The following is a 56,624-nucleotide window of genomic DNA, read 5'->3' on the forward strand; positions in this document are numbered from 1 at the left end:
GGCGAAAGCCCTGGCCTGCGCCTCCAGCAGCCGGCTCGATCTGGCCAGGGGACGCCCTGCGGCATAGCACCGGACGCCGCCTTCCCCGACCCACACGACCGTTGCCGCACATGCACCCACAAGAGTCATCGCCGCGTGGGTGATTCGCGTACCGGGCCCCAGCAGGAGGGCACCGATCATGGCCGCGGGGATGTGGAGGGTCCCACTGTCGTCAGTGGCGGTGATGGCATTGCTGTCCCGGTGGACCACACACCGCTCCAGATAGACGAAGGACAAACGGTCCTCGGCGCGCACGAGTTCGGCGGACTCCGGGGGAGCTGAACCCACCATGGGTCACCTGCCCCTCGCGAGCGTCATCAGACCACACCCGTAGGCCTTTCCCCGTCCCATGCCCGCCGTCAGCGAGGCCCGCAGTAGTGCCGTATCGGTCACCTCCAGCCGCCCCACGACGGTCACTTGACGCTGTGTCACGGTGTGATACTGCGAGTCGCCGTGTTTGCCGAACTGCCGGTCTCCTCGACCGATCACCCGCAGTGCCGGGAGCGATTTCTCGGTATTCCCGTCCGGGGAGGCAACAGCGTGATCACGGGGCTTGAAGCCCCACTGCTCCGACCGCTGGGTGAACCACGCCAGCTGCTGTTCTTCGGTCACGTGAGGCAGGATCCTTCCCCTACCGCCGTGGACGAACTGCCTCTTGACGGGGTTAACCGTGACGCGGAAGTCGAATTGCTGGCCCTTGGTGATGGCCGTCAGGAACCTGTCGTACTCCGCGGTCTCAGCGGGAGCCGACCGCCACCCCGCGTTCTCCGTCAGATGTTCCGTTTCCGGAACGGACGGTGAGACGATGTACAGCCTGACCTCGTGCCGGTCTGCATCCACCCGCCACAGATTCCTGCCGGTCGTCTGCGAACGCGCACTCGGGGGAAAGCACGCTTCGACGGCTCCATGCATGGCCCGCGGGTTGGCGAGGAGCTTCTTGGTTTCACGCCGCTGCGGATTGAGCTCGATCCTGGTGAAGAACATCAGCCCTCCTTGACCGTGTGAAAGAAGAGGTCTTCCGCCTCCGACCCGAGCGGGTTCTCGACGACGACGGGTTCCGGACGAACGACCGACCGGGCGTCGTAGAGACGATGTCGGGGGTCGAAACTCAACGGAACGTCCTGGGTCGTCTCTCCCACCTCCCCCGGCCTCGCGTCCCGAGCGAGGGGTAGGTGCACCGTCTTCGTGGCCTTCTCGCGGTACCAGTCCGACGCCAGCCACGGGGCGACGACGACGTCGCGCAGGAGGGCCTCGACGTCGTCGCCCGCTTCGACGCCTCCCAGAAGGTCCACCGGGGCGGGGCAGGCGCGGCGACCGAGGTAGAGCGGAAATCGCGGTGAGTCGATGGCCTCGGCCAGTCCCTCGATAAGTGCATCGGGTCCGGAGATCGCCGCGGTGTAGGCCGCGTCCACCAGGTAATGACGGGAGGACAATGCCGAGTTCTTGGAACCGGGGCGCCGGGCTGTGTGATAGTCCACGAGCAACCTGCCCGGCTGGTCCGTGCGGACTCCGAACTCGAGATCCACAAGATCCGTCAGTTCGGCGTCTCGCCCGCGTCCCTGCGCCGCGGCCAGGAGACCGAGGACACCGGACTTGCTGGGTTCGGTGCCCGCCTCGCGGGTCCTGTACCGCGATGAGGTCCCCCAGGACTGCTGTGCCCCCTTCAACCGCAGGATCAGCACGCTCATCGACAGTCCTCCGGGGTACCCGCCGCGGATGCCGTCACCACGTCACGGACGGCCGCCAGGAGTTCGGGCTGGCTCCTGACCTCACCCAGTCCCTCGACCTGTGCCCTGAGCGCGGGAACGGCCATGACCCATTCCTCCCGAGGGACCATTCCGTAGGTCTCCTGGACTCCACTGGCCTCCCGGGCGAGGGCGGCAGCCGCTTCCGCCCTCCGGTCGTGGCCCTCATCCACCTCCACGGGCTTCTCGAAGGCGGTCACGTAACTCACGGGGCGCCGATCACGGACGGCCACCGCCACGAGCTCGGGCAGGGAGTGCGCGGCGAACGTGTTCTGTTTTCCGGAGGGCAGGGACTCGATGAACGTGGCGGCGAACGCCTCGGCCGCCTGGGCCGCGGCCTCCACGCTCCCCAGATTCATCACAAGTTGGTCCACGTTCAACGTGGCGTACCTGTACACGGTGGAGGACATCATCTCCACCGTCCCGATCATGCCGGCCCCGGTCTGCTCGTCCTGACGGTTGAGGTCGTCGATCGCGGTGTAGTAATCGAAATCCGGGACGGCGGCGTGCACACCCAGTGCGTGGGCAACCTGCACGGCCGCGTCCACGTTCAACGCGGCGTCGTCAGCCACCATGCGTCCGAACAGCGCGACGTCCACGGCGTGCTCAGTGTCGAGCAGCTCTTGGGCCTCTTTCTTGGTGCCGAGCCCCGCCTCGCCCTTCTCCACGAGCACCTCGGCCAGGCGATCGACCTGGTGGTGTCCCAGGAAGATCAGGTACCCCGCCATGGGGGCCTTGGGGTCTTCGTCCTTCTTGACCTTCGGTGTCGAGATCTTGAGCCCGGCCTTCGTGAACGCTTTCTCCGCGCGGTTCAGGGCAGTGGCCTCGTCCAGGGACTCGTCCAGCTCGCACATGCGCCGGGCGACCAGTTCGACGACGCGCTTGGTGCGCACGCCCAGCCGGGACCGGTCCAAGTAGTTCACGAATCCTTTGCGCTGCGCGGCCTTCAACGCCTGGGACGAGATCCGCTGACGCTGGACCCCGCCGAAGAAGGCCGTCTTGGGGGCCCCGTCCTCGCCACGGTTGATGTTGTTGGGCGCCAGGGTGTGAAGGGCGTGGAAGTCGATGAAGGTGGTCATGGGTTTTCCTTTCCTGAAGATCACGCTGAGGTGTGGTCGGCGGTGCGGGTGGTGAAGGCGCGGTAGAAGTCCCTGCCCCAGACACGTATCACCCTGTCCTTGTGAGCAGCACTCTGGAGCCGGAAGAGATCGAGGGCGAGCCGCCCGTGGTCCGTGGGGATGCCGTCCGTGGACAGCAGGCCGACCAGTGTGCGGAGGTAGTTCCTGCGCCCGGTGAAATGACTCGCCGTCAAGAGGGCGTCATAGCGTGACTTCGCGGACGGGCGCTCCCTCATCAGCCGGCCCATCGACGTCCCGAAACTCGTCCCGGGGGCGTGCATGGGCGACTGGTTCCCCTGTTGGTGGACCCCGTAAAGGGTGAGCGCCACGTGTGCGGCCCATTCACCCCGGGTGGGTTGGTCCCGGGTCCCGAGGAACTGCTCGGGCAGGACGTCCAGGACGATCTGCCACACCTCGGGGGTGTCCCCGGGCTGTTCGTCGACGGCCTGGCGGAGCCTGGCGAGCGTGCCTCGCGCCGCGGGGTCGCTGCCCGAGAGGAAACGACGTTGCAACTGGGAGACGTAGGCCCCGACCGATGAGTCCAGGCCGATGGTCTCGGGGGGTGATGTGGGCATGTTCTCTCCTGTGCTGGGTGAGGGGCCGGTGATCGTCATGGGGTCAGTGCCGTGTCTGCCACGGTCTCCGCGAGCTTCTTGGTAATCCACAGCTCGTACCGGGCCGACGAATGGATGATGAGTTTCCCCGCCTCCGATTCCTCGGTGCGTCCGATCGCGGCGCGGGGGCCCGCGGCTGCAACGGCCTCCGCGATGAAGTACAGGGTGGTGGTGCGCATCCGCCGACCCCACTCCCGTTCGGCGTCCTCCGGAACGGGAATCCCGCCCAGGTAGTCCAACCACGCCACGAACTGCGCCTCCAGCGCCGCGAGCCACGCCTGCACCGGTGCCTGCGGCGCCTCTTCGGGGGATGCCCCGGCGCACACCAGGAGCTGTTTGTGGAACCACGCCATGCTGCCCCGGAAGGACATCACCCGTCCCACGACGCCCGCGACCACTGGCCACAGCTGTTGTGCGCGGTCCGTCAGCAACTGGACCCTGACGGGATACGTCTCGGACACCTCACCGTCGACGACGGCGTCCTGGGTCCCGTAGCTCATCCCCGTCAGACGCAGCGTGGTGCCGCTCTGTTCATAGGCGGCGTTCACCACGTCCGCGAGGTCGCCGTGGAGCTGGGAGACGATGGCGGGCTTGCGGTCCTTGGGCTCGTCGGGGCGGCTCTGCTCGAAGAGACTCTGCATACCCCGCCACACCGTGAGCGCGGGATCGTGCGTCTTGGGGAAGAAGACGTCGACGCCGTTCTTGGACTGCGCCCTGGAATAGCGGTACCCCGTGGTCGGATCCGTGAAGTTGTTGGCGCGCCGGATCTTGTCCCCGTTGCAGATCAGGGCCCCGACCACGGTGTTCCCCTCCTGATTCGGGAACAGCCGGACGCGTCGCTGCTGCCAGGTCAGGACGTCGACCACACCCGTGGGCGTAACCTCGTCGACCGAACGCGGCGAGGCATCGGCCGACGCGCGCTCCCAGGGCGGCAGATCGGCGTCGACCTCTTCCCGCGGAGCCAGCAGCGCGCGCACCGGAAGATTGAGCACGAGGGTGTCCCGCAGCGTGGGACCCATGACCTGCACCGCCCCGATGGCCCCGGCCCAGCCCGTACCGATGGGGTAGCCCTTGCCCCCCTTGACGCGGGGGTCCCCCACCGCTCCGGATTTGATCCCGGACACGTCATACGCCTGGGTGTACACCAACCATCGCGCGGCCGCTGCTGCGGGGAGTGTCTTGGTGGCCGCAGACGTGGACGTGGAGAACAGTCCTGGCCCTGTGTCTGGGACCAGCACGGACGCGTCGGAATACTCCTCTTTCTTGGTGTGCAGTCCCGCCGCTTGGAAGAACGGGGCTGTTGCGTCGAAGAGGTTGAAGCGGCCCTCCCAGGCTTCCAGGTATTCCCCCACGAGCGCGCCCAGATCATCCGCCGCCTGGACCTTCTGCCAGGTCTCGGCCAGGCGATCCTCCGGGCCGAACAGTTCATGGTGACGCAGCGCGCGGATGAAAACGCCCAGCAGGAGCCGGAACACCGCCTGGTTCTGGGTGTCGGATTCCCCGGCGAGATCCGTGAACTGCTCGGCCCTGTCGTAGAACTCGAGCAACCCCACCTCCTCGACGTGCCCCTCGGCATGGCGCATGCGCAACCATGGTTCTCGTAGAAGATCGAAGTTGTGACTGCTCACTGCAGGTCCTTCCCGTAGTCCAGCTGGTCATCCATGACGTCGTATTCCTCCGTGTCGTCGCACCACGGGTCCGAGGCGTCGGGGGCGGCGAGCTCCACGGGGTGGATCCCGAGCCGGGGGTCGTACAGGAAGGATTTCCCCAGTAGCTCCCCGCGCAGTTCCCCATCCAGGCGCAGAACCAGTTGGCCCCGCAGCCGGAAGTCCGCTTGCCAGGCACGCATGCCCTGGTCCTCGAGTTCGGCGATGGCCGCGTCCAGCTCCCAAGGGGCGACGAGCCACCGCGGCAAACGCACCGAACTCATGGCCACGGCCCGCGCGAATCGTGGTGGCGGGACGGCAGTCTCCGTCACGGACCATTCCGTGCGGTCGCCGCGCTGTGGGAGGGCCCCCGGCAGGGGCGAGAGGAGCCCACCCTTCTCCTGCACCAGCAGCACCTCCACGCTGGGTTCGATGTCCCTCACGTGAGCCAGGGCCACGGATTCCGAGCGTTCGGCGTCCTGCGCGATCATGGGTTTGAAGACTTCCGTCAGGTATCCCTGACTCTGCGCCAGGGCGGTGAGCTGGAACGTCGCGGAACGTTGTCGGGATTCAGCTGCGCAGGTTTGTTCCTTGCGCGCGGTGCGGTCGTAAACTTCCCGCCACGTGTTGGGGACGTCCTGAGTCGGGCCGTAGATGTTTTCGACGACGCTCTCCAGCTCATGCGTCAGGCACCAGGGCCCACCGTCGAGGAACGGCCGCAGGGCCGCCAGAGTGGCCAGAAGGACACGATCCCCGTACACGGCCGTGGCCCCGGCATCGGGAACCGGCACCGGGCCGGCCATGTCCACCCCACGAATGTGAAGCACCGGGGAGCTCAACCCCGCCGGGCGGTCATCCGTGGGCCGTGCGTGACGATGCAAGCGTCCCGCGCGTTGCGCCAGGCTGTCGCCGGGAGCGAGATCCGTGATCAACAGGTCGAAGTCGATGTCCAGGGACTGCTCCAGGACTTGGGTTCCCACCACGATGAAGCGCTCCGGGCGCCCTGTTCCCCGATGCGCGCTCGGTCCCAGAGCGGACACGAGTCGTTTCTCCCTGTCGGACCTGTCCCACGCCGTGAACTGCGAGTGGTGCAGTTCGACGGTCCCCTCGCCAAAATCATCCTGGAGCTGTTCGTACACCTCCTGCGCGCGGCGCACCGTGTTGCAGACCACGCCCGCCACACCGCCGTCCTGCAGGTCCGACAGGAGAAGGTCACCGAGTGACTCGAGATCGTCATCCAGCAGATGCACGTCGACCAGCCGATGCGTGGCGCGCTGTTCGATGGGCGTGAATCGCACCCCGTGCTGCCCTGTGAGCGAGATGCGCGGGTACTGCGGAACCTCGTCCGGCCGCCGTACCTGCGTCTGACGACGTCGCCCCCGGCCTTTCAGCGCGGCCAAACTCGTATTGGCTGACGGAGCGGGAGTAGCGCTCTCCGGAACCGGATTCACGCCGAGACCCTCCGCGTAGGCATCTTCCAGCTGTTGTCGCAGACCCGAGGCCAGGGTGGCGGACAGCAGGATCACGCTCACACCGTGAGCGGCCAGCCAGGTCAGTGTCCGCACCAGGTAGCCCGAGGTGAACACGTCGTAGGAGTGCACCTCATCCAGGATCACCACTTTGCCCGCCACACCCAGGTGCCGCATGGTGACGTAGCGGGTGGCCAGCGCGGTCATCAGCACCTGATCGATCGTGCTCACCGTGAACTCAGCGAGCATGCCTCGCTTGCCCGTGAACCACTCGTGAGCCACGACCGCTTGGGTGCCGCGGCCGTTCACCGAACGGGTCTGTCGGATCAGCCGTTCGTTCTCGGGTTCCAGCCAGGCCCGCGAATGGCCCAGGAAGAGCGAGTGTGACACCGACCCGTCGTCCTCGAGCGTCTCGACCCATGATCTGACACGGGAGAACATGGAATCGGCCGTGGCCATGGTTGGGAGGGCGAAGGCCACACCCCCGCTGCCCAGGTTCCCCGCTAGGATCTCCGCCGCCAGGAGCGCTGCCTCGGTCTTCCCCTGGCCCATCTCCTCCTCGATGATGAGCAGGCACGGGCCGTCAGTCGACGCGGCCGCTTTCACGGCGGCGCATTGGCAGGGCCGAAGCTCAGCGGATCCGGGCCAGGAGAAACGTCTACGGAACGGCGGGCACGTCGTCGGCTCGGGCTGCCAGGCGCGGGTCAACCGAAGTCGTTGCAGCGCGTCGTCCGCGCGGCTGTCGTCACTCGGATGGCGCCCGCTCTCCGTCAGCGGGAACAGCTCTTGGTTCGAGGCGATCCAGTCCGCCGCGGTGATCAGCCCGCATAGCAATAGCTGGTCTGCGATCCCGAGCCCGCCCGCGGCCAGGACCTGCTCCAACACGGGGGTGGCACCCGTCCGTTCGAGGATGTCGTCCAGCATGCTCGTCCACAGGCACGCCCACTGCGACCCGTGGCGATCCAGCCACGCGGACAACTCGCGGGCCCTCCCCGCTCGCGGATTGTCGGTCCGACCCAGATCGCTCAGCCGCCCGTGGTGGCAACCCGCCGTGGAACTGCAGGAAATGATGCCCGCGAGATCCACTTCGGGGAAACGGCGGTGAAGTTCACGCCGCAGGATCAGATCGGAAACCTCGGCGTGCCGGGGGCGTGGCTCTGGGACCCACCCCATGTTCGGGGGACAGCTGGGTAGAGCTCGGACCTGCTCCCAGAGCCAGCCGTGTTCAGGGGACCCCTCGATCTGCGATGCGAAGGCGACGTCTGCTTTGCCCAGGTCATGCACACCGGCGAGGAACCCGACCAAGCGGGCGGCGTCGTCGACTGATCCATGACATGCCGCGGCGAGGCGCTGCTGGACAGCCCGCGGCACCCACTCGAGCACGAGGCGCTCGCCCACGTCCGCCGCGTCCCTCAGATGCTGCGGCAACGCCAGCCATAGGCGTGCGCCCTGGTTCTCCCCACCGGCTCCGCGGCCGAAATCGGAGTACGTCTTGGCCCACAACCGCCATGCCTCGCTGGTGAGCACCATGGCGCCTCCCTACTTTTGAATGTGACCCGCCTCATACGCATTGGATGCAAACACATATTTGCACATGTAATGGTCTGACCTCGTATTGACCCGATGCGATTCTTGCGAGTCGACGATCGTCAGACGGTAGGGCTCCCTCCCCTACCCTGGCCCCATGACCTCCTCCATCCGTCACCGCTTCACCGGCCACATCGCCGGGGTCGGCACGTCCTCCGGCACGCGGCTGGTGCTGGGGTGCTGGTCCCACACGCCGCAGGGCCCGTTCGCGGACGTCATGGTCGCCCACCCGGACGGACGCCGCGAACTGCTGGCACCCAACGACTGGGTCGCGCATTTCGTGTCCGACACCTACACCTTCGACACCGTCACCCGCGTCCCCGTGAACGTGCAGCGCACGGGCTTCTCCCGCGCCTCCCGGTGGACGGTCACCGCGGGGTCGCTTACGTGGCACTTCAGCGTGGGGCCGCGAGCGCCCCTGGGGTACCTGCTGCAGACGGTCCCCCGACCGATCAGCACCTCGCTGACCTTCGCCCGGCTCACCGATCAGGTGGCCCACCGCGTGATGCCCGGCGTGCGCACCCTGGGTACGGCCGGCAACGACCGCACCGAGTGGTACGCCGCCTACGACCTCCACACCATCACCCACTCCCGCGTCACCTGGGACGACCAGGACCTGGGCCGCCTCACGGACATGACCCCGGCCCCGGACTTCGGTTTCAGCTCCACCCCGCGCCGGCCCAGCCTCACCGCCCTGACCAGCACCGTCCGGGTTCCCGACGCCGCTGCGGTCACTTCCCCTGCGCGGACCCCGGAACTCGGGTGAGCGCCGTCGATGAACCGGCAGAACTGCGTCGACTGAGACCGGAGGACGCGCCGGCGCTACAAGCGCTGCTCGAGGCGACCCCCGATTACACCCGCCGGATCAGTGGACACGCGCCCCTCCCCGGCGACGCCGCCGAGATCCTTTCCGCGCTCCCGCTCGGCCTCGCACGCGAACAGAAGTACGACATCGGGCTGTTCCGCGGGCCTGCTCTGGTAGCCATGGCCGACGTCATCCGCAATTTCCCCGAGGAGCATCACGCTCACATGGGTCTGCTTCTCGTGCGGCAGGACCACCAGGGAGAGGGCTTGGGGCGGGCGATGCATGATGCCGTCACGAACCTCGTGAGCGGCTGGCCCGAGGTGACCACCCTGCGCCTGGGGATCGTGGAGACCAACGCGGCGAGCGCCGTCGGCTTCTGAAAGGCTCGGGGATACGAGCCCACGGGCGAGACCGCGCCGTACGAGAACGACGAGGTGCGTAGCCGTGTGACTTTATGGGAACGACCGGTACACCCGACCCCGCCATCCCATGAGAGGACCGCCACATGACCCGGAACTGGTTCGAGCAGGGCGGAGGGAACTACGCCGCGCACCGCCCGGATTACCCCGCGGAGCTGGGCGCGGAACTGGCACGGATCGCCCCGCGGCGGGGCACCGCGGTGGACGTGGGCTGTGGGACAGGCCAGCTCACGGGCTTGCTGGCCGAACACTTCACGCACGTGATCGGCGTGGACCCCGGTGAGGATCAACTCGCTCATGCCGCCCCCGCACGCGGCGTCGACTACGCGCACGGGACGGCGGAGGACCTGCCCGTGGCCGACGGCCGCGCCGATCTCGTGACCGCGGCCCAGGCCGCACACTGGTTCGACCTGCCGGCCTTCTACACGCAGGCACGCCGCATCGCGGCCCCCGGCGCCGTCCTCGCACTCATCAGCTACGGCGTGGTGGAGGTGGAGCCGGGCCTGCGGGAACGTTTCGAGCGGTTCTACTGGCGCGAGATCGGTCCGTTCTGGCCGCCCGAGCGCCGCCTCGTGGAGACCGGGTACCGGGACATCGACTTCCCCTTCCCGCAGGTCCCGGTGGCCGCGCTGTCCATCCGGCGATCCTGGCCGCTCGATGCCTTCCTGGGCTACCTGGGCACGTGGTCCGCGGTGCGCAACGCCGCGGAGTCCGGGCACGACGACGTTCTGCGCCATTACGCCGCCGACCTCACCGAGGCGTGGGGCGAACCGTCCCGGCCGCGCGACGTCGTCTGGCCCATCACCGTGCGGGCGGGCAGGCTGGACGGGGAGTCCCGATAGGTGCCGCCCGTGCGCTTGGACCGGGTCTCCCGCAGCACCACGTTGTGCCGGCGCACCTGCTCCTCACCCGTCGCGCGACCCGCGCCTCGAGTCCCGCCTTCACCGAGGGCCACTCGTGCTCGAGCACCGAGTACACCACGGTGTCCCGCAGCGCGCCGTTGCGCTCCAACCGGTCCGCGCGCAGCACACCGTCCAGCCGAGCACCGAGGCGCTCGATCGCTGCCCGGGACTGCTGATTGGCCCAGCTCGTCTCATAACGCACGCACCGGCACCCGAGCTCCTCGAACGCGTGGGTCATGAGCAGCAGCTTGGACTCCGCATTCGTCCCCGTCCGGTGGGTGGACGCCCGGTTCCACGTGTGGCCCACGCTCACGCGCGGCACACCCCACTGCGGGTCGTAGAACGTGGTCATCCCGAGCACGACGTCGTCGGCCTGCCGCACGGTCACGAAGGGCAGCATGAATCCCTCGTCCTGCCACGTGAGCCACTTTTCCACGGCCGCGGCCATGCCGTCCGGGTCCGCCACGCTCGTGTACCAGCGCTCCCACATGCGCCCGTCCTCGGTGGCCTCGATCAGCCCGTCCAGGTGCTCGCGGCTGAGGGGTTCCAGGCGGACCAGCTGCCCGCGCAATGTCACCGGTGTCCACGTCATGGGATCACTGTCTCACGACGACGCCGCGCGGCCCGCGCGCGCAGCCCCTGACGGGTTCACAAACCCGCAGGACGGCGACTGCCTCCCTACAGGTGTATGCCCACCCCCAAGGGTGCTGACAGTATGGGAGAACCACGTCGCACTCCATGACCGCGGCGTGCGTCAGCTTCGTAGGAGGATCGTCATGTCCGCACGCGATAACAACGCCCCCCAGGTCCCGGGAGTTCCCGGGACCGGTGAGCCGACCATCGAGGAGCCCACCGCTCCCCGTCAGCCGCTTCCGCCCAAGCCCGATCAGGGTGCCCCCGAGCGGGTCACGCCCACGGGTGCGCCCACCGATGCCCCGATGTCCGCGATGGCCCAGCAGGGTGAGTACCTCACCACCGCGCACGGCGTGCGCCTAACGAACTCCGACCAGTCCCTCAAGGCCGGGGCCCGCGGTCCCGTGCTGCTGCAGGACCACCACTTCCGGGAGAAGATCTCCCACTTCGACCACGAGCGCATCCCGGAGCGCGTGGTGCACGCCCGCGGCGCGGGTGCCCACGGCACGTTCCGCGGCTACGGCTCGGCCACCAAGCTCAGCCGCGCGGGCCTGTTTGCCAAGGACAAGGAAACCTCGGTGTTCGTGCGGTTCTCCACCGTGCTGGGCTCCCGCGGTTCGGGTGATCTGGCCCGTGACACCCGCGGTTTCGCCGTTAAGTTCTACACGGACGAGGGCACCTGGGACCTCGTGGGCAACAACATGCCGGTGTTCTTCATCCAGGACGCCATCAAGTTCCCGGACGTCATCCACGCCGGTAAGCCCCACCCGGATCGCGAGATCCCCCAGGCCCAGTCCGCCCACGACACGTTCTGGGACTTCGTGTCCCTGCACACCGAGGCCCAGCACCACACCATCTGGAACATGTCCGACCGCGGCATCCCGCGCTCGTTCCGCATGATGGAGGGCTTCGGCGTCCACACGTTCCGTCTGGTGGCCGAGGACGGCTCCACCGTGCTGGTCAAGTTCCACTGGAAGCCGCGCCTGGGCGTGCACTCCGTGGCGTGGGAAGAGGCCCAGCTGATCAACGGTGCGGACCCGGACTTCCACCGCCGGGACCTCGCGGACGCCATCGAGGCCGGCGCGTACCCGCAATGGGAACTGGGCGTCCAGGTGTTCGAGGACACCGAGGACCAAATGTTCCAGGGCATCGACTTGCTGGACCCCACCAAGATCGTCCCGGAGGAACTCGTCCCCGTGGAGCCCGTGGGTCTGATGACCCTGGACCGCAACCCCTCCAACTACTTCGCGGAGACGGAGCAGGTGGCGTTCAACCCCAACAACCTGGTCCCGGGCATCGACGTGACCAACGACCCCTTGCTGCAGGGGCGTCTGTTCTCCTACCTGGACACCCAGATCACCCGCCTGGGCGGGCCCAACTGGAACCAGCTGCCCATCAACCGCCCGCACGCGGCGGTCAACGACATGCTGCGTGACGGTTTCCACCAGAGTGCGGTGCACTCGGGTGTGGCCCCCTACCGGCCCAACTCGCTGGACGGCGGCAACCCGGCGGAGACTCCCGAGGACGAGCACGCGTTCATCGACTACCCGGCCCCGGTCCCCGCGTCCGTCAAGGAGCGCGTGCGGCCCCAGTCCTTTGAGGACCACTTCAGCCAGCCACGCCTGTTCTGGCTCTCGCTGAGCGAGGTGGAGCGCGAGCACACCGCCCAGGCCTACGCGTTCGAGCTCGGCAAGTGCTGGGACGAGAACATCCGCACCCGTCAGCTGCGCCACCTGTTCGCGATCGACCCCGCGCTGGGCAAGACCGTGGCCCAGGCGCTGGGGCTGCCCGAGCAGGAGCCCACCGAGGCTCCCGCCCAGGACGTCCAGGCCTCCCCGGCCCTCACCCAGGTGGGCGAGACGTGGCCCGTCGAAGGCCGCCAGGTGGGCATTCTCGTGGGTCCGGACACGGACGCCGACCAGCTCGCCACGCTCGTCTCCGAGATCGACGGCGCGGACATGGTCCCGCTCGTCATCGCACCCCAGGGCGGTGAGGTGGCCCCGGGCATCGTGGCGCACCGCACCCTGCTCACGGCACGGTCCATCGAGTTCGACGCCGTGGTGGTCGCCACCGCCGGCGCTCCTGTGAACCCCGTGGCCGGCGGCCTGGACGCGAAGGCCGGTGCACCCAGCCCGGGTGACATCGACCCCCGCGTGAGCCTGCTGCTCAACGAGATGTGGCGCCACGCCAAGGCGATCGCCGCGTTCGGCCCCGGCACGGACGTGCTGGACGCCCTGCAGATCGCCCAGACGCCCGGCGTCGTGAGCGCGGACTCCGCCAAGGACGTGCTGAGCACCGTGGTGGAACTGCTCGGCAGCCACCGGGTCTGGGAACGTTTCCCGACCACGGGTATGTTGGCCTAATGAATAGGAAGTAGTCGTACTATTTCCGCCGATTGCCCGCGGACCGCTTCACCGCGGTCCGCGGGCAATCCCCGTCTTCAGAGACACCCCACCCGCGCCGAGCACCCACCTTTCCGAGCGGAGAACACCATCATGACGACCGTCCCTACCCGAACCGTGGCCCCGACCGCTCGCGGACCCGTGAGCACGGCCCTCCTGGAGATCCTGACCGGCCCGAAGGAGACCCCGGCGAGCGGGTACGCGGCGCTGTCCGAAGCGACGGCCACCGCGGTTAACGCGTCGCAGGACGTCCTCGCGGACGAGGACCTGCAGCTGTCCCTGTTCCTGCTCTACCTGTTGCACTACGGGCCCGCGGAATTCGTGACCGCGGACCGCGAGTGGGATCCCGAGCTGCTGCGCGTGCGCACAGTGCTCGAGGCCGGTTTCGAGGCCGAGCTGCGCCGTCGCGTGCCCCTCCCCGATCCCCTGCCCGGCGACTCCGCGCAACTCGTGGACACGATGTTCGCGATGACCGGCGGGGACGCCAAGCCCACCCTGGCCACGTGGCTCGCCCGGCACCCGAGCGAGGAGATCCTGAGCGAGTTCCTGGTCCACCGCTCCATCTACACGCTGCGCGAGGCGGACCCCCACTCGTGGGGCATCGCCCGGTTGCGGGGCCGCGCGAAGGCGGCGCTCGTGGAGATCCAGTCGGACGAGTACGGCGGGGGCCGTCCCGAGCGCGTGCACGCCACGATCTTCGCGCAGACCATGCGAGGTTTCGGCCTGGACGACACCCTGGACCACTACCTGGACCTCGTGCCCGCCCCCACGCTCGCGTCCATGAACCTCATGAGCCTGTTCGGACTGCACCGCCGGTTGCGCGGGGCCATCGCGGGTCACCTCGCGGCGTTCGAGATGACGTCCTCGATCCCCAACAAGTACTACGGCCGAGCGTTCCGCAAGCTCGGTTACGACGCGGACGTCACCTGGTACTACGACGAGCACGTGGAGGCCGACGCCGTTCACGAACAGATCGCCGCGCGTGACCTCGCCGGGGCGCTCGCCCAGGACGAGCCCGAGCTGCTCGAGGACGTCCTGTTCGGCGCGGCCGCGTGCCTGTACGTGGACGGGCTCATGGGTGATCACATGCTCGAGTGCTGGTCAGACGGGCGGACCTCCCTGCGCGGGAGCATGCCGGGACTGCAGACCGTGGGTTCCGAGGCCCCGGTCGCCGAGCGGGTGGCCCTGTGAGCGAGCAGGATCCACGCACCACGGACGACGGGAGCCCCGTCCTCTCGGTGGCGCACGACGCCGAGGATCCCGTGGTGATCACCCCGTGCCCGGACGGGCCGCTCTTGGTGCGCGGTGACGTGCTGATCGCCCCGGAACCGGGGGCCGAGCCGCAGAAGCCGCCGCGGCGCGTCGTCGCCCTGTGCCGGTGCAACATGTCGTCGATCGCGCCGTTCTGCGACGGTTCGCATAAGCTCGCGAACTTCCGCACCCGCCCGCCGCGGTACAACATCGGCAACCCCCGCGAGGATCCCGGCGAGGAGGACTGAGCCGGACATCGGAGACCTGAATACGCGATCGGCCCGTGGCATGTGCCACGGGCCGATCACGTAGTGGTTCAGGTCAGTTCTCGGTGGCGGGCTCGTCGCCCTTGTTGTCCGTCATGGCGCCCACGCCCTCGTCGGCGGGTTCGGCGTCCGTCTGGGTCTCCTGACCTAGGGCCGCACTCTCTTCCTGGGGGCTCATCTTGATGGATTCCTCGCCCGCGTTGGCGGGATTTTTCTCTGCCACGTGCTGTCCTTTCGTTGGACGTCTCGGTCGGCGGAATCGCTGACCCTCCCATCCTCGTCAGCGTACTGACGATTGACAAGAGAAGACGTTCCCCGGCCGATGTCAAGCGGATGTCATCGCACTACACGTTGTGACGCACGGCGCAACATTCCTTGGGTGAGCGCCCGCCCGGTTCCTAGGCTGAGTGACCTCACCCCTTCCACTGCACAGGAGTCGCACCGTGCGTACATTGATCTTGCTCGCCCTGGTGGGTTTCGGGGCGCAACTCGTGGACGGTTCGCTCGGTATGGCCTACGGCGTGACCTCATCCACCCTGCTGTTGGCCGTGGGTCTGACCCCCGCCTCGGTGTCCGCGACAGTGCACCTCGCGGAGGTGGGCACCACCCTGGCCTCCGGGCTCTCGCACTGGCGCTTCGGCAACATCGATTGGCGCGTCGTAGGCTTCATGGCGGTTCCCGGCGGGATCGCCGCGTTCGCGGGCGCCCATCTGCTGACCCTCTCCGGGGAGGCCGCCGCACCGGTGATGTCCGTGATCCTGTTGCTGCTGGGCTGCTACGTGGTGTGGCGGTTCTTGCGGCTCGGCGGGCGGCGCCCGAACTTCACGGGCAAGGTGCGCGGATTCTTCCTGATCCCCCTGGCCACGGTCGCGGGCTTCATGGACGCGATCGGCGGCGGTGGGTGGGGCCCCGTGGGCACCCCCACCCTGCTGGCCTCCGGCAAGATCGCCCCGCGCAAGGTCATCGGATCCATCGACACGTCCGAGTTCGTGGTCAGTCTGGGTGCCTCCATCGGGTTCCTGATGGCACTCGGCAGCCAGGGCGTCGACTTCGGCATGGTCCTGGCTCTACTGATCGGCGGTGTGGTGGCCGCGCCGATCGCCGCGTGGCTCGTGCGTTGGCTCGCCCCGCGCATCCTCGCCGTCGGCGCCGGCGGACTCATCATCTTCACGAACACGCGTACCCTGTTGCGCCTGGACGCCGTGCAGGCGCGCCTCCCCGGCGACGCCGCGTACTACGCGATCCTCGGCGCGCTCGCCCTGCTGTGGATCGTCGCGGTCGTCTGGGTCGTGCGCCGCGAACTCGCCGACCGCCGCTCCGCGACCCTGCGCACCGAGGTGCGCGTCCCCGAGAGCGTCTGAGGGCGACGTCGCGCCGAGGGGACGTGACATCCCCCTCGGCGCCGTGGGGCTCGTGGCCCCCGCCCGTGCGTCACGGCACGGCCCCGTCAGGGCCTCAGTGGGCCGCAGAACGCCGGGGACGTGCCGTGCGCTCTCATCGGGCGCGGTGCGACGCGCTCGTCAATCCTCCACGACGGTCACGGTGACCTCGATGTTGCCGCGCGTGGCGTTGGAATAGGGGCAGACCTGGTGCGCGGCGTCCGCGAGTTCCTGGGCCGCGTCGTGCTCGAGTTCGGGGATGATCACTTCCAACTGCACGGCCAGGGTGAACCCGCCTGCGCCGTTGTCGCCGATCTGCACGCGGGCCCCCACGGCGGAATCACCGAGCGAGACCTTCTGCTGGCGGGCGACCATCTGCAAGGCGGAGTGGAAGCAGGCCGCGTACCCGGCGGCGAAAAGCTGCTCGGGATTGGCGCCGTTCCCGGATCCCCCCATCTCCTTCGGCACGGCCAGGTCGAACTGCAGCGACCCGTCCTTGGTGGCGACGCTGCCGTTGCGGCCCGCGCCCTGGGCAAGCGCTTCCGCGGTGTACATAGCCTTCATGATGATTCCTCGTCCTTTCCGTGGCCGGTGAGCCCCGGCCCTGAACGCCGGGTGGTACGACCGCAATCGATGGTAGGTCGCGGTATTTAGATTGTCCACAATCTAGGCGTTCACTTTTCATGCGGGACGGGCCGGTGAGGGCCACCCGGAATTCCCCGTTACCTTTTTCGTGCGCCTGAGTTCGGGAGGATGAGGGCGTAGGTAGCCAGCCGGTCCCGGCATGATTGTTGCCCCCCCAGTCGACCATGTTCCGGGGGGGGTGTAGCCACCGGGACCGGTCCTGGTTCACACGGACCGCTGAAGCGCCCTGGATTTGGTTCCGAGATTCCTGAAGAAGGCCTCGGCTTTTTTCGCAGCGGAGCTCGACCGCCCCACGACGAGATGATCCGATTCATGGACATGAACACTCCGCCAAGGGTGAGGATCACCGCCCGGACCTGGTGAAACGTGACTTCACTGCCGCCCCGCACCAGCTGTGGGTCTCAGACATCACCTACGTGCGCCTCATGTCGGGATTCTGCTACGTCGCATTCATTACTGATGTCTGTACCCGTAAGATCATCGGCTGGGCCGTGGCTTCAACACTGCACACTGACCGGCTGCCACTGCTGGCTCTAGAACACGCGCTCTTGACGAGCGGAGCCCGTCGGACGTCTTCTGGGCTGACGCATCATTCGGACCGAGGGGTTCAATACGTATCTTTGGCCTACACGGATGCCTTAGTCGCCGCGGGTGTGACCGCTTCGGTCGGCACAGTCGGGGATTCCTATGACAATGCTCTGGCGGAGTCAATCAATAGTCTGTACAAGACGGAGATCATCTACTCCAGGGGCGTGTGGGACTCGGCAACGGCGGTGGAGATCGCGATACTGGAGTGGGTCCGCTGGTGGAACACCGCTCGACTTCACGAGTCCCTGGCCTACCGGACCCCGGCCGAGGTCGAAGCTGCTTGCACCGAGATCGAGGCGACCGCACCCGCGGTGCCCTAACCTCGGAACGAAACCCAAGGCGCTTCAGTTCTCGCAGGGAAGATCTCCCACCACAAGATCCCGCGCTATGTGCACGTGGTGGAGGAATTGCCCATGACCGTCACGGGCAAGGTCCGTAAGGTGGAGATGCGCGAGGAGACGCTCAAGCTGCTGGATCTGGAGTGCTGAACCCGCAGGCCATTTCACGTATATGTGAATGGGTGTCACGGTATAGCTAAACACTTACGAACCCGGCGCGAAGGGAGACGCCAATGACCATCAATTGCGGGAACAGCGGGAAACGGAACGTCGCGACGCCTTCGAGAAACTGCGGGCACTCGACGCGGAAGACGATGTCGATCTTTTCGACGACTGAGATCATGCGTTCGTGAGCGACACGTGGGGCACCCCTGTTTTCAACCGGGTGCCCCACGTGATGTCACGAGATTTGGACCATGACGCAAAGAGTTTTCGTCGATGCCAACGTCCTCTTCAGCAAGACCCTGATGGATTGGCTCTTCTTGTTGCGCCTTGAAAACCCCGCGATGTTCCATGTCCACAGCACGGAGGACGTCTTCGCGGAGGTCACTGCGAACATGCGCAAGAAATGCTCTACAGCTCCGGGACATAGAACCGCCCAGCGGGCTCAGCTGATACGCAAGAACATGGATGAGGTCCTGCAGGGCTTCCCGTCCGATCTCGACTTCACCGGTACGGATCGCCACGATTACCACGTCCCCGCAGGGGCCGTTTTCGGAGGCGCAGACATCATCCTCACGCCCGACACCTACGTGCGGCCCGGGGAACCGGTGACCCACGAGGGCACGCAGGCGCTGCGCGGCTTCTTCGGGATCGAACGCGGCTGACCTCCAGCCCGCTAAAGGCCCACGCACCATGCTCTGACGACGGCGAGGTAGCAGTCCTCGCGACATCGACCCGTCACACGACGGGCCGCTGCGGTGCCGCCTCTCAGTACTCCGTCCGCAACCACTCGTCGAAGCGTTGCGAGGTGACGAACGCGTCCTGCGGGATCAGGCCACCGTGGGCGATCGCCCGGCCGAGCAGCGGCGCTTCCTTCAGCACGCTGGGCGTGCGGCCCGCGAGGTCACCGCCGGCCGCGAGGATGCGGCGCGCGAAGTTCGCCATGGTGTCCACCTCCGGACCGCGCACCGCGAGGATCTCGTGACGTGCCTCGCGATGGGTGGTGGCGACCTCGGCGACGAACCGTGCGACCTCCTCGCGCCGCGCGGGCGCCATGAGAAGGGTGGGCACCAGGGCCACCGGGCCGCGGGCGAGCAGGCCGGTGGTTGCGGGAATGAAATCGAACCACTGGGTCGAGCGCACCGTGGTGGAGGGGATCACCGCCTGCTGGTACACGCTTTCCTGCGCGGCCTTGCCCTTGTAGTAGCCGAAACCGCCGTTGACCCGCGGATCCACGGCACCCACGATGGACAGGCACACGATCCGGCCCACGCCCTGCTCGCGCGCCGCCTTAACGGTCTGGGACGCGGCCCGCGTGAAGAACGGGACGGACTTGCAGGCACCGAACGTATTGATGTGCAAAGCGTCCACGACCACGTCCACACCCGCCAAGGCCTGCAACAACCCCCGACCGGCCACGACGTCCACCCCCGTGCGGCGGCTCGCCCGCACCACGATGTGGCCGTCGGCCTCGAGGAGGTCGGCGACGTCGGACCCAAAACTCCCGCTGGCACCCAGCACGGCGATCTTCATGGGGCCAGCGTAGGCGCGGAGCGTGCGAGGTTCACAGGGTCTTGAACAGCTCCAGGGCGTGGGCGCGGGAAGCCTTGAGGTCCACGATGGATTCCACGCCCTCCTGCCGCCCGTTCCAGCGGTCCACGTACACGAAGTCCGGGTCGAACTTCTTCTGCTGGGTCTCGGGGTTGAAGATCCGGAAGTAGGGCGCGGCGTCGGTCCCGGAACCGGCCACCCACTGCCAGTTGTGAGGGTTCGAGGCGGGGTCCGCATCCACGAGGGTGTCCCAGAACCACTGCTCCCCCAGCCGCCAGTCGATCAGCAGGTTCTTGGCCAATAGAGACGCGGTCACCATGCGCACCCGGTTCTGCATGGTCCCGGTCTCCCATAGTTCGTGCATGCCCGCGTCCACCAGGGGGATCCCCGTGCGCCCGCGCTGCCACGCGGCGAGCGCGTCGTCGTCCAGCGGAGGCCATGGGAAGCGCTCGAATTTGGGGTTGATGGGGCGGGTGGCCATGTCCGGGTGGATGTAGAGGTTGTACCAGGCGTACTCCCGCCATCCCAGTTCGGTGAGGAACTTCCCCGGGTTCTCCGCGCCGGACAGCGCCCTGTACCACACGGTGTGCGGGCTGATCTCCCCCCAGCGCAGGTGCGGAGACAGGCCCGACGTCGCCGGTTTCGCCGGGACGTCCCGGTCCTGCGTATAGGTGGGCAGGCGCTCGTCGAGGAAGTCGTCGAGGCGGTCGTGGGCCGCGCGCTCGCCCACGGTCCACGTGCGGGCCAGCCCTGCCGACCAGTCCGGCGCGGTAGGTAGGAGCCCCCAGTCCTCGAGGGCGTCGGAGGCAGGGGTGGGCTCGGCGGGCACCACGGACGACGGCGCCGGATACGGTTCACGCGGCGGCGGCCCGCTCGTGCACGCGCGCCAGAACGGGGTGAACACCCGGTAGGGGTCACCGGCCTGCGTGGTGATGGCCCACGGTTCGAACATCAGGTTCCCGGCGTAGGAGTGCGCCTCCACCCCGTTCTCCCCGGCCCAGTCCTTGAGCCCGGCGTCCACCGCGCGCTCGGGCCCGCCGTAGCGCCGGTTCCACAGCACACGGTCCGCACCGGTTTCGCGGACGACGTCGCGCACGACCTCCCCCGCCGCCCCTCGCCGCAGTGTCAGGGGCGTCCCCAGGGCGGCGAGATCCGCCGCCAGCGACGTGAGGGAGTGATGCAACCACCACTTCGCTGCACCCCCGAGGGGCCGGATGCCCGGGGATTCCTCGTCCAGCACGTAGAGGCACACCACAGGCTCACCGTGGGACACCGCCTCGTGCAGGGCGGGGTGGTCGGTGACCCGCAGGTCGTCGCGGAACAGCACCACGGTGGTCATGCGAACTCCTCGATGGGACGTGCGTGGGACGTGCCGGATTCCAGGCCGGTCAAGGGACACCTGTCAGCCTGGCACACCCACCGGTGAGAAGGGACCGGGCACCGGCCTGTGTGGCATCGGCGCCGTGCGCAACACGTCCGACCCACTCCCACCCCGCGGCGCCATGTGGCTGATCGTGGCACTGGCCGCGCTGGCCCTGGGGCTGCTGCGCACCACGATCGCCCTGAGCGTCGGGCCTACGGCAACAGCCCGCCGTAGCGCCGGTTCCACGGCACGCGGTCCGCGCCGGTTTTGCGGACGACGTCACGCACGGCCTCCCCGGCCGTCCGGCACTGCGCGGGGCTTGGAGCCTGCTCCCCGTCAATCTACAGCCCCGGCACAGGCACACCCCACGCGCAGCACAGGCCGGTCGGGCCGTGGATCCAGCCCGGCTCCGTAGCGTCGGGGGTTCGACGCGCCAGTGAGCGCCTTCCGAAGGAGCATGTAATGAACCCGATCCGTCGACGCCGCGGCATCCGCACCTACCCGGCCACCTCCGAGACCTGCGCCATGCAGTCGCAGAACACCGACCGCGACCACGCGGGCCGCCACCACCCCGGGCACCGCGACACCGGCGGCCCTGACACCGGCCACCCCCGCGACGAGGGTCACGACGCCTCCGGGGCCCTCCCCGCAACCGCAGCCGGCACGTTCGAGGGACGGGTCCTGGACCGCCCCCACGAGGACGTAGAGGACCAGGGCCTCGCTTTCGACCTCGGAACGCTGATCGACCGCCGCCGCGCGCTCGGCATCTTCGGGGCCGGCGCGAGCGTCTTCGCACTGGCGGCGTGCACGGGCACCACGACGTCGAGCTCGTCCGGTTCCGCCTCCGCGACGGCATCGGCGTCCGAGACCGCGAGCACCACGCCATCGCCTTCCAAGACCTACGACGAGGAGATGCCGCAGGAGACCGCTGGGCCCTACCCCGGTGACGGCTCCAACGGTGCGGACGCGCTGGACGTCTCCGGGGTGGAGCGCAGCAACATCACCGCGAGCATCGACGGCGGCGCCGCGGTGGACGGCGTAGCCATGACCCTGACGATGAACATCGTGGACATGGTCAAGGACAACGGTCCCATGACGGGCGCGGCCGTGTACGTGTGGCACTGCGACCCGGACGGCAACTACTCCATGTACTCGGAGGGCGTGGAGGACGAGACGTACCTGCGCGGCGTCCAGGTGGTGGGTGACGACGGCAAGGTCACCTTCACGTCGATCGTCCCGGGCTGCTACGCGGGCCGCTGGCCGCACATCCACTTCGAGGTCTTCCCGGACATCGGCTCGATCACGGACGCCACCAACGCGGTGCTGACCTCGCAGATCGCGCTGCCGGAGGAGATGGCCAACACGGTCTACAAGGACTCCCGCTACCCGGACTCCGCCACGAACATGTCCCAGATCACCCTGGAGACGGACAACGTCTTCTCGGACGGGGTGGACATGCAGATGCCGAAGGTCTCGGGCAGCGTGGCCAAGGGGTACACGGTGACGATCGACGTCCCCATCGACACGAGCACCGAGCCCACGGCCGCCGCAGCACCGGGCGGCGCGGGCGGTCCCGGCGGCGCCCCGGGCCAGTGATTCCGTCGAACGAGTGATCCCGCAGGTCCCGCCGCGGACGACCCCGCCGCACCGCCGGTTCCCCGGCACCCGTGCGCCGGGGCGCGGGGCCGTGTGGAGCGGCGTCGTCCACGGGTCAGGCGTCGCCGCCCGGGCGTGGGAGCCTACCGGGGCGGGGACTCAGGGCAGCAGCCCGTAGACGATCCCGCTCACGACCACGATGCCGGCCACGGTGACGAACACGTTGGAGATCTTCCCGCGGTAGGGCTCCAGCCCGGGGAGCCTGCGGATGGCGTACATGGGCATGAGGTAGAGGATCACGGCGATCACGGGCCCGGCCAGGGACTCGATGAGCGAGAGGATGCTGGGGTTGGCCACGGCCGCGATCCAACCCGTGATAAAGATGAACGCCGCCACGGAGGCCCGCTCGCTCGCGCGGTCCCCGTACTCGTGCTTCATGGCCACGGAGAACTGGGAGATGGCCGGGGAGTGGTTGAACGCGAAGACGAGCACCGGGATGACCAGCCACACGGACATCAGGAACTCCCCGGGCGCGGGCACACCCCGGAACGCACTGAAGTTCCACGTGGGAATCAGGTACAGGGTCACGCCCAGCAAGATCAGGATCAGCGGGTACACCAGCCACTGGGTGATGATCAGCATGATCCGCTGACCGGTGAGCATGACCGCCATCATCGGTGTCACTAGCAGACCGAAGCAGCCAGCGCGGCGGTGGCTGCGGTCACCGAGGATCCTCCGGCCGGCGTGGACGTACGGTCGTGGTCATGCTCCGGCACCGGGGTCTCCGTGCTGTTGGGGGAAGGGCAGAGCGGAAGGATGCGGACACCCTGTGAGCCGGGCCACAGCTATACGCGACGTGCCCTCGTTGTTCCACAACCCCGCCGTGGTGGGCGTCTCCCGTACCATGGTGCGCATGGATCCCGAGTTCCGCCTGGACACGCAGCTGTGCTTCGCGCTGTACGCTGCCTCGCGCAAGGTGACCAGCGCGTACCGTGAACCTCTCAAGGCCATCGGGCTGACCTACCCGCAGTACCTGGTGATGCTTGTGCTATGGGAGCAGGACCACCGCTCGGTCCGCCAGCTGGGCGAGACCCTCGCCCTGGACAGCGGCACCCTCTCCCCGCTGCTGCGCCGCATGGAGGCGGCGGGCTTCGTGACCCGCCGCCGCAGCGAGCAGGACGAACGCTCGGTGGTCATCTCTCTCACGGACGCCGGGCGTGCTCTGCAGGAACCGGCCGCGGGGATGCAGCGCGAGCTGCTGGACGAGCTGGACATGTCCCCCAGGGACAGGAAGACCCTGCACATGCTGGCCCAGAAGCTGTGCCACGTACTGTGACGGCTTCCGGGTGCACCCGTGCAGGGTCGCTCAGCCCGCGCTGAGGATCACAGCACGCCGTACTCCTCGAGAAGCTCTCCCACCTCGCCGTTCTCCAGCCGACGACGCAGCCGCTTGCGCAGCGGTTCCGGCCCGGGGACCCGGACCTTCTCGCCGTCCCGCAGCCGGGTGAGGCCCTCGAGCAGCACGCGCACGTCGTAGGTGCTGCCCCACGTCTCGGGAACTCCGCGCTCCACGCCCATGAGCTGGTACACGGCCTCCATGCCGGTGCGCACCGAGTACTCGGTGGTGAAGATGCAGTCGCGGCCGGTCTCGGCGAACTGGCCGATGAACGCGAAGTTGCGGGCACCCTCGGGCACCACCCGGGGGCGGTCCCCCGCGTGGCGGGGCATGAAGAAGCTGGTCACGTACGGCATCATCACGGGAACCGTCTTGGCGCCGGTGGCCGCGAGCTCCGGGATCTCCTCCACGGGAACGCCCATGTGGTAGAGCCACTCCTGGGTGATCTCCTCGCCCGTGCACTCAGCCATGGTCTTCTTCACAAAGTCACCGGGAGTGTCCACGAACAGCGAGTAGACCCACACCACGACCTGGTCCTTCGGCTGCTTCTTGAAGTGCGGCTGGCGGTTCACGGTCCAGCTGAGCAGCCATGAGGAGTCCTCCGCCGTGACGATCCCGCCCGTGACCACCCGGCCGCTGAACGGGTCCCGCTGCGCGATCTTGCGGATGTACTCGGGGATCCGCTCGTCCAAGGTGGTGACGGTGGCGGACTCCCACTTGGTCTCGTCGATCGATGAGCAGAACACCTCGGGGCGCCCGAACGACGGGTCCTTGGCGGCGATCCGCTTCCACAGGTCCCAGGCCGAGGCGGGGCCGCGGTCTAGCGTGGCGGCCGTGGCGTGGTCGCCGTCGTTCGAGTTGTCCACGAGGGATCCGATGGTGGTGAACACGAGGTCGTGCTCACCCAGTTCCTGGGTCTCGGTGGAGCCCTCGCGCACCCAGTGGATCGCGGTGGCACGGATCTCGCCGTTGCGGTGGGCGAAGTCGATGTCGCGGACATCGGTGTCGTACTGGAAGGTGACACCGCGCTCGGTGAGGTAGGAGATCAGGGGCAGCACGAAGGACTCGTACTGGTTGTACTTGGTGAACTTCAGCGCGGAGAAGTCCGGCAGCCCGCCGATGTGGTGCACGAAGCGGTGAAGGTAGAGCTTGAACTCCAGCGCGGAGTGCCACTCCTCGAACGCGAACATGGTGCGCCAGTACATCCAGAACGGGGAAGCCAGGAACTCCTTGCTCATGACTTCCTGGATCTGCTTGCCCTCCATCTCCTCACGCGTGGCCAGGAAGATGTGCAGGAGGTCCTTCTGGGCGCGCTGCGGGAGGTCGAACTTGCCCTCGTGGCCCGCGTCCTGGCCCTGCTTCACGGTGGCGCGGCGCAGGGAGTAGTTGGGGTCGTCCCGGTTGAGCCACGCGAACTCGTCCAGCACGGACGCGCCCTCGATCTCCAGGGACGGCACGGAGCGCATCATGTCCCACAGGCACTCCATGTGGTTCTCGAGCTCACGCCCGCCGCGGATCACGAACCCCTTCTCGGGCACGTCCAACCCATCCAGGGCACCGCCGGGCAGCCGGCCCTTCTCCACCACAGTCACGTTCTCGCCGGGCACGCCGGCGTCCCGGACCAAGAACACTGCCGCCGCGAGTCCGGCGAGACCGGATCCCACGATCCACGCGCGGGTGTCCTGTGCGTGCTCCGCCGGGCGGGGCCGCATGAAGGCCTCGTAGTTGCCTGCTGTGAACTGCATGTCGTTCCTCCTTCCGCGGGGGCGTCACCTTGGCGCTCCCTGCGTTCATAATTGAGCATACTCAATTTTGAGTGCAATACAATTATCCGGTGGAGAAAATTCAGAACCCGACGCCCCGGCGCAGAGCACACCCCCTGGAACACGTGGCCGCCCGCGTGAGCCCGCGCGGCCCCGGGCGCCGCGAGATCGCCAAGGCGCAGAAACGCGCCCGCATCCTGGCCGCCGCCCGCTCGCTCATGAGCGAGAAGGGCTACGCGCAGATGTCCATGAGCGAGGTCGCCTCCCGCGCGGACGTGGCCGCGGGCACCGTGTTCCAGTACGCCGCCACCAAGGCGGAGCTGCTGATGATGGTCACCGAGAACATCTGGGCGGACCACATCAACGACACCCTGGACGCCACCCCCGACCCCGGCCACCGCTCCCCCGCTGCGGTGGTGGACGCCATCATGGACTCACTCGCCCCGGTCTTCGACATGGCCGTGCACTGGCCAGAGACCACCGTGTGGATCGCGCGGGAGATTCTCTTCGGCGAGGACCTCCCCCACCGCCGCGAGGTGTTGGTGCTGGTGGAGAAGCTCGAGATCCACATCGCGCGGATGCTCGCGGGCTGCCGCTCCGCCGCGCACGCCGGCACTACGCCTCTGGATGTGGGCGCACGGATGATCGTGACCAGTGGGCTCGCAGAGCTCAACCGCGCCCGCCAGGGCCGCGCCGAGCTGCGCCTGGTGCTCGAGCGAATGCGGGAGATCGTCGCCCTCGTGGCCGCGGGCGTGGACAGTGCACTTCCTCCCGCGCACGATGCCGCTGCCCCCGCCTTCCCGGCGACCGCCCGGTAGTCCGTACCCGGGAAGGCGAGGTTGCGCGCGGACCCGGCGGTGCGGCGTCGCCGTACGGGCGTGGAAGAACCCCGGCTCGCAGATGGGCCGGGGCTCTTGGAGCGCAGGGATCAGCTACGGGGCAGGGTGATCAGCGCGGTGTGGTCGTCCAGCGGCGGTGCGCGCGGTGCGCCCGTCCGCATCGAGTGCCGGTAGCAGTTCGACCACGTCCACCAGCGCGAGCTTCTCGCTGCGGGCCACGCGCCGACAGATCTCCCGGATGACCTCACGCCCCTCTCCCACTGCGCGCTCGTGCTCATGGGCGAAGGGCGCGCCACCAGGCCCGACGGCGTGTTCGTCCCCGAGCTGCACGAGCCGTTGCGCCCCCACCCGGGCCAGAAGTATGCCGCTGCGAACATGCTCAAGGCGCTGGAAGACTCCGGCATCGTGGCGTACGCCCTGAACATCGCGCAGCAGGAGCTCGCCGCGGCCGTGGACAACCCCGTGGTGCTGGACGACGGCACCGTGAGCTCCAACGGCAACTTCCACGGCGCCCCCGTGGCCTACGTGCTGGACTTCATGGCCATCCCCATCTCGGACCTGGCCTCCATGTCCGAGCGCCGCACGGACCGCATGCTGGACCCGGCCCGCTCCCACGGCCTGCCCCCGTTCCTCGCGCAGGACCCGGGCAGGGACTCCGGGCTGATGATCGCCCAGTACACCCAGGCCGGGCTGGTCTCGGACATGAAGCGCCTCGCGGTGCCGGCCTCGGTGGACTCGATCCCGAGCTCGGCCATGCAGGAGGATCACGTGTCCATGGGCTGGCACGCCGCCCGCAAGCTGCGTCAGGCCGTGCTGAACCTGCGCCGCGTGCTCGCCATCGAGCTGCTCACCTCCACCCGCGCTATCGCCCTGCGCGCTCCCCTGGAACCGGGCGCGGCGGCGTCGGCGGTCATTGCGGATGTGGACGGCCGCGTGGGCGCACCCGGTGAGGACCGTTTCATGGCGCCGGAGATCGAGGCCGCCGAGGAGTACGTGGCCTCGGGGCGCCTGGTGCGCACGGTCGAGTCCGCGGTGGGTCCGCTGAACTGACCGGCACGCGCGGGGGCGGGGCACGACGTCGCCCGCGCGTCTCCCCGCGCGCGGCGGGGACGCGCGGTGCGGAACGCCGCGTTTGCGGGGAGGCTCTGCCGCTGGATATTGGGTTGTCGGGGGCAGGACCTCTCCCTGCGCGTCCGGCCTCCCGCAGGGCAGCCCCCGGCCCTGTCCCCTCTTCAGACCGGGTTGTATTGTGGCTTACACGCGTGAAGGGAGCGTCCATGCCCGTCTACGAGTTCCGGTGCGAGGCCTGCGGGCCGTTCGACGCCCACCACGCCATGGCGCAAGTGCCGCGCTCCCAGGACTGTCCCGCGTGCGGCGCGGACGCACGGCGCGTGTTCTCCGCTGTGGGCCTGTCCCGCGCGAACTCTGCCCGGGCACGCGTGATTGACGACGCTGCCCGCACGGCTGACGTGCCAGACGTCGTCCGATCTTTGCCCCGCCAGCTCGGTGCCCCCGGCGCGGCCCCGGCCGTGACCCGGGACCCCCGGCACGCGAAGCTGCCGCGGCCGTAGCTTCCCCGCACTGCCGCGCGGGAACCGCCCGCGGGGCTCTCCAGAAAGGTCACGGACCATGCCAGAAGTGATTTTCCCGCTGGACTCGACCAAGCCCTTCACCGAGCAGAAGCTGACCGGCCACAACCGCTGGCACCCGGACATCCCGCCCGTGGCCACGCTCAAACGTGGCGAGAGCTACCGCATCGACTGCCGCGAGTGGTTCGACGGCGCCATTAAGAACGACGACTCCGCGGACGACATCCGGGACGCACCCCTGAACCGGGTGCACGCACTGTCCGGGCCGTTCCGGATCGAGGGCGCGGAGCCCGGTGACCTGCTGATCGTGGACATCCTGGACGTGGGGCCCATTCCGCAGGAGGAGGGGCCGCTGGCCGGGCAGGGCTGGGGCTACACCGGGATCTTCGCGCAGAAGAACGGTGGCAGCTTCCTGGTGGACCAGTTCCCGGACGCCTACAAGGCCGTGTGGGACTTCCGCGGCGGCGAGTGCACTTCCCGGCACATCCCCGGCGTGAAGTTCACGGGCATGGTCCACCCCGGTCTCATGGGCACCGCGCCGTCCTCCGAGCTGCTGAAAACGTGGAACAAGCGCGAGGGCGATCTGATCGCCACCGATCCGCAGCGCGTGCCCCCGCTGGCTCTGCCACCCGAACCCGACGCCGCGATCCTGGGTTCGCTGACCGGCACCGACTTCGACCGCGTGGCCGGCGAGGGCGCCCGCACGGCTCCCCCGCGCGAGAACGGCGGCAACCAGGACATCAAGAACTTCACCAAGGGCTCACGAGTGTTCTACCCGGTGTACGTGTCCGGGGCGAACCTCTCCATGGGTGACCTGCACTTCTCCCAGGGGGACGGTGAGATCACGTTCTGCGGCGGCATCGAGATGGGCGGGTTCATCGACATCCACGTGGACGTGATCAAGGGCGGCATGGACACCTACGGCGTGAGCGAGAACGCCATCTTCATGCCCGGGCGCAACGGTCCGGTGTACTCGGAGTGGCTCGCGTTCTCCGGAACGTCCGTGACGCTCGACGGCGAGCAGCGCTACCTGGACTCCCACCTGTCCTACCAGCGCGCGATCCTGCACGCGATCGACTACCTCGCCAAGTTCGGCTGGTCCAAGGAGCAGGCGTACCTGCTGCTGGGCGCCGCACCCATCGAAGGCCGCTTCTCCGGTGTGGTGGACATCCCCAACTCGTGCGCCACGGTGTATCTGCCCACGGAGATCTTCGACGTGGACATCCGCCCCTCCGCCAGCGGCCCCACGCAGGTGGATCCGGGCATGGGCGCGCCACGGGCGATGAACCCGGGCTGATCCGCGCGGTTCGCCGCTCCTGATCCGCCCCGACGACATCTGGGGCGGGAAGTGCCCGGCTTCCATGCCACCGGACAGTCGTTTCCCGCCTCAGATGCACGGCGCCGCCGGGAGACTCCCGCGCGCCTCATGCCGCGGCGTCGAGCTCCCGCAGCACCTCGTCAGGAAGGTGCACTCCCGCCGCCTCCACGTTCTCGCGGAGGTGGTCCGGGCTGGCCGTACCCGAGATGACGAGTGACTACGGCGAGCGCGCCAGGACCCACGCGAGTCCCACCTGGTTGGGGGTCACCCCCAGCTGCTCTGCGATCTCGCGTGCGCGGGGGTCCTCGATGACGAGCCCGGGCTGCATGTCCATGCGCCGCAGGTAGACCACGTCCAGGTGGTCGGTGCCGAGCGAGCGCAGGTTCTCGTGGACGGCGTCGCGCAGCTCGGAGGGCTTCTGGGCGGCCGTCATGGGCGCGGGTCCTTCGGGGAGCGGCCGGGCACCCACCTTGCTCGCGTAGAACACGGCGTCCCGGTCCGCCCCGGACGACGCCGCCCGCGCCAGGCTCCCCAGGCCGTAGCCCATGCGCGCGACGTCGCGCGAGACGATGCCCACACACCCGGCCTTCGCAGCGGGCGCGCCCTGGTAGGTGGTTACGAGCGGGTCTCCTCGGTCTGCCCCGGATCCGCGGCCGGATCCTGCGGCTCCTCCAGCGGCCAGCCGTGCGCGGCGAGCATCGCGCGGATGCGCTCCATCTCCTCCGGCTTGGGCTCGTCCTCCGTGGCCCGGTGGATCGCAGCGCGGGCGTCCGCCTCGGAGAGGGAGGTGCCCTCAGTGCGGGCGTCCGTTGCGAGCTGCTCGGCGATCGCGGCCATGTCCTCGTCGTTGAGCTGCGGGCGCAGCACCGCCAGGACCGGGAGGTAGTCCTGCGCGGGCACGCCGTGGGGGTAGTCCGCGCGCAGCCAGTTCATGGCGCGGGCCACGTAGCCTGGCTGCCGGACGGGGGCATCCGGACCCGGCCCGGCGAGGGGCCAGCCGGCGCGCGCGAGGGTGGCGGCGACGTCGGCGAGCTGCTCCGCGGACGCGGAGGCGGCCACGAGCGTGTCATGGCTGGGGAGCTCGAGGGCCTCCAGGAGGCGCTCCGCGCGGCGGGAGCCCACCGTGCGCACGAGCAGCTCCGCCAGAACGGGGCGCGCGTCCTCGGGGACACCCTGGGGATAGGCGGCTCGGAGGTGCTCCAGCGCCGCGTCGAAGGTCATCATCCGAACACCGAGATCCCTAGGTAGTGGTCCAAGCTCTTCCGGGTGATCCACAGGACCCCGATCACCACGGCGGCGAGCACGATGGCAAAGCACAGCACGGCGCCCGCGAGCGCCACGGCGTTCCTGCGCGCCGTGCCGTCCGGGCCCGGCGGCAGGGTGGCGCGGCTCCACAGGGCGATGCCCACCGTGAACAGCGCGGGCAGTCCGGCGCCGAAGCAGAGCCCGGCCAGCAGCACGGCGAGGGCAGATTTCGCCATCTGGGCGATCATGAGCGAGCCACCTCCTGGGTGTCGGCCCGGTCCGGGTCACCGGGGGCCACGGAGTGGGTGTTCTCGTCCCACTCGGCATTGACGTTGTGCCGGTCCACCTTCTGGTGCCGGGAGCGAAGGAAGATCACCGCGGACGCCGCCGCCAGGAGCAGGAAGATCACCACGGCTCCCGGCAACCCGCCCACGGCCCGGGCGATGATGAAGCACACCGCACCCACCACGGCCGCGGCGGGGAGGGTGAGTAACCAGCCCACCACCATGCGCCCGGCCACGCCCCAGCGCACCCGTGCCCCGGGCTTGCCGACGCCCGAACCGAGGATGGATCCGGTGGCCACGTGCGTCGTCGACAGCGCCATGCCGAAGTGGCTGGAGGTGAGGATGATCGCGGCCGAGGAAGCCTCCGCGGCCATGCCCTGCGGCGGTTCGATCTCCACGAGTCCCTTGCCCAGGGTGCGGATCACGCGCCAGCCGCCCAGGTAGGTGCCGAGCGCGATGGCCACGGCGCACGTGACGATGATCCACGGCGGCAGCCCGTTGTCCTCGATTCCCTGGACGCTCAGATTCCCGTGGGCGATCAGCGCGAGGGCAATCACGCCCATGGTCTTCTGCGCGTCACCCGTGCCGTGCGCGAGAGACACCATCGACGCTGTTCCCACCTGTCCCCAGCGGAAGCCGCGGTCCTTGTGGCGGTTCGAGGCGGCGCGGCTGATGAGGTAGACGAGCGCCGTTCCCACCGCGGCCACGCACCCAGCGATGAACGGGGCGAGGGCGGCGGGGACGAGGATTTTCTGGACCACACCGGACCAGTTGACCCCGGCGACGCCGAGCGAGGCCAGGCCGGCGCCGATCAGCCCGCCGAACAGCGCGTGCGACGAGCTGGAGGGCAGACCGAACAGCCAGGTGGCCAGGTTCCAGAGGATGCCGCCGATGAGTCCGGAGAAGATCAGCACCAGCGCGAGAGTGGGGTCCAGGCCGTGAACCAGTCCGCCGTCCGAGGTCTGGATGAGCAGGACGTCCTTGGTCACCGTGGTGGCCACCTCCACGGAGAGGAACGCCCCCACCAGGTTCAGCACCGCGGACAGTGCAACCGCCGTCCTGGGTGAGAGCGCACCGGTGGCGATGGATGTTGCCATGGCGTTGCCGGTGTCGTGGAATCCGTTGGTGAAGTCGAAAGCCAGTGCGGTCACGACCACCAGGCCCAGGATCACCAGTTCAACTGTCATGCCTCCAGGATGACGCCCCCCTGTCCCGCGCGCCAAAACCGCCCCCGGGACGGCACTGGGACAGCACCGGGGTGCATGCGTCCGGCACGATCCGCCGCAGGGAAACATCGCCCAGCGCGTCTGAGACCGGGCCCATAATGCGTTCATGACCTCTGACTCCCACCGTGATCAGGACCCCGGCGAGACCTGGCACGAACGCTCCCCGGCCACGGGAACCGGCGAGCTGCCCATCCTCAGCCCGCGCCCGGATCCGCAGACCCACCGGGGCTACGCCCACGGCACGGATCCGCGGCGGTGGCGGATCCTGGCCGTGCTGCTCGTGGCCATCTTCATGTCCCTGGTGGCCGTGAGCATCATCAACGTGGGGCTGCCCTCCATCCAGGAGGGACTGGGCGCCTCCGAGTCCCAGCTGCAGTGGATCCTCTCCGGCTACGCGCTGACCTTCGGTGTGGTCCTGGTGGCGGGCGGCCGCGCCGGGGACGTGTTCGGGCGTGGGTTCCTGTGGATACTCGGGGTGGCCATCTTCACGCTGTCCTCGATCGCCGCGGGCCTGGCACCGGATCCCACCATGCTGATCGTGGCCCGCTTCGTACAGGGTGTGGGCTCTGGGCTGCTCAACCCGCAGGGCGTGGCCATGATCCAGCAGTACTTCAAGGGCGCAGAGCGCGGGAAGGCGTTCGGAATGCTGGGCAGCGCTGTGGGTGTCTCCGTGGCCATCGGCCCGGTCCTGGGAGGTCTGCTGATCCAGACGGGCGGCGCGGCCGAGGGCTGGCGGTGGCTGTTCATGGTGAACGTCCCCGTGGGCGTCGTCGCGCTCGTGCTCGCGTTCCTCTGGTTCCCCCGCCCGCTGCTGCGCAGGCCCCAGGGCACCACCATCCGCCACGCCCTGCGGGAGATGGACCCCACGGGTTCGGTGCTCCTGGGCATCGCGCTGCTCGCCACCCTGCTCCCGTTCATCGAGGCCGGCTCCCCCGGCACGAGCCCGTGGGTGTGGGCCCTACTCGCGGTCGCCGCCATGTTCCTGGCCCTGTGGATCGCGTGGGAGAAGCACTTCAAGGCCTCTGGGCACCAGCCCATGGTGGACCTGGACATCTTCAGGGTCAGCAGTTTCCTCAACGGCACCCTGCTGATCTCGCTGTATTTCCTGGGCATCACGAGCGTGTGGGTGCTTGTCACCCTCTACATGCAGAAGGGGCTCGGCCACACCGCACTGGCCGCCGGTTGCGTGGGCCTGCTCAATGCCTTGGCGAGCGCGGTGGCCTCCAACCTGGCCGGCAGCCGCGTGAACCGGATGGGCCGCAAGATCGTGGTGCTCGGCATGCTCAGCGTGGTCGTGGGCCTGCTGCTGAGCATGGCGGTGATCCTGCTGCACAACTCTTGGCACATCAGCGAGTGGTGGCTCGTGCTCACTCTGGGCTTCGTGGGTTTCGGCCAGGGCGCCGTGGTGAGCCCCAACCAGACACTCACGCTCGCGGAGGTGCCACTCGAGTACGCGGGCAGCGCCGGTGGCGTGATGCAGACCGGCCAGCGCGTGGGCACTGCCGTGGGCATCGCCATGATCACCGCGGTGGCGTACGGAGTGATCGCCGGCCAGGGCTGGTCCGTGGGCATCGCGGCGGGACTGGGCGTTGTGGTGCTCGTGGTGCTCCTCGCCCTGGCCGTGGCCCTGCGGGACATGCGCCACCGCGCCCGGAAGGACTCTCGCGCCTGAGTCACGGGGCGCACACCACGACGCCTCCGGAGCGCTCGCCCCCCGGTGGGCCCACGCTCCGCACTGTTCCGGTGGTACGACGACGCCGCCGCGCCCTCCCTGCCTCGGCCCCCGGCGTGCGGGGTCCATGGAACGCAGAGGTGGCGCGGCGGTGTCGTGAGCGGGGACTCTGAGTGGATCAGCCCTTCTTGAGGGTGATCTGCCAGCTGGCGTCGCCCTTCTCCATGAAGTCGGTGACCTCGTGGCCGTCCGTGGCCGCCCACTGCGGAATGGCCTCGGTGGCCTGGGTGCAGTCGAAGTCGATCACCAGGTGCTCACCGGTCTGAAGGGTCTGCATGACATCCTTGGCCTCGATCAACGGGAACGGGCACACGGCACCGAGCGAGTCCAAGGCATAGTAGCCGTCCCCCAGGCCTGTGAGCTTCTTCGACGGTGCACCTGCCGGGTCCTTGACCATGAGCGCGGCGGGTGCCGCGGCGAAGCCCGAGAACACGTTCGCACCCGAGGTGCGGGGAGCCCCCGCGGTGGGAGCGGCGTCGATCGAGTTGTCGTCCGGTGCGGTGGCGCCCACCGTGTGGTCCAGGCTCTGAGCAGTGGAGTAGGTGCCGTCTTCGCCGGTGGCGGGCTGCGTGACGGTGGGCTTGAGCCAGATCCTGGTGGCCACGGCCACGCCCAGGGCGATGAACAGCAGCGCGACCCAGCCCTGGAACGTGAACAGGCTGGTCTGGACCATGCCGTTGCCCACTGTGCAGCCACCGGCCAGGGCCGCGCCCACACCCATGAGCAGGCCGCCCGCGATGGAGCGCACCGTGGTGGTGGCGTCCGGCACGCGCACGCGGAACTCACCCGTGGACTTGGCGGCGATGAACGAGCCCACCAGGATGCCGAGCACGAGCATCACACCCCAGTCCAGCTTCCCGTCCGCTCCGGTGACCAGGAAGTTCAGCAGGTTGGCGGTGGGGGTGGTGATGCCCAGACCGTCGTTGCGGCCGGTCGCGGCGGACAGCGGCCACGCGATGACGCCGAGCAGACCCACGAGCGCGCCGGCAGTGTAGACGTGCAGGGGCTTCTTCCATGCGGGGCGGCCGTTCAGCCGTGCGGGCTTCACGGTGTTCTTCTCGCGGTTGAGGAAGTGGCGCACCATCACACCGGTGACCGCTGCCAGGACGATCACGAACAGCCACGGGGAGACGCCCAGGGCACTGGGGATGGTGGTGAGCCCGGTGTCCCACTGCTTCATGCCGGAGTTGAAGCCCTTGAGCACGCCGGTCTTCATGGCGGACGCGGACAGCGCGTACATGGCCAGCGCGATCCACGAGCCCACGAGGCCCTCGCCGGAGCGGTACCAGGTGCCGGAGGCGCACCCGCCGGCCAGGATGATGCCGATGCCGAACATGAATCCGCCCACGATCACCGCGAGGGGCGCGAAGGAGGGGTAGTTGGGGGAGATGACGCCGGCGGAGGTCAGGGCGGTGAGACCAATAGCGTGCACGGAGATCACCACGAGCAGCGCGGCGAAGGTCCGCCACGACTTCTGCAGGAAGATGTCCCGCAGCATGCCGGTGACGCAGAAGCGGCCGCGCTGCATGACGATGCCCAGCAGCGCGCCGATGACAAGTCCGGTGAGGATCATAGGTGAGTACCAGTTTCCCGCGCACCGGAAAGAGGGCGCGTTCGGAGGAAGGGACGATGAGATGAGGGATCGAAAAAGACTCCGTATACTCAACTCCTCACCCGGGGGCAACGTCCAGGTTGTCGTCACAAAGCGTCACACTTCCCGGAAACGCCCCGAAGTACCTACTCGTGAGGTATTAGCGACATTGCGTCAGGTTGCCCGGCGCGATACGGCCCGCAGCGCCCCGACGGCACCCTCCCCCGCCCGACTCACGGACATGGGCACCTGCCCGAAAACCTCCCGCGGGATCGGGGTCCGGCACAGCTGCGCGGTCCGCTCCACGTCCCAGTCCACGAGCACGAACCACTCATCGCCCTCCCGCACGACTTCCCGCACGGCGCCCGTGGCGCACAGCTCCTGCCGCTGGGACAGGTAGGCCCAGATGGTGTCCCCCGCCGTCATGGTTCGGTAGCCCGCGCGCAGGCACCACCGATCCGCGGGCTGCGAGCGCCCGATCGCCTCCCACACCGCCGTGGCGTCCTGGCGGGTGCGCCAGTCGGCGGGCATGTGCTGCCCGTGAGCGGCCGGGTTGATGGGAAGCAACCAGTGGGTCTCCGCGGCCATTCACGCACCTCGCGATTCGGTCGTGGCGTTCGACGACGCGCCCCGCCCAGTCCAGGCGTCACACCCGGCGGCATCGCCGGAGGCTCGCCCGGCGTGGGCGTCGCGCTCCTGCGGCGCCGACGCTCCCAGCAGCGCGTCGTACCCCTCCCGGAACGTGGGGTAGCGCCACCGGGATCGAGGAACCAGGGAGTGCACGAGCGCCCCGTCGATGATCTTGCCGAGCGGCCCCTCCCCCGCGGGCGAGTCGTCCGGGGGCACCGCGACACCCAGCCGCGCCGCGAGGTGCGTGACGACGTCACCCAGCTGAGCGGCGTCATGATCCACGGCGTGCAGCAACCGCGGCGGCTCGGGAGCGTCGAGCGCGGTGGAGAGGACCGTGACGAGATCGTCCCGGTGGATCCTGTTGGTCACGCGCCGGTGGGTGACAGGCGTGGCCGTGCGGACCCGCTCGATCAGGGACGTGCGGCCGGGCCCGTAAATCCCCGCGGGGCGCACGATGACCAGGTCCGGGAAGAGATCGGCAGCGAGCTCCTCCGCGGCGAGCAACACGTGGGCGGTGGCGCGCTGAGGGTCGGGCGGGGTGGCCTCGGTGACGACCTCACCGTCGGTGCCGCCCAGGACGCCCGTGGAGGACACGAGCACCACGCGCGGCGCGGCGTCGGACGGCAGGGCCAGGTGCAACCCGCGCAGCGCACCCAGGTAGGTGCGTTCGTAGGCGGTCGCGTCGCGGCCGTCGGCGGTGAGGGTGACCACCACGGCGTCGGCCGCGGGAAGGACGGCCTCCCCCGGGTCGGTGAGGTCCAAAGAGACCGGTTCGATGGGCTCGGGCAGCGCGTCCGCGCGGCGCCGCACGCCCACCGCGCGCACTCCGCGTTCGGCGAGGCGCAATCCCAGGGCGGTCCCCACGTCCCCGCAGCCGGCCAGGAGCACTGTTGCAGCGGAATCATTCATGGCACCAGCCTGTCATGTCCGCGCGACGGCGCGTGGTCCGGCTCGGTAAGGGAAAGGAACGGTGCCATGACCGGGCAGAACCCGATCCATCACCCCCCTTATTATTTGGCCCCCCGGCATCTACGGTGGAGGTACCCAGCCCTGCTTCACCACCACTTGCTCAGCAGAGCAGAACGGAGATCACACCATGATCATGAAGACCCTGCACGACGCCGGTATCCGCTCCGAGTACGCCTACACCGCAGGCATGGGCTCGATCGCCCTGTCCTTCGTGTCGTGGGGAATCTCGCGTCTCAAGAGCGACGACTCCAAGGCCCAGTCGGACCGCTGGGGCATCTTCGTGGGCCACTGGGCGCCCACCTTCATGAGCGTGGGCCTGGCTCTCGCCCAGTACGAGCAGACCCTCGAGAACACGAAGAAGTAGCCACCGACCCCGCAGCCACTCGGCGCAGAAGAACCGCCCCGCACCTTCCTGGTGCGGGGCGGTTCGCCTGTCAGCGGCTGCCCGGTGCGGTGCTCAGTGCCCGTAGCCCTGGGACTGCTCCTCCGTGCCGGCCTGCTCCTCGAAGAACTCCTGCTGCTCCTGGGTGTTCGCCTGCTCGGCGGCCTTCTGGCGCTGCTCGTCGGTGTCCACCTGGCTGACCGACTCGGTGTTCTCGTCCTGCGGGTTCTTGCCCATGGCTGCGCTCCTTCGCGGTTGCGTGGTGCGCCGCCCCGAGCTCCGCGGCCCGGACGACGGCGCCGTGCCCCGAGCATCCTCACCTCACCGGGTCGTGTCAATGGGGGCGATGCCGCCCGTTCGCCACGGGGCGTCCGCCAGCGCGCGCTGCACCCACACCGTCACAGGCCCAGGGGCCCACGCACCCACACCGCGGATCTCCCCCACGGGCCGGACACCCCGCAGGGCGTTGGTCACGAACACCTCCGACGCCTCAGCGATGTCCGTGAGAGTGATGTCCTGTTCACGGACCTCGTACCCGGCGGCCCGCAGGGTCGGGAGCACCCGGGCGCGCATCACCCCGGGCAGGATCCGGCCGTCAACGGGCGGGGTGGTGACCACGCCACCGCGCACCACGAACACATTTGCACGCCCGGTCTCCAGCACCGTGCCACTCTGGTCCACCAGCAGCGGGTCACACACCGGTGACCACGGACCGGGTGTCGTGTTCAGGGCGCGGCGGTCCGCCCACTTGTGGCGGCCCCACCCGCCGGGCACCACCACCGGGTGCAGCACCCACGGATCCACGGGAGGGGCCGCGCCGGGAGGGTTCAGCGGGGCGTGGGTCAACTCGAGACACAGACTCCCATCGTCCGGAACTGCCGTGACCCGCAGCCGGTGCGGGCCATCCAATCCGGCGGCACGCTGGAGGACCTGCTCTGCGAGCGCGCCCGGCAGCTCATGGGAGAAGCACGCCCGCACGCTGCTCCCGAGCCTTGCCAGGTGCTCCACCAGCTGCTCGGGGCGCCCCTCGCGGACGAGCATCGTGGTGAAGACCCCCAGGGAGGGGTCGGGGGTCGAGCGGATCACGGGCGCGTCCCGCAGCGAGGCTGCCGCGCGCAACGGCGCCCCACTGCCTCCCACGCACGCCGGGGTCGCCACCTCCGAGGACTCCGCGTGCTCACGCCACTCCCGGGACAGCTCGGGCCCGAAGCGGGCGCCGACCGCATCCAGCAGCGGGGCGGCCTTCACGAGGGTCTCGAACGCCTCCCCGTCCGGGTCCGAGTCAGCGACGATCCCGCCGCCCACACCCAGGCGCACCGTGGCGCCCGAGAACTCGAACGTACGGATGGCCACGTTCATGGCCAGCCCCGCCACGGGACTCGCGTACCCGATCCCACCGGTGTAGACGCCCCGTGCGGTGGTCTCCAGGGCGTTGATGATCTCGGTGGCCCTGACCTTCGGCGCCCCCGTACACGAACCGGGCGGGAACGTGGAGCGCAGGAGGGCGGCGTCGTCGAGCCCGGGGCGCAGCGTGCCGTGGACATCCGCGACCAGGTGGTGGACGCCCGTGTGCGGCTCCACGCGCGGCACGGCGGGGCTCAGGACGGAGCCGGGGACGCACACGCGGGAGAGGTCGTTGCGCATGAGGTCCACGATCATCACGTTCTCGGCGCGGTTCTTGGCGGAGGCGTGCAGCTCGCGGGGGTCCGAGTCCGCGGGCGCGGTGCCCTTGATCGGGGACGTGAGCACGGCGGTGCCCGTCCGACGCAGGTAGAGCTCGGGCGAGAAGCTGGCCACCGCGCCGCCCGGCACGCGCAAGAACCCGGCGAAACGCGGCCGCAGCCGCTCGTACCCGGCGCAGAACAGGTCCAGTGGGTCACCGTCGAATGCCGCTGTGAGCTCTCGGCAGATGTTCGCCTGGAAGATGTCCCCGTCCCGGATGTGCGCCAGCGCGCGCCGCACCGCCTTGGCGTGGGCCGCGCCGGTCACGGCGGCTTCGAACGGCCCGCACCGGTACGAGCGCGGCGCGGACGCCCCGGACGATGACGCTGGGCCGGCCCCGAGCGCCCGCTCCACCGCCGCGATCGTCTCAGCCACCCGGGCAGGGTCCGCACCGGGCAGGGACTCACAGAACCAGCGGTCCGCCGCGCTGTCGTGCACCAGGACGTGGTCGTAGCGCGCCAGGTGGTGCTCCGGCAGACCGCCCGAGTGCGGAGGTGCGGGCGGGAGCGACTCCAGGCGACGCGAGAGCTGGTACCCCAGGTAGCCGAGCCACCCGCCGCCGAAGCGGGCGGGATCGGCGGCGGGTGGCTCGGCGCAGGGGCGAGCCAGAGCGCAGAGATCGTGCCGGTTCCCGCCCGTGCTGGGCGGGGCGGCGCGCGCCACGGCGGGAGGATCGTCGTCGTCCGCGGAGCCCAGAGCGGCGAACGGGTCCTCGTCCGCACCGAGCACGCGCGCGGGCCGGATGCCGATCACCGCATCCCCGTGCATCCAGTCCCCGAGCAGCGCCGCGAGACCGGGTTCAGCATGCAGCGCGCGCAGCATCTGCACGGGTCTCACGCGATGCGGCAGAGGGTGTCGGGGCACGGTTTCCTCTCGTGGGGCGCCGGGGAGCAGCTCGGACGCGGCCATGATATGGAGAGGAACCGCCACGCAGAGCAGCGGAGCGGTTCCTCGACGACGGTCACAGTGCCGCGCAGCCACGCGGCGAGGACGTCACTCAGATCTTGACGACCATCTTGCCCTTGTTCGCGCCCTTCATCATGTCCAGGAACGCGTCCACGGCGTGGTCGATGCCCTCCACCACGGTCTCATCGTGGGTGACCTTGCCGGAGGTGAACCACTCACCCATCCGCTGGCGGTACTCCTGGGCGACGTCAGTGTGGTCACCCATGGTGAAGCCCTCCAGCATGAGGGAGTTCTTGATGATGTTGCCCATGTTGTCCGGGCCGCAGGGGCGCTCGGTGGAGTTGTACTGGCTGATCGCACCGCACACGGCCACACGGCCGTGACGGTTGAGCACGTCCAGAGCCGCCTCCAGGTGGTCGCCGCCCACGTTGTCGTAGTACACGTCCACGCCATCCTCACCCACAGCATCGGCCAGCTGCTCACGGATGGGGGCATCCTTGTAGTTGAGCACCTTGTCGAAGCCGTACTTCTCGGTGAGCATCCGGGCCTTCTCGTCCGAGCCGGCGGAACCGATCACGTAGGAGGCGCCCAACAGCTTGGCGATCTGACCCGCGGTGGAGCCCACGGCGCCAGCGGCACCGGAAACGAACACGCGGTCCCCTTCCTTCAGCCCGGCGATGCGGGTGAGCCCGGTATACGCAGTCATCCCTGTCATGCCCAGCACGCCCAGGTACACGGACAGCTCGGCGTTGGGCAGCTCCTCGACCTTGGTGAACTCCTTGGCAGATCCCTGGGCGAGGTCGCGCCAGCCGTACTGGTGCAGCACGGGGGTGCCCTCGGGCAGGTCCTCGGAGCGGGACTCGACCACGCGGCCGATGGCGCCGCCGGTCATGGTCTCGTTCAGGGCGAACGGCGGGACGTAGCTCTTCTCGTCCCGCATGCGCCCGCGCATGTACGGGTCCACGGACATGAACTCGTTGCGCACGCGCACCTCTCCGTCCTGCAGCTCCGGCAGGTCCACGGTGACGGTGCGGAAGTTCTCGTGCTCGGGCCACCCCTCGGGGCGGGAGACGAGCTGAATTTGGGTGCTGGTGGAATCGGTAGTAGCCATGTCGCCATGGTGGCATGCACAAACGTTTGCCACAGCAAGGATTCGCCCCCAGCGGACGCTACCCCCGGTTGCTCGTCACATGGGGCAGCCCAGGAGTAATTTACGCACCCCACGGTGATCGCCGACGCCGCACGAACCGGCTCCCGGGGGCGCCCCGCGCGCGGCTCAGCCCTAACGAGCCTTCATGCGCCGATTCTTCCTGTTGATCACGTCGGTCTTGCCCCGGCGGCGGACCACCTGCGAGCCGGGGATCTGCTTGAGGGAGCGGAGCGAGGTGCGAGCCTTCACGGAACCTCATGGTTGCGAACAATTCTCATTCAGGAGAGCATCACGGAGCATCGGTAGCCACAACCCGCTGCACCGGTTCGCTCCGCTGGGTCGCCAGGGGGAGATTCAGCGTGACGGTGGTGCCTTCCCCCTCCACCGACTCCAGGGCCACGGACCCCCCGTGCTGCTCCACGATGGTGCGCATGATCACGAGCCCCAGTCCCGTTCCGGGCACCTGCTGGGCCGTGGCGTTGGAGGCCCGGGTGAAGCTCGTGAAGAGGGACCCCACCTCTTTCTCGGGAATGCCCATCCCGGTGTCCGTGCACGTCAGGCGGACTCCCGTGCCATCGGGCGTGCCTTCCAGCGTCAGCGAGACGGCACCGTGGGGCGGGGTGAACTTGATGGCGTTACCCACCACGTTGGTGACGGCCCGCTCCAGACGGTCCCAGTCCCCGAACACGGGCCACGAACCGTCCGTGTCCACGTGGACGGTCACCTCGCCCGCCGCGGCCTGGGGAACGAGATTGGTGACCACCCCGGACACGCACTCCGCGAGGTCCAGCACACGGTGGCGCGCCGAGCGGTTCTCCTGGTCCTGGTCCAGCTTGTTGATCAGCAGCAGGTCCTCGATCAGCAGCCGCAGCCGTTCCGTGTTGCGCCGCACCACTTCCAGCACGCGGGCCTGTTCCGGGCCGACACTGCCGAAGTCCCCGTCCTGGAACATCTCCACATAGCCGCTGATGGACGTGAGCGGGGTTCGCAGCTCGTGGTTGGTGGTGGAGACGAACACGGATTTCTGGCGGTTGAGCTCCGTGAGCTGCTCCAGGGTGCGCTCCCGCTGCTCCACCACGTCCCGGGCCTCGCGGGTGAAGGCGTTGAAGGACGCGGCGAGATCCACCACCTCCGCAGCGCCGTGGGAGGTGTCCGCGACGGCGTCGTGGTCGCCCGCGCGCTGCCTCGCAACCGTGCACTGCAGCGCGAGTAGCGGCGCCCCGAGGGCGCGGTCCGCGCGGCCCAGGGCGAGGAACGCCACCGCGATCGACAGCATCGCGGCAGTTACCACGGCGGCCGCGGCCAGGGTCATGGACCGGTTCAGATCCGCTCTGCGCTGCTCCCGCAGGCGGGAGGCGTCCGCCCGGACGTCCTCCAGTGTGCCGAGGGCCCGGTCCATGGCGGATGTCGTAGTGGGCAGGTCCAGAGATCTCCGCGGGGTGTCCCTCCCTGGTTCCCGGGTGAGACCGAGCCACGTGTCCACGGACTCGTTCAAGGACCGCAGCTGCGGCAGCCGCCCGGCCGCCACCTCACCCAGGACGTCCTGGGCTGCAGTGAGGTCCGCAGTGGCCTCAGCGTACTCCCGCGCGAAAGCCTGGTCTCCGCTGACCGAGTAGCCCCGCGCGGCCGTCTGGGCGCGCAGCAGCGTGGCCTCCACCTGGTGCGTGGCATCCATCAGGGGTGTGATGGTGGTGCGCGTGGCGGCCACGTTCAGCTGCACCGTGTGCAGTCCCCACAGTGCGGTGGCGCCGGTGAAGAGCAGTGCGAGGCACAACAGGGCGAGCACCTGCATGAGGATGGCGCGCACCCCGCGGTGGCGGACACCGTCCCGCACGCGGGTCACTGCCGGGAAGCGGGCGCTCATCCGTCCACCTCCGTGAAACCCGAACGGGTCATGGTGCCCCACTGCTGGCGGCGCCCCAGCAGGGAAGCCACCCAGCCCTCCATGCGCCACCACGCCGTGAGCTGGCGGTAGCCCAGGTTCTCCAGGACCACCGCGCCCAGCGTGATGCCCAGGTCCCGCCAGCGGGGGTACTTGTGGTAGCTCAGCTCCTCGATCGTCACGGCCGCGAGGGTCACGATGATCGCGTACGCGTAGGCCACGAGCATGAACAACAGGAAGTACTGCCAGGACACGAGTCCCAGCGCGAAGCCCAGCGCGATCAGTACCAGCCCGGCGAGTTCCAGCAGCGGGGCGATCAGCTCGAAGAGCCAGTAGTACGGAACCGCCACGAGACCCAGCCGACCGTAGCGGGGGTTGAACAGCATGTCCCGGTAGGCCCACAGGGTCTCCCACAGACCCCGGTGCCAGCGCGCCCGCTGCCGCCGCAGCACGGGCAGGGTGCTGGGGACCTCCGTCCAGCAGATGGGCTCCGTGAGAAAGGTGACGCGGTAGGGCCGGCGCTGCCTGCGGAAGGTCCGGTGCAGACGCATCACCAGTTCGAAGTCCTCACCGATGCTCGAGGCGTCCAGGCCTCCCACCGCCACGAGGGCATCCCGGCGGAAGACACCGAACGCGCCGCTGATCAGCAGCAACGCGTTGATCCGGGACCAGCCTGCGCGTCCCAGGTGGAAGGCTCGCAGGTACTCCATCACCTGGATGTCCGCGAGCGGCGTGCCCGGCATGCGCACCTCCAGGACACGGCCGCCCTTCACGCGGCACCCGTTGACGGCGCGGATCACTCCCCCGGCGGCGACCGTGGAGATCGGGTCCTCGATGAAGGGCCGGGACACCGTCAGCAGCGCCCCGGGGTCCAGGATGGAGTCCGAGTCCACGAACAGCACCAGGTCCTCGCGGGCCAGGTTGACGCCCACATTGGTGGAGTCGGAGCGGCCCGAGTTGCGCTTGTGCACCACGGTCAGCCGGGTCCGCCCGTCCCGTGGGACGTGAATGCTGGTCGGTGCCTCCCGCACCGGAACGTCCTCGGGCATCTGCCGGGACACCGGCACCAGGTCGAAGGCCCGGCGCAGCACCTCGAAACCGTTGTCGGTGCTGCCGTCGTCCACCACGATCACCTCGTGGCGCGGGTGCTGCAGCGACAGAAAGGACTCCACGGCCACGCGGATGCCGACCTCCTCGTTGTGCATGGGTGCCACCACGCTGATGCCGGGCATGGTGCGGGAGCGCATCAGTTCCTCCCGCCCCGCGAACGGGATCCGGCGGCGGTAGGCCACGAAGTCCACCGCCGCCAGGACGATCATCACCAGGTAGGACGTGTTGATCAGCAGGAAGTAGATCAGCACCGGCACCGCAATGAACGCCAGGATCCCGGCCACAGCGCCGCGCAGCAGCTCAAACCACTCCACGGCCGGCTCCTCTCATGGCGCTCAGCTGCAGCGCGTAGCGGGCGGGGTGCACGGCAGGGGTGTCCCCGTCCAGGGCGCCCAGCAGCCGCTCCCGCCCGGCAGGGCCCAGTTCGGTGAGAGCCACCGCGGCCCGCTCCGCCAACCGGGGCCGGGTGTCCTCGACCAGGGGGCCCAGGGCCGCCACGGAGGCGGGCAGACCCAGCCGTTCGAGGGACTCCACGGCGGCGAGCGCCACGCTCTCGTCCCGGTGGCGGGCGAGCCCGGACAGGACGGCGAGGTCCTGCGCTCCCCCCACCCATCCCAGGGCGCCGACGAAGGCGGTGAGGGCCCGGGGGTCGGTCTCCTGTGCCAGGCGCTCACGCACGACGGGAGCGGCACCTGGCACGGGGCGCACTCCGATCACAGTTGCCGCCACGTGGCGCACCGCCGGGTCCGGGTGCAGGGTGGCCTCCTCGAACACGGGTGCCGCTGCGTCGTCGAAGGCGCACAGGGACTCCACGGCCACCCAGCTGGGCAGTCCGCGGGGACGACGCCGCGGCGCCACCGCGCGCAGCACGGGGCGGGCCGCGGAGCCGTCGCCGAGCAGCGCCAGGGCACGGGCGGCAGCAACCACCACGTCCGCGGAACGGTCCTGGAGCAGGGGCAGGATCCGGGGCGCGGACTCGCGAGCGCGCATCAGCCCGAGGGTCCAGGCAGCGTGGGCACGGCGCACCGCGCTGTGGGAGGAGAGCCCCGCGATGGCCCACTCGGCGCGTCCGTGGGCGTCGAGCACCCTGGCCAGAGCACGGGCGGGCTCCCCCCTGACCTTGGAGAGCATCGCGGAGACGGCGCGGTCCACCACCGGTACGCGGCGCCGGGGCACCGCGGTCAGGCGGCGCAGGGCGGAGGCGTCGTCGTCCTCACCGGACGCGACCTCGAGCATTGCGGGGCGCAACTCACCGAGCAGCTTCGCGTCCCGGCGTTCACGCCACTGCCGGCCTGCACGCGTTCCCAGGACGGTCGCGAGGAGCAGGGCCGCGGCCCATACCAGAACCCACAGCACCCAGGACAGCAGCTGCGCGGAGACCACCGTGGGGGTCGCCACTGCGGGTCACCGCCCCCGGCCGAGGAGGCTGTTCACACGGTGCAGCAGCTCACGGGGGCTGAAGGGCTTGGTGACGTACTCGTCCGCACCGGTGTTGTACCCGTCGTCCACGTCCGCGTCCCTGGCTCGGGCGGTCAGCAGGACCACTTTGAGGTGTTTCAGAGCCTCGGTGGCACGGATCTGGCGCAGCACGTCCAGTCCGCTGAGACCGGGCATCATGACGTCCAGCACCACGATGTCTGGGATGCCTTCCTCCAGCGCGCTCAGCGCAGCGGTGCCATCCTCCACCGCCCGGACCTCGTATCCCGCCTGCTGCAGTTTGAAGACCACGAGGTCGCGAATGTCGGGGTCGTCGTCCGCAACGAGGACGGACGGGTGTTCAGGGCTCACGAGGGCGCTCCGTGTGTCTGGGGGGATGGACACGCTCCGAATCCGCGGCAGCGGAGGAGATGAAGCCAAGAGTATTCGAAAACATGCAGGTTGGCGGGAGATGACGCTTGGTGCGGTGAAATCAGCCGCGGGGCTTCATCTCCTTCTCCACGACCCACTTGTGGTTGGTCATGGTCATGCCGTCCGCCTCGTAGTCCACCATGTAGACCGTCTGGGTGGTTGAGGAGGCAACGGTGCCCGTGGCGCCCTTCATGCCGGGCATGTGGTCCGCCTCGATGGTGACCTCGGTCCCGTCCGCGAGGCGCTCGGAACCGGCACCCTGGAGTTCCTCCTGGACGACCCACTTGTGGTTGGTGACCTCGGGTCCGCCGTCCGTGGGGGTGTAGTTCACGGCGTAGGCCACGGTCTTGTAAGCGCCCACCACAGTGGCCGGGGCGCCCTTCATGCCCTCCATGTGGTCGGCGGTCAGCGTGACCTGCGTGCCCACCGGGTAGGTGGGCTTCTCCGCGGCGGTGATGCCCTCCGGGGCGGGGCCACCGTCCATGGCGTGCATGTGCTCGTGCCCGCCCTGGCTCGCACTGGGCGTGCCACTCGCGGAGGACGACGTCGCCTGGCTCGTCGCGCTGGAGGTCGCGCTGGTCTCGTGGCCCTCGTGGGCGGAATGGTCCGCGGAATCGGAACCGGCGGAACAGGCGGTGGCGGTCACCAGGATGGCGAGACCGGCGAGGGTGAGGGGAAGTCGACGCATGGGAAAGGATCCTTTCTGCGGGCCCGCCCGGGTTGCTGGACCCCGGTACGGGCGGGTTTCTGGTGGGAGTGCGCGGTGGCAGCGGAACCCTGCTTCACTGGTTCCCTACAGCAGGGTGCCCTACAGCAGGGTACCGAGGGAGGCGACGAAGCCGCCCAGCATGAACGCGCTGATGCCGTACGCCAGGGGGCGGTTGTCCATGGGGCCGCCGCCGGAGGCGTGGTGGGTAATGGCGTGGCCCTTGCCGCGGCGCAGCAGGGCCTTGTTCACCGGGTATGCCGCGAAGTACGCGATCACGAGGGACAGGGCCATGGAGCCCCAGAAGAGGGCGTCGAGCAGGCCGGCGTCCATGGCACCGGGGACCAGCCACATGACGAGGTTGTCCACGACCTCCATGGTGAGGATGGAGACGGTGTCCGCGGCGAGCACGAGACGCAGGGCCCGACCCACGCTGATGCCGGCGCGCAGCAGGGGCAGGGAGGACAGGGCATAGCCGAACACGAAGGCCAGGGCGATGGCCACGGCGGTGCTGGTGACGTTGCCCCACCCGAACACGGTGGCCAGGATCAGGCCGAGGATCTCGCCGATGGAGCAGCCGGTGAGGCAGTGGAGGGTGGCGCTGGCGGCCATGTTGGACATGTCGTGACCTGCGGGGTTGGAGGGGGCGTGGTCGTGCATGTCGTGGCCCGAGAGGGAGTCCGAGTGATCGGTGGGGTGGGTGGTGGCGGGCGTGTTCATCTCTGTGACTATATACCCATAGGGGGTATATAGTCACAGGTAAGGACCCCCTTCCGGCCTGCGACCACCCCATATTCCCTCAGCTCCACGGCACCGAGCGTGGGGTGAGACGAGAGAGCTCTATCCCGCCGAAGGGAAGTCTCTCGACAGCCCATCCATGAAAAGTCAAAGGGCCCGCTCACGAAGCGCGCCTAAGCGCCCCTGTCTCTTCTCGCCGGGCACGCCCAGAGGAATCCAATTCAAGCCGAACACCCACCGGTATCATCGTGCGTGTTGGCCTGCTTGGGCCATGGAGCGAGGGATGACCAATGTGGCTGAGCCGTGGCCGCTCCCTCCGCGTGAACCCGGGTAGCTTCCTGTCAGGCACTGACAGGCACAGGCCAAGGTTCCAGCTCAGCTCGCTTCCGTACGACCGATGATTATTTACCCCACGTGGACGTTTCAGCGTCTGCAAGCACGTTGGTCCCCGACCGCACCAGATTTTGTGCTGCCCGCTCGGCCGGGCACAGCGCGCCAACTTTACGGGCTCTTCACAATTCGGGGTGTAGGTGTGGTCTGAATCCGCTGGCTTCGAGGAGTGCGCGGGCTATGTAGTTGGTGAGGTTGCGGAAGCCGAGGGCCAGGCCACGCAGGTGCTCGAGGCGACCGTTCACGGCTTCGGTAGGTCCGTTGCTCGTGCGCGGCCGGTCGAAGTAGGCCAGGACGTCGCAGGCGCGTCTGGTCAGGGTGCGGCCGAGCTTGCGCAGTTCTACCAACGCCTCAGGCACACTGTCGGCGAGGGCGTCGATCACGGAGCTCATCTCGACGCGGCCGGCTGCCCGGTCGGGGTGACGGTAGGCGGAGATCATCCTCTGGTAGATCCCCCAGGTGCACTCGACTTGCACGTGCCGGTCCCCAGCGAAGAGCTTGTCAAGGCGCTCGTGCTGGCGGTCGGTGAGCAGGTCAGCCCCGGTGTGCAGGGTCCGCCGCGCGGTGTAGAGCGGGTAGCCCTTGCGTCCGCGGTGTCCGTGCAGTTCCTGCTGGACTCGGCGGCGGCACTCATCGAGAGCGTCCCCGGCCAACCGGATGACGTGGAAGGGATCCATAACCGTGACGGCGTCCGGCAGCTCCTCGGTGGTGGCGGTCTTGAAGCCCGCGAACCCATCCATGGCCACGACCTCGATCCCATCGCGCCAAGCCTGGTCCCGCTCGGCCAGCCAGTCCTTGAACGCCTTCTTCGACCGACCTTCGACCACGTCCAGCAGGCGTGAGGGCCCGGTGCCGTCCCGGACCGGGGTGAGGTCGATGATCACGGTGACGTACTTGTCACCGCGCCGGGTGTGCCGCCACACGTGCTCATCGACCCCGACGACCTTGACACCGTCCAGGCGGGTCGGGTCCTCGATGAGCAGACGCCGGCCCTCAGCCAGGACCGCGTCGTTGGCGGTGTTCCACGCCACGCCCAGTCCTTCGGCAACTCGGGCCATCGACAGGTGGCCGACGACGATCCCGACCAGACCCCACCGCAGGCCGGCGCGGGAGATCTTGGCCCGCGGCGGCGCCGCAGCGGTGGTGTCCTGACGCCACACGTGCGAGCACTCCTTGCAGCGGTAGCGGCGCACGGTGAGCACCAGCGTGGTAGGGCGCCACCCGAACGGCTCGTGCGCCAACTCCCTGCTCACCGTGTCACGGGGCACGCCCTGGCAGCCGCACCGCCTGCACCAGTCGTCCGGCTCCACGACCCGGCACGCCAGCACGGACCGGTCAGGCTCGAGCAGCTGGCCGGTGACCTCCAGACCGAGGCCGTCGAGGCGGGTGAAGGTAGTCAGGTCAGGGCGCGTGAAGGTAGCGTCAGGCACGTCGAGGTCTTCCGGACGGGTTGTGTGAGAACTCCCATCATCGGAAGACCTCGACCCTCACCCCGACACCGACGCGCCGCCCCAGGTCGCACCACAGCTACACCCTCATCTGTGAAGAGCCTTCAAAGAGGTCTCCGTGAACGTGGGCGAGAACCGTGGCCCCCGCCCGCTCGTGCAGGTCGTCGACGTTCTGGGTAGAAATCCGCAGGTCCATGTCGGGGTAAGCCTGCCATTGGGCGATCGCCAAGTGCCCGGGGTGCGGCTGGGCGCCGCGCACCAGGGATGCACGCCAGGCGTACCACGCCCAGCACTGGGCGGGGTCGTCCTCCCAGGCCTCCGGTGTCGCCAGCTCCGTGGGATCGAAACGTTCCCACAACCCGGTCTGCGCATCGCGAAAGGTCGGAACACCGGATTCGGCAGACATCCCCGCGCCGGTCAGCACGGTCACCCGCCGTGCGTTACGGGCAAGCTCGAGGATCTCGGTGGGGATCTGCTCGGGGGAGGACATGCACCTCAGGCTAGCGCCCCACTGAGGGTTCCGGCAGGTGAGTCCGCCATGGGGATCTCGAGCGCGGACAAGCTCTCACAGGGTCGCTGGGGGCAGTGAATTATTTGTTACCCCTCTGTAACCGGCCTGGTCGGCTGGGTGAAACAGCCTGCCCGTAGGTTTCTTCGTAATGGTGACGACCGAAGGAGCCACGCATGTCACTGGATACGCGTCAACAAGGTCTGCTGGATGACCTTGACACACTCGCTGTCGATGAACCGTTACGGCACCGGCCCAACCGGTGGATCGACGGATACAACCCCGAGAACGAGACACAGTGGAATCGTGAGGGCCGGGGCATTGCCCGCCGGAACCTGAACTGGTCCATTTATGTCGAGTTCTTGGGTTTCGTGGTGTGGCAGCTTTGGTCCGTGGCCGTGGTGGCCATGCCCGCGGCCGGTTTCTCGCTGAGCACCTCGCAGCAGTTCTGGCTGATCTCGGTGCCCAGCCTCGTGGGCGCCACCATGCGTTTCCCGTACACGTTCATGGTTCCGATTTTCGGTGGCCGCATGTGGACGGTCATCTCCGCCCTGCTGCTCCTGCTGCCGGTCGTAGGCATGGGGATGTGCCTGGGCAACCCGGACACCCCGTTCGGTGTGCTGCTGGCGGTGGCCGCGCTCGCCGGTTTCGGTGGCGGCAACTTTGCCTCGTCGATGACCAACATCACCTACTACTTCCCGGCCAAGGAGAAGGGCTGGGCGCTGGGTCTGAACGCGGCCGGCGGAAACCTGGGCTCGGCCGTCGCGCAGTTCACCGTGCCGATTGTCATCACCGCCGGTGGTGTGCTGTTGACCGGTGGCCCTATGGTCAGCCTGGCCGGCTGGTTCTGGGTTCCGTTCATCCTGCTGGGTGCGGTTGGCGCGTACTACTGCATGAACAGTCTCTCCCACGCCACCGCGGACGTCAGCTCGTATCTGGCCGCCCTCAAACATGGGCAGTTGTGGGTCATCGCGGTGCTCTACATCGGTACTTTCGGGTCGTTCATGGGCTTCGCCAGTGTGTTCCCCAAGCTCATCGCGGACACGTTTCCGCAGTTCTCCGCCTTCACCATCGGCGCGGCCACACTGTCCCTGGCGTTCCTCGGCGCGCTGGTCGGTTCCCTGGCTCGTCCCTACGGTGGGAAGCTGGCCGACAAATTCGGCGGTGCCCGCCCGACGATCGCAGCGTTCGCTGTCATGGCCATCATGGCGCTGGCGATCATCGGGCTGCTGCGGCTGGGTAACTTCTGGCTGTTCCTGTTGGGCTTCCTGGTCCTCTTTATCGCCTCCGGCATGGGTAACGGTTCGACCTACCGGATGATCCCCACCGCGTTCTCGCTGGCCTACGGCGACGACCAGAAAGCCACGCGCGCCGCGGCGTCGTCGTTGGGCATCATTTCCGCGATCGGTGCCTACGGCGGGTTCCTGATCCCGCAGGTACTTCGCATCGTCCACGAGAACACGGGCGGGTACGACGGCGCATTTATCGGTTTTGCCGCCGGGTACCTGGTGCTGCTGGCCATCACGTGGGGCGTCTACGCCCGCAAGGGCACCACGTTCGGAGACGGTCGTGTCTGAATCCCTCATCACCCAAGAACCGCCCGCGAGCCACGGGGTGGCCAGCCATTGCCCGTACTGCGCCCTGCAGTGCGCCATGACACTGACCCCCAACTCGGACGCGAGCGAACCCGTGACGGTGACCGGGCGCGAGTTCCCGACCAACCGCGGCGGACTGTGCCGCAAGGGCAGCTCCGCGGCCAAGGTCCTGGGCCTGGGGGATCGGATCACCCAGCCGATGATCCGCACGGCCCACGGACTGGAACCCACCACGTGGGACCACGCGCTGACAGCGATCACCGAGGCGATCCGGGGCACCCAGCGTGAGCACGGCCGCGACGCGGTGGGGATCTTCGGAGCCGGTGGGCTCACCAACGAGAAGGCCTACGCACTGGGCAAGTTCGCCCGCGCGGTGCTGCGAACCAGTCGGATCGACTACAACGGCCGGTTCTGCATGTCTTCGGCGGCGGCCGCCGGTAACCGGGCCTTCGGTTTGGACCGCGGCCTACCGTTCCCACTAACCGATCTGGACCGCGCGCACGCCGTGCTACTGATCGGCTCCAATGTGGCGGACACCATGCCCCCGTTCGTCCAGCACCTGGCCTCCGCGCGGGAGCACGGCGGGCTGTTCGTGATCGACCTGCGCGAGTCCGCCACCGCGGACCTGACCCGCTCGGAGGAACGCGAGTGCGGGATCCACCTGGCACCGACCCCCGGAACCGACCAGGAACTACTGCTGGGCCTGATCCACGTGGTCATTGCCGAGGGCCTCTACGACGCCGCCTACGTGGCCTCCCGCACCAATGGTTTCGCCCGGCTCAAGCGCACCGCCCAGCGCTACTGGCCTGAACACGTCCAGAGCCTCACCGGTGTCCCCGCCGCCAAGATCCGGGCGGTCGCCCGCGGGCTGGCCACGGCCAAGGACAGGGGCGCGTTCGTCCTGACCGGGCGCGGCGTGGAACAGCACACCAATGGCTCGGACACCACCAGCCTCGCCATCAACCTGGCCTTGCTGCTGGGGCTGCCGGGCCGCGAACCCGGCGGGTACGGCACCGTGACCGGGCAGGGCAACGGCCAGGGCGGGCGCGAACACGGTCAGAAGTGCGATCAGCTGCCCGGCTACCGTTCCATCAACGACCCGCAGGCCCGAGCGCACGTGGCCTCGGTGTGGGGCATCGATGAGCAGGACATCCCCGGTCCGGGGATTGACGCCACCCAACTGTTGCTCTCGTGCGGCACCGACCACGGGGTGCGCACACTGATGATTCACGGCTCCAACCCCGTGGTCTCCGCCCCGAATGCCACACGGGTGACCCGTGCACTGGCCGACCTGGATTTCCTGGTGGTCAGTGACTTCGTGCTGTCGGAGACCGCTCAGCTGGCGCACGTGATCCTGCCGGTGGCGCAGTGGGCGGAGGAAGAAGGCACCATGACCAACCTGGAGGGCCGGGTCATCCGCCGTCGTAGGGCGCTGCCGTTGCCCGGCGCCGCGCGCGACGAGCTGGCCGTGCTGGCCGAGCTGAGCACCCGGTTGGGTTCCACCATGTTCTTCGGAACGGCGGAGCAGATGTTCGAGGAGCTCACCCGAGCCTCGGCCGGTGGCCGCGCGGACTACTCGGGTCTCAGCTACGACCTGCTCGACCAGGAGAGGGCGTGCTATTGGCCCTACCCGGCGGGCAGCGCGGGCACACCGCGCCTGTTCCGGGACTCGTTCCCCACCGCGGACGGCCGTGCCACCCTGGCGGACGTGTCCCCCCGGGCGATTGCCGAGCGGATCTTCGACGGGGCCGAGCTGACCCTGATCACAGGCCGCCTGCTGGGCCACTACCAGTCGGGTGCCCAAACTCGACGGGTCCCGGAACTGCTCGCCTCGGATCCTGACGGGCGAGTCGAGATCAACCCGGAGACCGCCCACCTCTACGGGGTGGTCGAGGGGCAGCTGCTCACTTTGCACAACGAGCGGGGAACCGTGCAGGCCCGGGCTCGGCTGTCCCGACAGATCCGCCGCGACACCCTGTTCATGCCCTTCCACTTCGCAGGGTCCAACAGTGTGAACCGTTTGGTCTCCTCGGCCACGGACCCGCTGTCCAAGATGCCGGAATTCAAAGCCACCCGCGTGTGGGTGTCCCAGGAGGAACAGTGCGTCGCATAGTCATCATCGGTTTCGGCCCGGTGGCCGCCCGCCTGATCGAAGAACTCGAGGAACCCCTTGCCCAGAGCCGGGTGCACGTGTGCGTGATCGGGAGCGAGCCGGAAGGTGCCTACAACCGCATCCTGCTGGCCAACCTGGTCACCGGGCATAGCACCCCGCAAGACCTGGACCTCGCGTGCGATGAGACCAACTTCCCGGAGGGGGTAACGTTCCTCACGGGTACCACGCTCAGCGACATTTCCTTGGACGGGCAGTACCTTCACACCACTGATGACCGGTTGATCTCCTTTGACGATCTGATCTTCGCCACCGGAGCGCGCGCCGTTCTGCCGCGGGTCCCCGGATTGGACGTTCTGGACACGGATCCGTGCCACCTGGATTCCATCCCCCTACCCGGAGTGCACCCCTTGCGGGACATGTCCGACGCTCGGCGGTTACGCGAGGTGGTCGAGACGGGCCAGGATGTCCTGGTCCTCGGCGGTGGGATTCTGGGGATCGAGCTTGCGCTCAACCTTGCCGAGCACGGAGTGCAGGTGAGCTTGATCCACCGTGGGCAGGACCTGATGCCGCGGCAGCTGGATCCTGACGCCAGCCGAATGCTGGCCCACGTGCTGAGGCAGGCCGGTATCCAGGTGATCCCCGGGGGCATCAACGGCGTGCGCAGTGAGGGTGGTCGCTTCACGGGGGTCGTCTTGGACGATGGAACCGTGCGAGAAGCCGGCGCGTTGATTCCGGCCATCGGAGCGCAGCCCCGTACCGAGTGGGCCAAGAAAGTGCGGCTACCGACCCATCGTGGGATTTTGGTCGATCATCAGTTGCGGGTCCACGGCACCTCGAACATCTACGCGATCGGTGACTGCGCGGAGGTGCTGTGCAGCAATCCCGTGTGCCCAGAATGTATGGCTATCGACTACCAGGATTCCGCCCCGAGCGGGCTGATCGGCCCGGGGTGGCAGCAGGCGCAAGCCCTGGCGGACATTCTGGACGGCACCCACAACCGCGTTCCTTCACAGGTGTCGCAACTGATCACCATGAAGTCGCAGGCCGTGAGCCTCACCGCTGCGGGCTCGGTGCACGCTCGAGCCTTCGAGCAGCCGAGAGTCGACGTGGCCACCTGGGAGGACCCACGCACCGGGCGTTACCTCAAGGTGGTCTCGCGCGATCGGAACATCCTCGGATTCGTGGCTCTGGGGGCGCCGGAGGCCGGTGCCGAACTGGCCATGCTGTTCGAACGATCCGGTGCCGCCCCGGGTGACCCTTCCGTGTTGCTTGCCGCGGACACCCCGAGCGGCGCGGATACCGCACCGGAACTGACCCCGGAGTCCATCATCTGCCGGTGTGCGGGGGTGACCCTGGCACCCATTCAGCAGGCCGTGTCCGCCGGAGCCACCACCGTGGCCGAGGTCTCCAAATGTTCCCGCGCCGGCACCGGTTGCGGCGGGTGCAAGGACAAACTCGAATCCGTGGTCTCCCAAGCCATGGCAGCCTGAGCCGCCACACCGACCACTTGTATGCACCACAGTCGCCAAGGAGAACCGCCATGACCGTTCTGACTCGCGAGACCCACTCCACCGCCGTCGAAACCCTCACCTGGACCCCCGTGGTCGAAGAACACCGTCTGGAACGTGACGTCGGCGCGGCCGCCCTGCTCAAGGGCCGCCACATCGCCCTGTACCGGACCTGGAACGACCGGCTGTACGCGAGCTCCAACGTGGACCCGGACACCGGTGCCTCCGTGCTCTCCCGCGGGATTGTCGGCGAATCAGGTGGCGTCCCCACCATTGCCTCGCCCCTGCTCAAGGCGGTCTTCAACCTGGAAACCGGTGAGTGCCTGACCAATGACGAGCTGTCCGTGGAGACCTACCCCGTTCGAGTGGTCGACGGAATCATCCAGGTCGGCCTGGATTTCTAGGTCCGACGCAGGCGCAATTTACACGGCCGTAAGAAAGTGACAACGGCCGGGTGACATTCGATTTCTACCGTGGAGACACGTTCCAACTCCTAGGAGAACCCCATGCCCGAACTCATCAACATCCGCGACCTCCCGACCTCCGTGTCTGAACGCAGGGTCGTGGTGGTCGGCGCGGGGCCCGCAGCACACCGCTTCGTCACGGCCCTGCGCGGGCGCGGCGACCGCAGCGACGTCGTCGTCCTGGGAGAAGAAAGCGTGGCTCCCTACGACCGCGTCAACTTGGCCAAGCACTGGGACCCGGACCACGATCTGAGCCTCACCAACGTGGGTATGTGGAACGAACGGACCCACCTGGTCACCAATGCGTGGGTCAACAGCATCGACCCGGAGCGCAAGAGCGTGCACGTCAACGGTGAGACGGAACTAGCCTACGACGAATTAGTGCTCGCGACCGGTTCGGCCGCCACCATGCCTCCGTTGCCCGGCAATGACCTGGCCGGAGTCTACGTCTACCGCACCGTGAACGATGTCGATCGGATGCGGGCCAACGTTGAGGCCCTCAGTAGCGCCCGCGGCCCCGAGAAGCCGCCCCAGGCCGTGGTGATCGGCGGCGGACTGCTGGGTCTCGAGGCCGCCGGCGGGTTGGTCAAGTACGGGTTCGAAACCCATCTGGTGCATTCGCGGGACTGGCTGATGTCCTCGCAACTGGACGAGGGCGGCGGGCGGACCCTGAACCGGGCCATCGAGCAGCGCGGGATCGAATTACACCTGGGACAGCGCCCCAGCGCGGTGCTGCCCGCCGCCGCGGACCCGTCCACCGTGGGCGGGGTGGCGGTGGGCGAGGATCTGATCGAGGCGGACCTCGTGGTGTGGGCCATTGGCATCACGCCCCGTGACGAGCTGGCCCGCGACGCCGGTTTGGAGACCGCGCCCAACGGTGGCGTGCCCATCGACACCGCGTGCCGCACCGCGACCCCCGGGATCTGGGCGATCGGTGAGGTAGCCAGCTTCGACGGAACGTGCGTGGGCCTCGTGGCACCGGCCAACGCCATGGCCGAGGTGGTGGCCGCGCAGTTGACCGGCGGTGACGACGAATTCACCGAGATCGACGACG

The 56,624-nt window shown here is 68.7% G+C and carries 52 protein-coding genes and 5 pseudogenes (1 of these 57 cut by a window edge); 22 read left to right on the forward strand and 35 right to left on the reverse strand.

What is annotated here, in order from left to right; all coding sequences use genetic code 11:
- The 7 genes and pseudogenes from J1M36_RS06005 to cas3 form a co-directional block, all read right to left on the reverse strand.
- Positions 1–330: pseudogene (locus J1M36_RS06005) on the reverse strand (type I-E CRISPR-associated endonuclease Cas1); the annotation flags it as partial.
- Positions 331–333: 3 nt separating this feature from the next.
- The gene (gene cas6e / locus J1M36_RS06010; protein WP_064845424.1) at positions 334–1,023 is read right to left on the reverse strand and encodes a type I-E CRISPR-associated protein Cas6/Cse3/CasE; all 690 of its coding nucleotides are present in this window, start codon (positions 1,021–1,023) and stop codon (positions 334–336) included.
- Positions 1,023–1,727, reverse strand: a complete 705-nt coding sequence (gene cas5e, locus J1M36_RS06015; protein WP_064845425.1) for a type I-E CRISPR-associated protein Cas5/CasD — start codon at positions 1,725–1,727, stop codon at positions 1,023–1,025. The genes cas6e and cas5e overlap by 1 nt, the downstream gene beginning before the upstream one ends.
- Complete coding sequence (cas7e, locus tag J1M36_RS06020; protein ID WP_206478883.1) at positions 1,724–2,863, reverse strand: type I-E CRISPR-associated protein Cas7/Cse4/CasC; 1,140 nt, start codon at positions 2,861–2,863, stop codon at positions 1,724–1,726. The genes cas5e and cas7e overlap by 4 nt, the downstream gene beginning before the upstream one ends.
- Positions 2,864–2,883: 20 nt before the next feature.
- A complete protein-coding gene (gene casB, locus J1M36_RS06025) occupies positions 2,884–3,477 on the reverse strand; it encodes a type I-E CRISPR-associated protein Cse2/CasB (RefSeq protein WP_064845427.1) in 594 nt (197 codons plus the stop codon).
- 35 nt (positions 3,478–3,512) lie between these two features.
- Positions 3,513–5,144: a type I-E CRISPR-associated protein Cse1/CasA gene (gene casA / locus J1M36_RS06030; protein ID WP_156523342.1), complete on the reverse strand. Its 1,632-nt coding sequence runs from the start codon at positions 5,142–5,144 to the stop codon at positions 3,513–3,515.
- Entirely contained in the window at positions 5,141–8,161 is a 3,021-nt protein-coding gene (cas3, locus tag J1M36_RS06035; protein WP_206478884.1) for a CRISPR-associated helicase Cas3', read from the reverse strand. Before cas3 ends, casA begins: the two co-directional genes overlap by 4 nt.
- A 154-nt stretch (positions 8,162–8,315) precedes the next feature.
- Between cas3 and J1M36_RS06040 the strand changes: the two genes are divergently transcribed.
- The 3 genes from J1M36_RS06040 (at position 8,316) to J1M36_RS06050 (ending at position 10,284) form a co-directional block, all read left to right on the forward strand.
- On the forward strand, positions 8,316–8,984 hold the full coding sequence (locus J1M36_RS06040; RefSeq protein ID WP_206478885.1) for a hypothetical protein: 669 nt from the start codon (positions 8,316–8,318) through the stop codon (positions 8,982–8,984).
- Positions 8,981–9,403 (forward strand): GNAT family N-acetyltransferase, encoded by a 423-nt coding sequence (locus J1M36_RS06045; protein ID WP_206478886.1) that lies wholly within the window; start codon positions 8,981–8,983, stop codon positions 9,401–9,403. Before J1M36_RS06040 ends, J1M36_RS06045 begins: the two co-directional genes overlap by 4 nt.
- Before the next feature lie 125 nt (positions 9,404–9,528).
- Positions 9,529–10,284, forward strand: a complete 756-nt coding sequence (locus J1M36_RS06050) for a class I SAM-dependent methyltransferase (RefSeq protein WP_193519234.1) — start codon at positions 9,529–9,531, stop codon at positions 10,282–10,284.
- A gap of 67 nt (positions 10,285–10,351) precedes the next feature.
- Here J1M36_RS06050 and J1M36_RS06055 read toward each other — a convergent pair.
- Positions 10,352–10,936 (reverse strand): annotated as a pseudogene (locus J1M36_RS06055) (GNAT family protein); the annotation flags it as partial.
- Positions 10,937–11,120: 184 nt separating this feature from the next.
- On the opposite strand from J1M36_RS06055, the gene J1M36_RS06060 reads away from it, so the two are divergent.
- The 3 genes from J1M36_RS06060 to J1M36_RS06070 all read left to right on the forward strand — a co-directional run bounded on the left by J1M36_RS06060 (position 11,121) and on the right by J1M36_RS06070 (position 14,878).
- Entirely contained in the window at positions 11,121–13,340 is a 2,220-nt protein-coding gene (locus J1M36_RS06060) for a catalase (RefSeq protein WP_193519233.1), read from the forward strand.
- Positions 13,341–13,472: 132 nt separating this feature from the next.
- Entirely contained in the window at positions 13,473–14,570 is a 1,098-nt protein-coding gene (locus J1M36_RS06065) for an iron-containing redox enzyme family protein (RefSeq protein WP_193519232.1), read from the forward strand.
- Positions 14,567–14,878, forward strand: coding sequence for a CDGSH iron-sulfur domain-containing protein (locus tag J1M36_RS06070; RefSeq protein WP_307723023.1), 312 nt, complete (start codon positions 14,567–14,569; stop codon positions 14,876–14,878). Before J1M36_RS06065 ends, J1M36_RS06070 begins: the two co-directional genes overlap by 4 nt.
- A 73-nt stretch (positions 14,879–14,951) precedes the next feature.
- On the opposite strand, the gene J1M36_RS06075 is transcribed toward J1M36_RS06070, so the two are convergent.
- The gene (locus J1M36_RS06075; protein WP_167319024.1) at positions 14,952–15,119 is read right to left on the reverse strand and encodes a hypothetical protein; all 168 of its coding nucleotides are present in this window, start codon (positions 15,117–15,119) and stop codon (positions 14,952–14,954) included.
- Between the two features lie 220 nt (positions 15,120–15,339).
- Between J1M36_RS06075 and J1M36_RS06080 the strand changes: the two genes are divergently transcribed.
- Entirely contained in the window at positions 15,340–16,257 is a 918-nt protein-coding gene (locus tag J1M36_RS06080) for a sulfite exporter TauE/SafE family protein (RefSeq protein ID WP_035965671.1), read from the forward strand.
- A 159-nt stretch (positions 16,258–16,416) separates the two neighbouring features.
- Here J1M36_RS06080 and J1M36_RS06085 read toward each other — a convergent pair whose 3' ends face one another.
- A complete protein-coding gene (locus J1M36_RS06085; protein ID WP_035965673.1) occupies positions 16,417–16,839 on the reverse strand; it encodes an organic hydroperoxide resistance protein in 423 nt (140 codons plus the stop codon).
- 377 nt (positions 16,840–17,216) lie between these two features.
- Between J1M36_RS06085 and J1M36_RS06090 the strand changes: the two are divergent.
- Positions 17,217–17,828: pseudogene (locus J1M36_RS06090) on the forward strand (IS3 family transposase); the annotation flags it as partial.
- Between the two features lie 214 nt (positions 17,829–18,042).
- Here the strand turns inward: J1M36_RS06090 and J1M36_RS06095 are convergent.
- A complete protein-coding gene (locus tag J1M36_RS06095) occupies positions 18,043–18,189 on the reverse strand; it encodes a hypothetical protein (protein ID WP_206478887.1) in 147 nt (48 codons plus the stop codon).
- 73 nt (positions 18,190–18,262) lie between these two features.
- On the opposite strand from J1M36_RS06095, the gene J1M36_RS06100 reads away from it, so the two are divergent.
- On the forward strand, positions 18,263–18,673 hold the full coding sequence (locus tag J1M36_RS06100) for a hypothetical protein (protein WP_206478888.1): 411 nt from the start codon (positions 18,263–18,265) through the stop codon (positions 18,671–18,673).
- Positions 18,674–18,776: 103 nt separating this feature from the next.
- Here the strand turns inward: J1M36_RS06100 and J1M36_RS06105 are convergent, their stop codons facing one another.
- On the reverse strand, positions 18,777–19,541 hold the full coding sequence (locus tag J1M36_RS06105) for an NAD(P)H-binding protein (protein WP_206478889.1): 765 nt from the start codon (positions 19,539–19,541) through the stop codon (positions 18,777–18,779).
- A gap of 31 nt (positions 19,542–19,572) precedes the next feature.
- Complete coding sequence (locus J1M36_RS06110) at positions 19,573–20,898, reverse strand: deoxyribodipyrimidine photo-lyase (protein WP_131333792.1); 1,326 nt, start codon at positions 20,896–20,898, stop codon at positions 19,573–19,575.
- Between the two features lie 486 nt (positions 20,899–21,384).
- On the opposite strand from J1M36_RS06110, the gene J1M36_RS06115 reads away from it, so the two are divergent.
- Positions 21,385–22,518, forward strand: coding sequence for a 3,4-dioxygenase subunit beta (locus J1M36_RS06115; protein WP_241246923.1), 1,134 nt, complete (start codon positions 21,385–21,387; stop codon positions 22,516–22,518).
- 159 nt (positions 22,519–22,677) lie between these two features.
- Here J1M36_RS06115 and J1M36_RS06120 read toward each other — a convergent pair whose 3' ends face one another.
- On the reverse strand, positions 22,678–23,181 hold the full coding sequence (locus tag J1M36_RS06120; protein ID WP_342358297.1) for a hypothetical protein: 504 nt from the start codon (positions 23,179–23,181) through the stop codon (positions 22,678–22,680).
- A gap of 241 nt (positions 23,182–23,422) precedes the next feature.
- On the opposite strand from J1M36_RS06120, the gene J1M36_RS06125 reads away from it, so the two are divergent.
- The gene (locus tag J1M36_RS06125; RefSeq protein WP_206478907.1) at positions 23,423–23,854 is read left to right on the forward strand and encodes a MarR family transcriptional regulator; all 432 of its coding nucleotides are present in this window, start codon (positions 23,423–23,425) and stop codon (positions 23,852–23,854) included.
- Positions 23,855–23,901: 47 nt separating this feature from the next.
- Here J1M36_RS06125 and J1M36_RS06130 read toward each other — a convergent pair whose 3' ends face one another.
- The gene (locus J1M36_RS06130) at positions 23,902–25,659 is read right to left on the reverse strand and encodes an oleate hydratase (protein WP_098056007.1); all 1,758 of its coding nucleotides are present in this window, start codon (positions 25,657–25,659) and stop codon (positions 23,902–23,904) included.
- Between the two features lie 89 nt (positions 25,660–25,748).
- Between J1M36_RS06130 and J1M36_RS06135 the strand changes: the two genes are divergently transcribed.
- Positions 25,749–26,495: a helix-turn-helix domain-containing protein gene (locus J1M36_RS06135; protein WP_318281310.1), complete on the forward strand. Its 747-nt coding sequence runs from the start codon at positions 25,749–25,751 to the stop codon at positions 26,493–26,495.
- Positions 26,496–26,609: 114 nt separating this feature from the next.
- Here J1M36_RS06135 and J1M36_RS12725 read toward each other — a convergent pair.
- Positions 26,610–26,759, reverse strand: a pseudogene (locus J1M36_RS12725) (arginase family protein); the annotation flags it as partial.
- Here J1M36_RS12725 and J1M36_RS06140 point away from each other — a divergent pair.
- From J1M36_RS06140 to fmdA, 3 genes and pseudogenes are all read left to right on the forward strand, one after another.
- Positions 26,757–27,566: pseudogene (locus tag J1M36_RS06140) on the forward strand (aromatic amino acid lyase); the annotation flags it as partial. The pseudogenes J1M36_RS12725 and J1M36_RS06140 sit on opposite strands and share 3 nt — an antisense overlap.
- A 227-nt stretch (positions 27,567–27,793) precedes the next feature.
- The gene (locus J1M36_RS06145) at positions 27,794–28,087 is read left to right on the forward strand and encodes an FmdB family zinc ribbon protein (RefSeq protein ID WP_193519230.1); all 294 of its coding nucleotides are present in this window, start codon (positions 27,794–27,796) and stop codon (positions 28,085–28,087) included.
- Positions 28,088–28,145: 58 nt separating this feature from the next.
- A complete protein-coding gene (gene fmdA / locus J1M36_RS06150; RefSeq protein ID WP_193519229.1) occupies positions 28,146–29,402 on the forward strand; it encodes a formamidase in 1,257 nt (418 codons plus the stop codon).
- Between the two features lie 238 nt (positions 29,403–29,640).
- Here fmdA and J1M36_RS06155 read toward each other — a convergent pair whose 3' ends face one another.
- Genes J1M36_RS06155 through J1M36_RS06170 form a run of 4 tightly spaced genes read right to left on the reverse strand, consistent with a single transcriptional unit; the run spans position 29,641 to position 32,139 of the window.
- On the reverse strand, positions 29,641–30,000 hold the full coding sequence (locus tag J1M36_RS06155) for an aldo/keto reductase (protein ID WP_193519228.1): 360 nt from the start codon (positions 29,998–30,000) through the stop codon (positions 29,641–29,643).
- Positions 30,001–30,038: 38 nt separating this feature from the next.
- Positions 30,039–30,647 (reverse strand): DUF3349 domain-containing protein, encoded by a 609-nt coding sequence (locus tag J1M36_RS06160; RefSeq protein ID WP_193519227.1) that lies wholly within the window; start codon positions 30,645–30,647, stop codon positions 30,039–30,041.
- On the reverse strand, positions 30,644–30,916 hold the full coding sequence (locus tag J1M36_RS06165) for a hypothetical protein (protein WP_064845450.1): 273 nt from the start codon (positions 30,914–30,916) through the stop codon (positions 30,644–30,646). The genes J1M36_RS06160 and J1M36_RS06165 overlap by 4 nt, the downstream gene beginning before the upstream one ends.
- A complete protein-coding gene (locus J1M36_RS06170; RefSeq protein WP_085106897.1) occupies positions 30,913–32,139 on the reverse strand; it encodes an inorganic phosphate transporter in 1,227 nt (408 codons plus the stop codon). The genes J1M36_RS06165 and J1M36_RS06170 overlap by 4 nt, the downstream gene beginning before the upstream one ends.
- Before the next feature lie 145 nt (positions 32,140–32,284).
- Here J1M36_RS06170 and J1M36_RS06175 point away from each other — a divergent pair, with 145 nt between their 5' ends.
- Positions 32,285–33,850 (forward strand): MFS transporter, encoded by a 1,566-nt coding sequence (locus J1M36_RS06175; protein ID WP_206478890.1) that lies wholly within the window; start codon positions 32,285–32,287, stop codon positions 33,848–33,850.
- A gap of 178 nt (positions 33,851–34,028) precedes the next feature.
- Here J1M36_RS06175 and J1M36_RS12735 read toward each other — a convergent pair whose 3' ends face one another.
- The 3 genes from J1M36_RS12735 to J1M36_RS06190 form a co-directional block, all read right to left on the reverse strand.
- On the reverse strand, positions 34,029–35,483 hold the full coding sequence (locus tag J1M36_RS12735) for a YeeE/YedE thiosulfate transporter family protein (protein ID WP_206478891.1): 1,455 nt from the start codon (positions 35,481–35,483) through the stop codon (positions 34,029–34,031).
- A gap of 192 nt (positions 35,484–35,675) precedes the next feature.
- Complete coding sequence (locus tag J1M36_RS06185; RefSeq protein ID WP_206478892.1) at positions 35,676–36,089, reverse strand: hypothetical protein; 414 nt, start codon at positions 36,087–36,089, stop codon at positions 35,676–35,678.
- Positions 36,090–37,040, reverse strand: a complete 951-nt coding sequence (locus tag J1M36_RS06190; protein ID WP_206478893.1) for an NAD(P)H-binding protein — start codon at positions 37,038–37,040, stop codon at positions 36,090–36,092.
- A 187-nt stretch (positions 37,041–37,227) separates the two neighbouring features.
- Here J1M36_RS06190 and J1M36_RS06195 point away from each other — a divergent pair, with 187 nt between their 5' ends.
- The gene (locus tag J1M36_RS06195; protein WP_206478894.1) at positions 37,228–37,464 is read left to right on the forward strand and encodes a hypothetical protein; all 237 of its coding nucleotides are present in this window, start codon (positions 37,228–37,230) and stop codon (positions 37,462–37,464) included.
- 93 nt (positions 37,465–37,557) lie between these two features.
- Here the strand turns inward: J1M36_RS06195 and J1M36_RS06200 are convergent, their stop codons facing one another.
- The 12 genes from J1M36_RS06200 to J1M36_RS06255 all read right to left on the reverse strand — a co-directional run bounded on the left by J1M36_RS06200 (position 37,558) and on the right by J1M36_RS06255 (position 49,872).
- Positions 37,558–37,719 carry a hypothetical protein gene (locus J1M36_RS06200; RefSeq protein WP_164497787.1) on the reverse strand — a complete coding sequence of 54 codons (162 nt, stop codon included), beginning with the start codon at positions 37,717–37,719 and terminating at the stop codon, positions 37,558–37,560.
- An 84-nt stretch (positions 37,720–37,803) separates the two neighbouring features.
- Positions 37,804–40,041, reverse strand: a complete 2,238-nt coding sequence (locus J1M36_RS06205) for a bifunctional anthranilate synthase component I family protein/class IV aminotransferase (RefSeq protein ID WP_342358298.1) — start codon at positions 40,039–40,041, stop codon at positions 37,804–37,806.
- A 160-nt stretch (positions 40,042–40,201) separates the two neighbouring features.
- Positions 40,202–41,221, reverse strand: coding sequence for an NADP-dependent oxidoreductase (locus J1M36_RS06210; protein WP_085106902.1), 1,020 nt, complete (start codon positions 41,219–41,221; stop codon positions 40,202–40,204).
- 171 nt (positions 41,222–41,392) lie between these two features.
- Positions 41,393–41,509: a ribosomal protein bL36 gene (locus tag J1M36_RS06215; protein ID WP_064845457.1), complete on the reverse strand. Its 117-nt coding sequence runs from the start codon at positions 41,507–41,509 to the stop codon at positions 41,393–41,395.
- 40 nt (positions 41,510–41,549) lie between these two features.
- Positions 41,550–43,124 carry an ATP-binding protein gene (locus J1M36_RS06220; RefSeq protein WP_206478896.1) on the reverse strand — a complete coding sequence of 525 codons (1,575 nt, stop codon included), beginning with the start codon at positions 43,122–43,124 and terminating at the stop codon, positions 41,550–41,552.
- Positions 43,121–44,566, reverse strand: coding sequence for a glycosyltransferase (locus tag J1M36_RS06225; protein ID WP_193519222.1), 1,446 nt, complete (start codon positions 44,564–44,566; stop codon positions 43,121–43,123). The genes J1M36_RS06220 and J1M36_RS06225 overlap by 4 nt, the downstream gene beginning before the upstream one ends.
- A complete protein-coding gene (locus tag J1M36_RS06230) occupies positions 44,553–45,650 on the reverse strand; it encodes a HEAT repeat domain-containing protein (RefSeq protein ID WP_206478897.1) in 1,098 nt (365 codons plus the stop codon). Before J1M36_RS06230 ends, J1M36_RS06225 begins: the two co-directional genes overlap by 14 nt.
- 6 nt (positions 45,651–45,656) lie before the next feature.
- Entirely contained in the window at positions 45,657–46,040 is a 384-nt protein-coding gene (locus J1M36_RS06235; RefSeq protein WP_064845461.1) for a response regulator transcription factor, read from the reverse strand.
- A 121-nt stretch (positions 46,041–46,161) separates the two neighbouring features.
- On the reverse strand, positions 46,162–46,788 hold the full coding sequence (locus J1M36_RS06240) for a YdhK family protein (protein WP_064845462.1): 627 nt from the start codon (positions 46,786–46,788) through the stop codon (positions 46,162–46,164).
- Positions 46,789–46,908: 120 nt separating this feature from the next.
- Positions 46,909–47,526 carry a DUF4396 domain-containing protein gene (locus J1M36_RS06245; RefSeq protein WP_082943163.1) on the reverse strand — a complete coding sequence of 206 codons (618 nt, stop codon included), beginning with the start codon at positions 47,524–47,526 and terminating at the stop codon, positions 46,909–46,911.
- Positions 47,527–48,056: 530 nt separating this feature from the next.
- The gene (locus J1M36_RS06250) at positions 48,057–49,364 is read right to left on the reverse strand and encodes an ISL3 family transposase (protein ID WP_206478898.1); all 1,308 of its coding nucleotides are present in this window, start codon (positions 49,362–49,364) and stop codon (positions 48,057–48,059) included.
- 97 nt (positions 49,365–49,461) lie between these two features.
- Positions 49,462–49,872, reverse strand: coding sequence for a Sir2 family NAD-dependent protein deacetylase (locus J1M36_RS06255; protein ID WP_082943164.1), 411 nt, complete (start codon positions 49,870–49,872; stop codon positions 49,462–49,464).
- Between the two features lie 194 nt (positions 49,873–50,066).
- On the opposite strand from J1M36_RS06255, the gene J1M36_RS06260 reads away from it, so the two are divergent.
- From J1M36_RS06260 to nirB, 5 genes are all read left to right on the forward strand, one after another.
- Positions 50,067–51,467 carry an MFS transporter gene (locus J1M36_RS06260; RefSeq protein ID WP_085108723.1) on the forward strand — a complete coding sequence of 467 codons (1,401 nt, stop codon included), beginning with the start codon at positions 50,067–50,069 and terminating at the stop codon, positions 51,465–51,467.
- Entirely contained in the window at positions 51,460–53,598 is a 2,139-nt protein-coding gene (locus J1M36_RS06265; protein ID WP_255359865.1) for a molybdopterin oxidoreductase family protein, read from the forward strand. Before J1M36_RS06260 ends, J1M36_RS06265 begins: the two co-directional genes overlap by 8 nt.
- Complete coding sequence (locus J1M36_RS06270) at positions 53,586–55,088, forward strand: FAD-dependent oxidoreductase (RefSeq protein ID WP_206478899.1); 1,503 nt, start codon at positions 53,586–53,588, stop codon at positions 55,086–55,088. Before J1M36_RS06265 ends, J1M36_RS06270 begins: the two co-directional genes overlap by 13 nt.
- Positions 55,089–55,138: 50 nt before the next feature.
- Positions 55,139–55,510 (forward strand): nitrite reductase small subunit NirD, encoded by a 372-nt coding sequence (gene nirD, locus J1M36_RS06275; protein ID WP_064845466.1) that lies wholly within the window; start codon positions 55,139–55,141, stop codon positions 55,508–55,510.
- A 102-nt stretch (positions 55,511–55,612) separates the two neighbouring features.
- Positions 55,613–56,624, forward strand: partial view of a nitrite reductase large subunit NirB gene (gene nirB, locus J1M36_RS06280; protein ID WP_206478900.1) — the start only. 1,571 nt of this gene lie beyond the right edge of the window; 1,012 of the gene's 2,583 nt are visible here — the first part of the coding sequence; the start codon lies at positions 55,613–55,615; its stop codon lies off the right edge, out of view.

It is taken from the genome of Kocuria sp. KRD140 (assembly GCF_017168375.1).
Classification (GTDB): Bacteria; Actinomycetota; Actinomycetes; order Actinomycetales; family Micrococcaceae; genus Kocuria; species Kocuria marina.

What these genes read in the sequence shown, in the direction of transcription:
- cas6e (WP_064845424.1), bottom strand. Translation starts at nt 1,023, where the DNA reads ATGTTCTTCACCAGGATCGAGCTCAATCCGCAGCGGCGTGAAACCAAG.
- cas5e (WP_064845425.1), bottom strand. Translation starts at nt 1,727, where the DNA reads ATGAGCGTGCTGATCCTGCGGTTGAAGGGGGCACAGCAGTCCTGGGGG.
- cas7e (WP_206478883.1), bottom strand. Translation starts at nt 2,863, where the DNA reads ATGACCACCTTCATCGACTTCCACGCCCTTCACACCCTGGCGCCCAAC.
- casB (WP_064845427.1), bottom strand. Translation starts at nt 3,477, where the DNA reads ATGCCCACATCACCCCCCGAGACCATCGGCCTGGACTCATCGGTCGGG.
- cas3 (WP_206478884.1), bottom strand. Translation starts at nt 8,161, where the DNA reads ATGGTGCTCACCAGCGAGGCATGGCGGTTGTGGGCCAAGACGTACTCC.
- J1M36_RS06040 (WP_206478885.1), top strand. Translation starts at nt 8,316, where the DNA reads ATGACCTCCTCCATCCGTCACCGCTTCACCGGCCACATCGCCGGGGTC.
- J1M36_RS06050 (WP_193519234.1), top strand. Translation starts at nt 9,529, where the DNA reads ATGACCCGGAACTGGTTCGAGCAGGGCGGAGGGAACTACGCCGCGCAC.
- J1M36_RS06060 (WP_193519233.1), top strand. Translation starts at nt 11,121, where the DNA reads ATGTCCGCACGCGATAACAACGCCCCCCAGGTCCCGGGAGTTCCCGGG.
- J1M36_RS06065 (WP_193519232.1), top strand. Translation starts at nt 13,473, where the DNA reads ATGACGACCGTCCCTACCCGAACCGTGGCCCCGACCGCTCGCGGACCC.
- J1M36_RS06085 (WP_035965673.1), bottom strand. Translation starts at nt 16,839, where the DNA reads ATGAAGGCTATGTACACCGCGGAAGCGCTTGCCCAGGGCGCGGGCCGC.
- J1M36_RS06095 (WP_206478887.1), bottom strand. Translation starts at nt 18,189, where the DNA reads ATGATCTCAGTCGTCGAAAAGATCGACATCGTCTTCCGCGTCGAGTGC.
- J1M36_RS06100 (WP_206478888.1), top strand. Translation starts at nt 18,263, where the DNA reads ATGACGCAAAGAGTTTTCGTCGATGCCAACGTCCTCTTCAGCAAGACC.
- J1M36_RS06105 (WP_206478889.1), bottom strand. Translation starts at nt 19,541, where the DNA reads ATGAAGATCGCCGTGCTGGGTGCCAGCGGGAGTTTTGGGTCCGACGTC.
- J1M36_RS06110 (WP_131333792.1), bottom strand. Translation starts at nt 20,898, where the DNA reads ATGACCACCGTGGTGCTGTTCCGCGACGACCTGCGGGTCACCGACCAC.
- J1M36_RS06115 (WP_241246923.1), top strand. Translation starts at nt 21,385, where the DNA reads ATGAACCCGATCCGTCGACGCCGCGGCATCCGCACCTACCCGGCCACC.
- J1M36_RS06120 (WP_342358297.1), bottom strand. Translation starts at nt 23,181, where the DNA reads ATGCTCACCGGTCAGCGGATCATGCTGATCATCACCCAGTGGCTGGTG.
- J1M36_RS06125 (WP_206478907.1), top strand. Translation starts at nt 23,423, where the DNA reads ATGGTGCGCATGGATCCCGAGTTCCGCCTGGACACGCAGCTGTGCTTC.
- J1M36_RS06130 (WP_098056007.1), bottom strand. Translation starts at nt 25,659, where the DNA reads ATGCAGTTCACAGCAGGCAACTACGAGGCCTTCATGCGGCCCCGCCCG.
- J1M36_RS06145 (WP_193519230.1), top strand. Translation starts at nt 27,794, where the DNA reads ATGCCCGTCTACGAGTTCCGGTGCGAGGCCTGCGGGCCGTTCGACGCC.
- fmdA (WP_193519229.1), top strand. Translation starts at nt 28,146, where the DNA reads ATGCCAGAAGTGATTTTCCCGCTGGACTCGACCAAGCCCTTCACCGAG.
- J1M36_RS06160 (WP_193519227.1), bottom strand. Translation starts at nt 30,647, where the DNA reads ATGATGACCTTCGACGCGGCGCTGGAGCACCTCCGAGCCGCCTATCCC.
- J1M36_RS06165 (WP_064845450.1), bottom strand. Translation starts at nt 30,916, where the DNA reads ATGATCGCCCAGATGGCGAAATCTGCCCTCGCCGTGCTGCTGGCCGGG.
- J1M36_RS06170 (WP_085106897.1), bottom strand. Translation starts at nt 32,139, where the DNA reads ATGACAGTTGAACTGGTGATCCTGGGCCTGGTGGTCGTGACCGCACTG.
- J1M36_RS06175 (WP_206478890.1), top strand. Translation starts at nt 32,285, where the DNA reads ATGACCTCTGACTCCCACCGTGATCAGGACCCCGGCGAGACCTGGCAC.
- J1M36_RS12735 (WP_206478891.1), bottom strand. Translation starts at nt 35,483, where the DNA reads ATGATCCTCACCGGACTTGTCATCGGCGCGCTGCTGGGCATCGTCATG.
- J1M36_RS06185 (WP_206478892.1), bottom strand. Translation starts at nt 36,089, where the DNA reads ATGGCCGCGGAGACCCACTGGTTGCTTCCCATCAACCCGGCCGCTCAC.
- J1M36_RS06190 (WP_206478893.1), bottom strand. Translation starts at nt 37,040, where the DNA reads ATGAATGATTCCGCTGCAACAGTGCTCCTGGCCGGCTGCGGGGACGTG.
- J1M36_RS06195 (WP_206478894.1), top strand. Translation starts at nt 37,228, where the DNA reads ATGATCATGAAGACCCTGCACGACGCCGGTATCCGCTCCGAGTACGCC.
- J1M36_RS06200 (WP_164497787.1), bottom strand. Translation starts at nt 37,719, where the DNA reads ATGGGCAAGAACCCGCAGGACGAGAACACCGAGTCGGTCAGCCAGGTG.
- J1M36_RS06210 (WP_085106902.1), bottom strand. Translation starts at nt 41,221, where the DNA reads ATGGCTACTACCGATTCCACCAGCACCCAAATTCAGCTCGTCTCCCGC.
- J1M36_RS06220 (WP_206478896.1), bottom strand. Translation starts at nt 43,124, where the DNA reads ATGAGCGCCCGCTTCCCGGCAGTGACCCGCGTGCGGGACGGTGTCCGC.
- J1M36_RS06240 (WP_064845462.1), bottom strand. Translation starts at nt 46,788, where the DNA reads ATGCGTCGACTTCCCCTCACCCTCGCCGGTCTCGCCATCCTGGTGACC.
- J1M36_RS06245 (WP_082943163.1), bottom strand. Translation starts at nt 47,526, where the DNA reads ATGAACACGCCCGCCACCACCCACCCCACCGATCACTCGGACTCCCTC.
- J1M36_RS06255 (WP_082943164.1), bottom strand. Translation starts at nt 49,872, where the DNA reads ATGTCCTCCCCCGAGCAGATCCCCACCGAGATCCTCGAGCTTGCCCGT.
- J1M36_RS06260 (WP_085108723.1), top strand. Translation starts at nt 50,067, where the DNA reads ATGTCACTGGATACGCGTCAACAAGGTCTGCTGGATGACCTTGACACA.
- nirD (WP_064845466.1), top strand. Translation starts at nt 55,139, where the DNA reads ATGACCGTTCTGACTCGCGAGACCCACTCCACCGCCGTCGAAACCCTC.